The organism is Pseudomonas sp. S1(2024) (assembly GCF_046557535.1).
The window spans coordinates 1-54,270 of sequence record NZ_JBKGFP010000107.1 but is presented as its reverse complement, the minus strand read 5'-3'; the positions used below and the strand labels follow the sequence as shown (position 1 = coordinate 54,270).

General features: G+C 60.0%; 52 protein-coding genes, 3 tRNA genes and 1 riboswitch. Of the genes, 34 read left to right on the top strand and 21 right to left on the bottom strand.

Features of this window, described 5'->3' with window-relative positions; all coding sequences use genetic code 11:
• Nucleotides 1-25: 25 nt before the first annotated feature.
• The 3 genes from ACLCGK_RS28810 to nhaR all read right to left on the bottom strand — a co-directional run bounded on the left by ACLCGK_RS28810 (nucleotide 26) and on the right by nhaR (nucleotide 4,596).
• The gene (locus ACLCGK_RS28810; protein ID WP_410953428.1) at nucleotides 26-979 is read right to left on the bottom strand and encodes an IS110 family transposase; all 954 of its coding nucleotides are present in this window, start codon (nucleotides 977-979) and stop codon (nucleotides 26-28) included.
• Nucleotides 980-1,224: 245 nt separating this feature from the next.
• Nucleotides 1,225-3,351, bottom strand: coding sequence for a TonB-dependent receptor (locus ACLCGK_RS28805; RefSeq protein ID WP_410953427.1), 2,127 nt, complete (start codon nucleotides 3,349-3,351; stop codon nucleotides 1,225-1,227).
• Nucleotides 3,352-3,459: 108 nt separating this feature from the next.
• Nucleotides 3,460-3,668, bottom strand: a riboswitch (cobalamin riboswitch).
• A gap of 34 nt (nucleotides 3,669-3,702) precedes the next feature.
• The gene (gene nhaR / locus ACLCGK_RS28800) at nucleotides 3,703-4,596 is read right to left on the bottom strand and encodes a transcriptional activator NhaR (RefSeq protein ID WP_013971990.1); all 894 of its coding nucleotides are present in this window, start codon (nucleotides 4,594-4,596) and stop codon (nucleotides 3,703-3,705) included.
• 134 nt (nucleotides 4,597-4,730) lie between these two features.
• Between nhaR and ACLCGK_RS28795 the strand changes: the two genes are divergently transcribed.
• Both ACLCGK_RS28795 and ACLCGK_RS28790 read left to right on the top strand, forming a co-directional pair.
• Nucleotides 4,731-4,970, top strand: coding sequence for a hypothetical protein (locus tag ACLCGK_RS28795; protein WP_015269781.1), 240 nt, complete (start codon nucleotides 4,731-4,733; stop codon nucleotides 4,968-4,970).
• A gap of 29 nt (nucleotides 4,971-4,999) precedes the next feature.
• Nucleotides 5,000-5,752 carry a TerC family protein gene (locus ACLCGK_RS28790; RefSeq protein ID WP_003260907.1) on the top strand — a complete coding sequence of 251 codons (753 nt, stop codon included), beginning with the start codon at nucleotides 5,000-5,002 and terminating at the stop codon, nucleotides 5,750-5,752.
• Between the two features lie 133 nt (nucleotides 5,753-5,885).
• Here ACLCGK_RS28790 and ACLCGK_RS28785 read toward each other — a convergent pair whose 3' ends face one another.
• Nucleotides 5,886-6,062 (bottom strand): hypothetical protein, encoded by a 177-nt coding sequence (locus ACLCGK_RS28785; RefSeq protein ID WP_015269782.1) that lies wholly within the window; start codon nucleotides 6,060-6,062, stop codon nucleotides 5,886-5,888.
• Between the two features lie 165 nt (nucleotides 6,063-6,227).
• On the opposite strand from ACLCGK_RS28785, the gene ACLCGK_RS28780 reads away from it, so the two are divergent.
• Nucleotides 6,228-6,962, top strand: a complete 735-nt coding sequence (locus ACLCGK_RS28780; protein ID WP_013971993.1) for a peptidase C39 family protein — start codon at nucleotides 6,228-6,230, stop codon at nucleotides 6,960-6,962.
• A 111-nt stretch (nucleotides 6,963-7,073) separates the two neighbouring features.
• Here the strand turns inward: ACLCGK_RS28780 and ACLCGK_RS28775 are convergent, their stop codons facing one another.
• Nucleotides 7,074-8,357 carry an NAD(P)/FAD-dependent oxidoreductase gene (locus ACLCGK_RS28775; protein ID WP_013971994.1) on the bottom strand — a complete coding sequence of 428 codons (1,284 nt, stop codon included), beginning with the start codon at nucleotides 8,355-8,357 and terminating at the stop codon, nucleotides 7,074-7,076.
• 203 nt (nucleotides 8,358-8,560) lie between these two features.
• Here ACLCGK_RS28775 and ACLCGK_RS28770 point away from each other — a divergent pair.
• The 4 genes from ACLCGK_RS28770 (at nucleotide 8,561) to ACLCGK_RS28755 (ending at nucleotide 10,264) form a co-directional block, all read left to right on the top strand.
• A tRNA-Val gene (locus tag ACLCGK_RS28770) sits at nucleotides 8,561-8,637 on the top strand.
• Between the two features lie 166 nt (nucleotides 8,638-8,803).
• Nucleotides 8,804-8,880, top strand: a tRNA-Val gene (locus ACLCGK_RS28765).
• Between the two features lie 131 nt (nucleotides 8,881-9,011).
• Nucleotides 9,012-9,581 (top strand): SPOR domain-containing protein, encoded by a 570-nt coding sequence (locus ACLCGK_RS28760; RefSeq protein ID WP_003260952.1) that lies wholly within the window; start codon nucleotides 9,012-9,014, stop codon nucleotides 9,579-9,581.
• A gap of 257 nt (nucleotides 9,582-9,838) precedes the next feature.
• Nucleotides 9,839-10,264 carry an HD domain-containing protein gene (locus ACLCGK_RS28755; RefSeq protein ID WP_003260953.1) on the top strand — a complete coding sequence of 142 codons (426 nt, stop codon included), beginning with the start codon at nucleotides 9,839-9,841 and terminating at the stop codon, nucleotides 10,262-10,264.
• A gap of 12 nt (nucleotides 10,265-10,276) precedes the next feature.
• On the opposite strand, the gene ACLCGK_RS28750 is transcribed toward ACLCGK_RS28755, so the two are convergent.
• Both ACLCGK_RS28750 and ACLCGK_RS28745 read right to left on the bottom strand, forming a co-directional pair.
• A complete protein-coding gene (locus tag ACLCGK_RS28750; RefSeq protein WP_003260955.1) occupies nucleotides 10,277-10,519 on the bottom strand; it encodes a DUF1654 domain-containing protein in 243 nt (80 codons plus the stop codon).
• A gap of 126 nt (nucleotides 10,520-10,645) precedes the next feature.
• Complete coding sequence (locus ACLCGK_RS28745; RefSeq protein WP_024086733.1) at nucleotides 10,646-11,734, bottom strand: asparaginase; 1,089 nt, start codon at nucleotides 11,732-11,734, stop codon at nucleotides 10,646-10,648.
• A gap of 406 nt (nucleotides 11,735-12,140) precedes the next feature.
• On the opposite strand from ACLCGK_RS28745, the gene ACLCGK_RS28740 reads away from it, so the two are divergent.
• The 7 genes from ACLCGK_RS28740 (at nucleotide 12,141) to ACLCGK_RS28710 (ending at nucleotide 19,168) form a co-directional block, all read left to right on the top strand.
• The gene (locus tag ACLCGK_RS28740; RefSeq protein WP_013971996.1) at nucleotides 12,141-13,097 is read left to right on the top strand and encodes a sugar ABC transporter substrate-binding protein; all 957 of its coding nucleotides are present in this window, start codon (nucleotides 12,141-12,143) and stop codon (nucleotides 13,095-13,097) included.
• A gap of 21 nt (nucleotides 13,098-13,118) precedes the next feature.
• The gene (locus ACLCGK_RS28735) at nucleotides 13,119-14,672 is read left to right on the top strand and encodes a sugar ABC transporter ATP-binding protein (protein ID WP_054572715.1); all 1,554 of its coding nucleotides are present in this window, start codon (nucleotides 13,119-13,121) and stop codon (nucleotides 14,670-14,672) included.
• Nucleotides 14,669-15,664: an ABC transporter permease gene (locus tag ACLCGK_RS28730; RefSeq protein WP_015269786.1), complete on the top strand. Its 996-nt coding sequence runs from the start codon at nucleotides 14,669-14,671 to the stop codon at nucleotides 15,662-15,664. The genes ACLCGK_RS28735 and ACLCGK_RS28730 overlap by 4 nt, the downstream gene beginning before the upstream one ends.
• Nucleotides 15,665-15,668: 4 nt before the next feature.
• Entirely contained in the window at nucleotides 15,669-16,691 is a 1,023-nt protein-coding gene (locus ACLCGK_RS28725; protein WP_410953426.1) for a LacI family DNA-binding transcriptional regulator, read from the top strand.
• Nucleotides 16,692-16,706: 15 nt separating this feature from the next.
• Complete coding sequence (rbsK, locus tag ACLCGK_RS28720) at nucleotides 16,707-17,615, top strand: ribokinase (RefSeq protein WP_410953425.1); 909 nt, start codon at nucleotides 16,707-16,709, stop codon at nucleotides 17,613-17,615.
• Entirely contained in the window at nucleotides 17,612-18,010 is a 399-nt protein-coding gene (rbsD, locus tag ACLCGK_RS28715; protein ID WP_410953424.1) for a D-ribose pyranase, read from the top strand. Before rbsK ends, rbsD begins: the two co-directional genes overlap by 4 nt.
• A gap of 156 nt (nucleotides 18,011-18,166) precedes the next feature.
• A complete protein-coding gene (locus ACLCGK_RS28710) occupies nucleotides 18,167-19,168 on the top strand; it encodes a nucleoside hydrolase (protein WP_410953423.1) in 1,002 nt (333 codons plus the stop codon).
• Here ACLCGK_RS28710 and ACLCGK_RS28705 read toward each other — a convergent pair.
• Complete coding sequence (locus ACLCGK_RS28705; protein ID WP_003260960.1) at nucleotides 19,140-19,352, bottom strand: hypothetical protein; 213 nt, start codon at nucleotides 19,350-19,352, stop codon at nucleotides 19,140-19,142. The genes ACLCGK_RS28710 and ACLCGK_RS28705 overlap by 29 nt on opposite strands.
• A 276-nt stretch (nucleotides 19,353-19,628) precedes the next feature.
• On the opposite strand from ACLCGK_RS28705, the gene ACLCGK_RS28700 reads away from it, so the two are divergent.
• Nucleotides 19,629-19,949, top strand: a complete 321-nt coding sequence (locus ACLCGK_RS28700; RefSeq protein ID WP_023660761.1) for an I78 family peptidase inhibitor — start codon at nucleotides 19,629-19,631, stop codon at nucleotides 19,947-19,949.
• Nucleotides 19,950-20,170: 221 nt separating this feature from the next.
• On the opposite strand, the gene ACLCGK_RS28695 is transcribed toward ACLCGK_RS28700, so the two are convergent.
• On the bottom strand, nucleotides 20,171-20,383 hold the full coding sequence (locus ACLCGK_RS28695; RefSeq protein ID WP_003250656.1) for a cold-shock protein: 213 nt from the start codon (nucleotides 20,381-20,383) through the stop codon (nucleotides 20,171-20,173).
• Between the two features lie 162 nt (nucleotides 20,384-20,545).
• The gene (locus tag ACLCGK_RS28690) at nucleotides 20,546-20,851 is read right to left on the bottom strand and encodes a hypothetical protein (RefSeq protein ID WP_013972003.1); all 306 of its coding nucleotides are present in this window, start codon (nucleotides 20,849-20,851) and stop codon (nucleotides 20,546-20,548) included.
• Nucleotides 20,852-21,189: 338 nt separating this feature from the next.
• Here ACLCGK_RS28690 and thrS point away from each other — a divergent pair, with 338 nt between their 5' ends.
• The 12 genes from thrS to ACLCGK_RS28630 all read left to right on the top strand — a co-directional run bounded on the left by thrS (nucleotide 21,190) and on the right by ACLCGK_RS28630 (nucleotide 33,070).
• Nucleotides 21,190-23,112 carry a threonine--tRNA ligase gene (thrS, locus tag ACLCGK_RS28685; protein ID WP_013972004.1) on the top strand — a complete coding sequence of 641 codons (1,923 nt, stop codon included), beginning with the start codon at nucleotides 21,190-21,192 and terminating at the stop codon, nucleotides 23,110-23,112.
• Nucleotides 23,112-23,663, top strand: a complete 552-nt coding sequence (infC, locus tag ACLCGK_RS28680; RefSeq protein WP_013972005.1) for a translation initiation factor IF-3 — start codon at nucleotides 23,112-23,114, stop codon at nucleotides 23,661-23,663. The genes thrS and infC overlap by 1 nt, the downstream gene beginning before the upstream one ends.
• Before the next feature lie 61 nt (nucleotides 23,664-23,724).
• Nucleotides 23,725-23,919 carry a 50S ribosomal protein L35 gene (gene rpmI / locus ACLCGK_RS28675; RefSeq protein ID WP_003250667.1) on the top strand — a complete coding sequence of 65 codons (195 nt, stop codon included), beginning with the start codon at nucleotides 23,725-23,727 and terminating at the stop codon, nucleotides 23,917-23,919.
• A gap of 27 nt (nucleotides 23,920-23,946) precedes the next feature.
• Nucleotides 23,947-24,303 carry a 50S ribosomal protein L20 gene (rplT, locus tag ACLCGK_RS28670; RefSeq protein ID WP_003250671.1) on the top strand — a complete coding sequence of 119 codons (357 nt, stop codon included), beginning with the start codon at nucleotides 23,947-23,949 and terminating at the stop codon, nucleotides 24,301-24,303.
• A 109-nt stretch (nucleotides 24,304-24,412) separates the two neighbouring features.
• Complete coding sequence (pheS, locus tag ACLCGK_RS28665) at nucleotides 24,413-25,429, top strand: phenylalanine--tRNA ligase subunit alpha (protein WP_013972006.1); 1,017 nt, start codon at nucleotides 24,413-24,415, stop codon at nucleotides 25,427-25,429.
• A 31-nt stretch (nucleotides 25,430-25,460) separates the two neighbouring features.
• On the top strand, nucleotides 25,461-27,842 hold the full coding sequence (pheT, locus tag ACLCGK_RS28660) for a phenylalanine--tRNA ligase subunit beta (RefSeq protein WP_102083871.1): 2,382 nt from the start codon (nucleotides 25,461-25,463) through the stop codon (nucleotides 27,840-27,842).
• Nucleotides 27,843-27,846: 4 nt separating this feature from the next.
• Nucleotides 27,847-28,149 (top strand): integration host factor subunit alpha, encoded by a 303-nt coding sequence (gene ihfA, locus ACLCGK_RS28655; RefSeq protein WP_003250679.1) that lies wholly within the window; start codon nucleotides 27,847-27,849, stop codon nucleotides 28,147-28,149.
• Nucleotides 28,130-28,486 carry a MerR family transcriptional regulator gene (locus ACLCGK_RS28650; RefSeq protein ID WP_003250681.1) on the top strand — a complete coding sequence of 119 codons (357 nt, stop codon included), beginning with the start codon at nucleotides 28,130-28,132 and terminating at the stop codon, nucleotides 28,484-28,486. The genes ihfA and ACLCGK_RS28650 overlap by 20 nt, the downstream gene beginning before the upstream one ends.
• Before the next feature lie 112 nt (nucleotides 28,487-28,598).
• Nucleotides 28,599-28,675: transfer RNA gene (locus tag ACLCGK_RS28645), tRNA-Pro, on the top strand.
• Nucleotides 28,676-28,776: 101 nt separating this feature from the next.
• Nucleotides 28,777-29,838 (top strand): DNA cytosine methyltransferase, encoded by a 1,062-nt coding sequence (locus ACLCGK_RS28640; protein WP_410953422.1) that lies wholly within the window; start codon nucleotides 28,777-28,779, stop codon nucleotides 29,836-29,838.
• A gap of 11 nt (nucleotides 29,839-29,849) precedes the next feature.
• On the top strand, nucleotides 29,850-31,832 hold the full coding sequence (locus ACLCGK_RS28635) for an ATP-binding protein (RefSeq protein WP_410953421.1): 1,983 nt from the start codon (nucleotides 29,850-29,852) through the stop codon (nucleotides 31,830-31,832).
• Nucleotides 31,833-31,837: 5 nt separating this feature from the next.
• On the top strand, nucleotides 31,838-33,070 hold the full coding sequence (locus ACLCGK_RS28630; protein WP_410953420.1) for a PP_RS20740 family protein: 1,233 nt from the start codon (nucleotides 31,838-31,840) through the stop codon (nucleotides 33,068-33,070).
• A gap of 231 nt (nucleotides 33,071-33,301) precedes the next feature.
• Here the strand turns inward: ACLCGK_RS28630 and ACLCGK_RS28625 are convergent, their stop codons facing one another.
• A complete protein-coding gene (locus ACLCGK_RS28625) occupies nucleotides 33,302-33,571 on the bottom strand; it encodes a DNA/RNA helicase domain-containing protein (protein ID WP_410953419.1) in 270 nt (89 codons plus the stop codon).
• A 161-nt stretch (nucleotides 33,572-33,732) separates the two neighbouring features.
• On the opposite strand from ACLCGK_RS28625, the gene ACLCGK_RS28620 reads away from it, so the two are divergent.
• Both ACLCGK_RS28620 and ACLCGK_RS28615 read left to right on the top strand, forming a co-directional pair.
• Entirely contained in the window at nucleotides 33,733-34,875 is a 1,143-nt protein-coding gene (locus ACLCGK_RS28620; protein ID WP_410953418.1) for a DUF3883 domain-containing protein, read from the top strand.
• A gap of 293 nt (nucleotides 34,876-35,168) precedes the next feature.
• A complete protein-coding gene (locus ACLCGK_RS28615) occupies nucleotides 35,169-35,624 on the top strand; it encodes a hypothetical protein (protein WP_410953417.1) in 456 nt (151 codons plus the stop codon).
• 186 nt (nucleotides 35,625-35,810) lie between these two features.
• On the opposite strand, the gene ACLCGK_RS28610 is transcribed toward ACLCGK_RS28615, so the two are convergent.
• Complete coding sequence (locus ACLCGK_RS28610) at nucleotides 35,811-36,080, bottom strand: DUF3077 domain-containing protein (RefSeq protein ID WP_100414104.1); 270 nt, start codon at nucleotides 36,078-36,080, stop codon at nucleotides 35,811-35,813.
• A 164-nt stretch (nucleotides 36,081-36,244) separates the two neighbouring features.
• The gene (locus ACLCGK_RS28605) at nucleotides 36,245-36,487 is read right to left on the bottom strand and encodes a hypothetical protein (RefSeq protein ID WP_039614809.1); all 243 of its coding nucleotides are present in this window, start codon (nucleotides 36,485-36,487) and stop codon (nucleotides 36,245-36,247) included.
• Between the two features lie 540 nt (nucleotides 36,488-37,027).
• On the opposite strand from ACLCGK_RS28605, the gene ACLCGK_RS28600 reads away from it, so the two are divergent.
• On the top strand, nucleotides 37,028-37,696 hold the full coding sequence (locus ACLCGK_RS28600; protein WP_410953416.1) for an HD domain-containing protein: 669 nt from the start codon (nucleotides 37,028-37,030) through the stop codon (nucleotides 37,694-37,696).
• A gap of 547 nt (nucleotides 37,697-38,243) precedes the next feature.
• Here the strand turns inward: ACLCGK_RS28600 and ACLCGK_RS28595 are convergent.
• A complete protein-coding gene (locus ACLCGK_RS28595; protein ID WP_189121753.1) occupies nucleotides 38,244-39,281 on the bottom strand; it encodes a sensor domain-containing diguanylate cyclase in 1,038 nt (345 codons plus the stop codon).
• Between the two features lie 192 nt (nucleotides 39,282-39,473).
• Here ACLCGK_RS28595 and glsB point away from each other — a divergent pair, with 192 nt between their 5' ends.
• On the top strand, nucleotides 39,474-40,382 hold the full coding sequence (gene glsB / locus ACLCGK_RS28590) for a glutaminase B (protein WP_015269909.1): 909 nt from the start codon (nucleotides 39,474-39,476) through the stop codon (nucleotides 40,380-40,382).
• Nucleotides 40,383-40,421: 39 nt separating this feature from the next.
• Here the strand turns inward: glsB and ACLCGK_RS28585 are convergent, their stop codons facing one another.
• Nucleotides 40,422-41,144, bottom strand: a complete 723-nt coding sequence (locus ACLCGK_RS28585) for a FadR/GntR family transcriptional regulator (protein WP_024086746.1) — start codon at nucleotides 41,142-41,144, stop codon at nucleotides 40,422-40,424.
• 604 nt (nucleotides 41,145-41,748) lie between these two features.
• Nucleotides 41,749-43,482 (bottom strand): IlvD/Edd family dehydratase, encoded by a 1,734-nt coding sequence (locus ACLCGK_RS28580; RefSeq protein ID WP_085721294.1) that lies wholly within the window; start codon nucleotides 43,480-43,482, stop codon nucleotides 41,749-41,751.
• A gap of 184 nt (nucleotides 43,483-43,666) precedes the next feature.
• Between ACLCGK_RS28580 and ACLCGK_RS28575 the strand changes: the two genes are divergently transcribed.
• From ACLCGK_RS28575 to ACLCGK_RS28565, 3 genes are all read left to right on the top strand, one after another.
• A complete protein-coding gene (locus ACLCGK_RS28575) occupies nucleotides 43,667-44,974 on the top strand; it encodes an MFS transporter (RefSeq protein WP_013972014.1) in 1,308 nt (435 codons plus the stop codon).
• Between the two features lie 28 nt (nucleotides 44,975-45,002).
• Nucleotides 45,003-45,992, top strand: a complete 990-nt coding sequence (gene araD1, locus ACLCGK_RS28570; RefSeq protein WP_410953415.1) for an AraD1 family protein — start codon at nucleotides 45,003-45,005, stop codon at nucleotides 45,990-45,992.
• Between the two features lie 167 nt (nucleotides 45,993-46,159).
• Nucleotides 46,160-47,734 (top strand): aldehyde dehydrogenase (NADP(+)), encoded by a 1,575-nt coding sequence (locus ACLCGK_RS28565; protein WP_410953414.1) that lies wholly within the window; start codon nucleotides 46,160-46,162, stop codon nucleotides 47,732-47,734.
• Nucleotides 47,735-47,792: 58 nt separating this feature from the next.
• On the opposite strand, the gene ACLCGK_RS28560 is transcribed toward ACLCGK_RS28565, so the two are convergent.
• The 5 genes from ACLCGK_RS28560 to ACLCGK_RS28540 form a co-directional block, all read right to left on the bottom strand.
• Nucleotides 47,793-48,557: a DUF2182 domain-containing protein gene (locus tag ACLCGK_RS28560; protein WP_061302508.1), complete on the bottom strand. Its 765-nt coding sequence runs from the start codon at nucleotides 48,555-48,557 to the stop codon at nucleotides 47,793-47,795.
• On the bottom strand, nucleotides 48,538-49,173 hold the full coding sequence (locus tag ACLCGK_RS28555; RefSeq protein ID WP_410953413.1) for a DUF1326 domain-containing protein: 636 nt from the start codon (nucleotides 49,171-49,173) through the stop codon (nucleotides 48,538-48,540). Before ACLCGK_RS28555 ends, ACLCGK_RS28560 begins: the two co-directional genes overlap by 20 nt.
• A gap of 122 nt (nucleotides 49,174-49,295) precedes the next feature.
• Nucleotides 49,296-50,096, bottom strand: a complete 801-nt coding sequence (locus ACLCGK_RS28550; protein ID WP_330872947.1) for a DUF6708 domain-containing protein — start codon at nucleotides 50,094-50,096, stop codon at nucleotides 49,296-49,298.
• Between the two features lie 104 nt (nucleotides 50,097-50,200).
• Nucleotides 50,201-51,001 carry a DUF6708 domain-containing protein gene (locus ACLCGK_RS28545; RefSeq protein ID WP_410953412.1) on the bottom strand — a complete coding sequence of 267 codons (801 nt, stop codon included), beginning with the start codon at nucleotides 50,999-51,001 and terminating at the stop codon, nucleotides 50,201-50,203.
• Nucleotides 51,002-51,015: 14 nt separating this feature from the next.
• Nucleotides 51,016-54,270: T6SS effector BTH_I2691 family protein (locus tag ACLCGK_RS28540; protein ID WP_410953411.1), on the bottom strand; the 3,255-nt coding region annotated here is incomplete at its 5' end.

Genomic DNA, 54,270 nt, shown 5'->3' with positions numbered 1-54,270 from the left:
GTACCTGTGGGAGATTCTATGGTTTTCAGCAAGCCAGTTTCCCGCCTTTGGTGACGTATTCGTCCTGATTTTTCATCAGGGCGAATGCCACCCGCGCGAGCTTTCTTGCCAGGATTACCAAGGCTTGGGTTGTTGCTTTACCGCTGCTCCGATGCTGTTCGTAAAGCCCTTTCCAGGCTGCCGATCTGCTGGCCGCCATCGCAGCGTTGTGCAATAAGCGACGAATTTCTGAACAACCTCGCTTGGTGAGGCGACGTCGCCCATTTTTCTGTCCGGAATCACTGACTCGTAAATCCATTCCTAGGAATGCAATGTACGAGTCACTGCTTTTGAACTCGCCCCTTATAAAAACCATCACCAATGCTGCGGCGGTGAGAAAACCAATGCCCTCTACTGCCTGGCAGCGAGCGACTTGTTCCTGCAGCCCAGCTTCTCGCAGTACTTCTTTAATCTTCTTTTGAATCAACTGATCCAGCCGATCTATCGACTTCACAAAAGTTTCGAAGGCGGCTTTCAAAAGGCTTTCGTTAGCCCAGCTCTGAGTCATTGCAGTACGAGTAGTCACCAAGAGGGCTCTGCGTCGCAAGAGGCTCTGAAGCTTGCCGTAGACAGCGGGAGGCGGGCTCCAAGGGCGAAGGTCCTCGCCCTCATTTTTTAAAAAACGGGACAGCAACCGCGCATCTGAGGGGTCGGTTTTAACCCGTCCTCCAACACTTTTCCGGTAGTTGCTCAATTGAAAACCATCGATGACATAGACCTCGAAGCCTAGGCTGTGGGCCAATTCAACCAGGTCCAAGTGATAGACATTGGTCGCCTCAACAGCGATAGCGGTGTTGAGGGATTGTTGCTTGAGCCACCTTCTGATCTCGAGTTTGGAGTTTTTCAGCCTGATGATCTCGTCACGATCATCGTGGTGGATAACCAGCTCAGCTTTCGCGACATCCGCACCCACGATCAACTTACCTACCTGCATTGCCATGGGCGGCTCCTCACGTTATGGTTTTTCGGCTTGAAGGGGTTTCACCAAGAGGCGCTGGCTTGCTTCTATCGTCGCTTGCAAACGATGCATTCTTTATCGGCGCTTTGGTGGAAGGGGTGGGGCGATGTCTCCCACGGTCTGTACTGCTGTGAACAGTCAGATTCGGGCATTTAGTCCCACCACCCCTTCAAGTCTAACCATACAAGCGGGCAAGCCCGCGAAGAGGCCGGTGCAGGCAGTGCAGGTCAGAAGCTGTAATCCACCGTCGCAAAGTACGACCGTGGCATCCCCATCAGCCACTGCTGGCCACTGAACGCCGACTGCACATACTCACGGTCGAACAGGTTGTTCAACTGCAACCCCAGCCGCACATCCGGCAACACCTGCCAGCCGATGTCGGCATCCACCACGGTGTAGCCGGGGGCGCTCTGGGTGTTGGCGGTATTGGCGTAGCGCTCGTCCACATAACGCGCGCCAATGCCGGCCTTCAGCTGCTGGCCGAAGCCTTTGCTCAGCCACAGGTTGGCGGTACGCCGCGGGACATTGGCCGGGCGATTGCCCGCACGATCCTGCGCCATGCCGCCGACCATTTCGTCGAAGTCGTCATACCTGGCGCGCACGATCGCCGCGTTGGCCGACACCTGCCACTGGTGCGCCAGCGCCAGTTCCAGGGTTGCCTCCAGGCCGTCGGACGTCTGCTGGCCAGCCTGCTGCTTCTCGTGGGTGACCGGGTCATCCACCAGCAGCTTCTTCTTGACGATGTGGTAGGCCGCCAATGTCCATTCGCCACGCCCTTCCCAGAAGCGCTGCTTCAGGCCCACTTCGGTCTGCCTGGCCTCGGTCAGGTCGTAGTGCATCTGGTTGGCGCTGAGGCTGATGAGGTTGTCGACCCCATCCTCGCTGGTGGAGTACTGGCCATACAGCGACAGGTCGTCGCTGACCGCGAGCACCAGCCCGGCACGCCAGTTGCCGCCTTGCAGGCTGCGGTCGCTGCGGCTGTCGGTGGTCAGTTTTTCCTGGTCGATGTGGTTCTGGTCGCGGCGCACGCCGGTGACCAGCGACAGGCGATCGCTCAACTGCAGGCGGTTTTCGGCAAACAGGGCAAAGGTGTGGGTGGTGGACAGCGTTTGCGGGCGCAGCGGCGAGGCGCTGTGGAACCAACCCGGTTGTGGCTGCCAAGGGTTGACGTAGTCACCGCCCACATCGTTGTAGGGCGCGTTGCTGTCAACGTTGAAGCGGACCTTGTTGTACTCGGCGCCGACCACGGTCTTGCTGGCCAGGCCAAACAGCCTGTGGTCGAGGGTGAAGGCCTGTCGGTCGCCGAACTGTTCCTGGTTGTGCTTGATCTGCAGATAGCTGCCGCGCAGCAGCTGCTGGCGCCCTGCATCCCAGCTGTACTCCTCGGCATTGCGCCAGTGACGGCGGCTCTTGATGTAGTACAGCTGGTTGCTGGCGCTGAGGTGATCGTTCAACGTCCAGTCGGTATTCAGGCGTGTCCATTCATCGACGTAATGCTGCACGTCGTCCTGCACGTTGTAGTTCTTCTTGCGCAGGCTGCTGCGGTAGTGGCCGTCGATCAGCGGGGTGCCGTAGTAGTTGGCAGGCTGCGCATCGCCACGGTCGTGGGCGAGGGTGAAGCTGAGGTCGTCGCTGGCATCGAAGCGCAGCGCGGCGCTCAGCGCCAGGCTGCGTGACGGGGTGCGGTCGACCCAACCGTTACCGGTTTGCTGGTTCAGGGCCAGGCGGTAGCTCAGGCGCTCACCGAGGCTGCCGCCGCTGTCCAGGCCGAGCTGCTGGCGGTCCCACGAACCATAGCCCAGGCGCAGGTGGTTGCGTACCTCGCCGGCAAACGGCTTTTTCGGGATCACGTTGACCACCGCCCCGGTGGCGCCTTCGCCATACAGCACCGAAGCCGGGCCGCGAATGACATCGATGCGCTCGACCATCCACGGGTCGACCGGGAACGTCTGGGTGCCGGCACCGGTGTACAGGCGTGCGCCGTCGAACAAAGTCATCACCGAGCCGTGCCCGGTAAAGCCGCGGGCGGACAGCCCCGTGCCGCCGTCGCCCGGGGAGCCGATGTAGCTGATGCCCGGTGAGCGGGTCACCGCGTCCTGCACGGTGAGGTTGTTGCGCTGCTGGATCTGCTCGGCGCTGATGCTGCTGGTGCTGGCCGGTGTCTCCAGGGCGCTGAGGCCCAGGCGCGAACCAGCCTGGGTCGGTGTGGCCAGGTCGATGGCGTGGCTGTCGAGCGTGCCGGTGATGGCCGTGGAAGGCAGGGCCAGTGGTTGTCGCTCGAGGTCATCGGCCAGGGCCGGCAGGGAAACGGCCAGGCAGGCCGCCAGGGGGTGAAGCTTGAAAATACGGGACATGTCGTTCCACTACTGCAGGAATGAATGGATCCCGGTGGAAAACACGCAAAGGCGCACCGTGCACGCAGGCGCACGCACGGATACCGGCCTGCGCCCGCCCACCGCGGGTTGCCAAGTGAAGCTCCAGGCCGGTCTCCGGGCTTGCGAGGGGCATGAAACCTTCACCTTCCCATGCAAGTGCACAGTGGTATCTCGAAGGGTTCGCTCGCTTACCGTTGCGGGGGCAGCGCCGGACTTGTCGTGGGCAACACGACGCACCGGCTTCCCGTTTCACCCTGCGCGCGGCGGCGCAGGGCACCTGAAACTGGCGGGCATATGACCATTGAAACGCGGGGGCGTCAATTCTGCCTGTTACCAGTGAAACAACTCTCGTCGTGCCCCCTCGGTAATCGCCACGATTCCCGGGTGCTTGACCTTGCGCTCCACCGAAATGGCATAGAACGACTCATGCACCGCCTCGGTCTGCCCGATCAGCTCCACGCCATATTGGCGGCACACCTCCTCGGCGATCACGCTGGGCGCGACGAAGATGCCGCTGCCCGACTGCCCGAATGCCTGCATCAAGGCACTGTCATCGAACTCGCCCACGATGCGTGGCTGCACCTGCTGCTCACCCAGCCAGCGCAGCAGGCGGCTGCGTACCACGGTCTCCTGCCCGGGGATAAGCAATGGCGCATCCTGCAGGCAGGCGGGGAAGGGGCCTTCCAGGCGGTGTGCCAGCGCCGGGGTGGCGAAGAAGCTCAACCCACACTCGCCCAATTTCTGGCTATAACCCTTGATGTCCAGGTGGCTGGGCATGGGGCTGTCGGAAATCACCAGGTCCAGGCGCTGGATCGCCAGGTCGGCCAGCAGCCGTTCGAGCTTGTCTTCGCGGCAGTTGATACGCAGCACGTCGTCCAGCTCCATGGTCGGTGCCAGCAGGCGGTAGACGATGGACTTGGGTACCACGTCCGCCACGCCCACGCGGAACAGGATCTGCTCCTGCGGGCCGGCCCGCAGCATGGCCTCCAGCTCGCTTCCCAGCTGGAACATCTGCTCGGCATAGATCAGCGTCTGGCGCCCGGTTTCGGTCAGTTCCAGCTGGCGCCCCACGCGCTGGAACAGCTCCAGGCCATAGGTCTGCTCGAACAGGCTGATCTGACCGCTGATGGTTTGCGGGGTCAGGTTCAACTGTTCGCTGGCGCGGGCGATGCTGCCGGTCTTGGCCACGGCCCAGAAGTAGTGCAACTGCCGATAGTTGAGCATCGGTATCGTTCCGGATTCGTAAAAACCGAAGTATAACCGCTGAAAATACGAATTTTCCGGATGTGTTGCGCTCTTTAGAATGCGACTCCATCAGGCGCCGTGTGCGCCGCCGGAACATGAAAAGCGAGGAACCCATGCTGCAACTAAAATCCATCGGCACGCCGCTGGTGCTGGCCTTGGCCCTGTTCACCCTGGCCGGTTGCGAGCAGGCCGAGAAATCCGCCCAGCAGATGCTCGACCAGGCCGCGCAGTCGGCCAAGCAGGCCATCGACGACACCAACAAGGCCGCACAGCAGGCGTTGAGCGAGGCCATCGGCAGCGAAGGGCAAAAGCCCAAGGACGCCGACAACAAAGAAGACACCCAGGAAATCTGACCCCCAACCGCTGCTGCAGGATTTGAACAATGGAATACTTGCTGGAACTCGTCGCTAGCCCTACCGCCTGGGTTGCCCTGGCTACGCTGGTGGCCATGGAAGTCGTGCTGGGCATCGACAACCTGATCTTCATCTCCATCCTGACCAACAAGCTGCCGGTGGAGTACCGCTCCAAGGCGCGCCGTATCGGTATCAGCATGGCCCTGGTCATGCGCCTGGCCTTGCTCAGCACGGTGGCCTGGATCGTCCAGCTGACGGACCCGGTGTTTGAAGTATTCGGCAATGCCTTCTCCTGGAAGGACGTGATCCTGATTGCCGGTGGCCTGTTCCTGCTGTGGAAGGCGACCAAGGAAATCCACGAGAACGTCGACCCGCACGGGGCCAAGGAAGAAGCCAAGGTGTCGTCGACGGTTACCCTGGGCTTTGCCGCGGCGATCTTCCAGATCCTGTTGCTGGACATCGTCTTCTCGGTCGACAGCATCATCACTGCCGTGGGCATGACCGAGCACCTGCCTATCATGATCATTGCCGTTATCACTGCCGTGATCGTCATGATGGTGGCCGCCGACCCGTTGGCCAACTTCATCAACGACAACCCGACCGTGGTGATGCTGGCCCTGGGCTTCCTGATCATGATCGGCATGACGCTGATCGCCGAAGGTTTCGGCGCCCATGTACCGAAGGGTTATGTGTACGCGGCCATGGCCTTCTCGACGGCAATCGAGATCCTCAACATCCTGGCCCGTCGGGCACGGTTGAAGCGTGAGGCGGCTGAAGGTTGATGTAAAAAAATGCGGGGCGCTCGCGCCCCGTTCGCGGGCTTGCCCGCTCCCATAGGTGCCGCGTCAGCCAGATAGCTACGCGGCCCCAGTGGGAGCGGGCAAGCCCGCGAATGGGGGTAGGGAAAATCTTTAGTCAGTGCACCCCGGCATGCCGCCGCGACCGGCGCACAGGCTGTGGCTTGGCGGGGGCCTGCGGTGGCAGGTGGTGGTGGGAATGACGCCGCACGATACGCAGTACACCCCATAGCATGGCGGCTGCAACGCTCAGCCACATGCCAACCAGCATGAGGATTGCCATGGTCAGGCTCATCTGTGCCTCCATCTCTACGGGCCGCGCTCGGTCGCCGACGCTGGCCTTCCAGACACTGCTTTAGTCTAGTCTTTCGCCTGTGACGTTCCATTGACCAAAGGTCTATTGCTTGGTCCGATTTGCTCCTAAGCGGTGTCGGACTATACCCGCGCCGCTGTCCGACCTATGATCGGTGGCCAGAGCCGGGCGCTGCCTGCCCGGCGTTGGAGCAAGCGAGTGTCCATGCAGCAACCTTCCTTCAAGACCATCCCTCGTCGGCTGCTGGCTGCCTGCCTGGTTGCAGCCAGCCTGGCCGGTTGCGCCAGCGCACCCTCCGGCAACCTCAAGGGCCTGCCGCAGCGGGTCGAGATCAGCAGCGTGCCGTTCTACCGTGGCAACGCCAACCACAGCGGGGCCATGGCATTGGCGGCGGTGCTGTCGCAACAGGGGGCTCCGATCACGCCGGGGCTGCTGGACAAGCCGCTGAACCTGCCGCAGGGCGCCGAGGCCCTGGACACCGGCATCCCCCGGGTGGCGCGCGACTACGGCATGGTGGTGTATCCGCTGGACAAGCAGCTGGACGCGCTGTTGACCCAGGTGGCGGCGGGCAACCCGGTGCTGCTGCGTTACGAGGATGGTTCGGCCTGGTGGAGCGAGCCACGCTACGCCGTGCTGATCGGCTACGACCGCTACAAGCAGCGGGTGCTGTTGCGTTCGGGCATGCACCGGCGGCAGTTGATGGCGTTCGATGACTTTGCCTCGGCGTGGGCGAAGCTTGGGAGCTGGGCGGTGCTGGTGCAGCCACCTCGGCAGCTGCCAGCCCAGGTGGACCGCCAGCGCTGGTTGCAGGCTGCCGATGAACTGGCCCGGGCGGGGCAGGAGATTGCGGCGAAGCAGGCTGTGAGTAGCCTGAACAAATAGCTTTGTCTGTACCGGCCCTTTCGCGGGCACCCCCGCTCCCACAGGGACCGTGCAACCAGCACAAATCCTGTGGGAGCGGGCGTGCCCGCGAAGAGGCCAAGCCTGCCTACATCAGAAGCCCAGGCGATCGCGCAGGCTGTAGTACCAGGCGCCAATGGCGCTGAACGGCACGCGCAGCATCTGGCCACCCGGGAACGGGTAGTGCGGCAGCCCGGCGAAGGCGTCGAAACGCTCGGCCTGGCCACGCATGGCCTCGGCCAGCACCTTGCCCGCCAGGTGGGTGTAGGTCACGCCGTGACCCGAGCAGCCCTGGGAGTAGTAGATATTGTCGCCGATACGGCCAACCTGTGGCAGACGCGACAGGGTCAGCAGGAAGTTGCCGGTCCAGGCGTAGTCGATCTTCACGTTCTTCAGTTGCGGGAAGGCCTTGAGCATCTTCGGACGGATGATCGCCTCGATGTTGGCCGGGTCACGCGCGCCGTACACCACGCCACCACCGAAGATCAGGCGCTTGTCGCTGGTCAGGCGGTAGTAGTCGAGCAGGTAGTTGCAATCCTCGACGCAGTAGTCCTGCGGCAGCAGGGTGCGCGCCAGCTCGTCGCCCAGCGGTTCGGTGGTGATCACCTGGGTGCCGCATGGCATGGACTTGCTGGCCAGCTCCGGCACCAGGTTGCCCAGGTAGGCGTTGCCGGCGACGATAATGAACTTGGCGCGGACCTTGCCCTGCGGGGTGTGCACCACCGGGTTGGCGCCGCGCTCGATGCGTACGGCCGGGGTTTGCTCATAGATGATGCCGCCCAGCGACTCGACCGCAGCGGCTTCGCCCAGGGCCAGGTTCAGCGGGTGGATGTGGCCGCCGCTCATGTCCAGCATGCCGCCCACATAGTTGTCGCAGGCGACCACTTCGCGGATGCGCTTCTGGTCCATCAGCTCCAGCTGGTTGTGACCGAAGCGTTCCCACAGGCGCTTTTGCGACTCCAGGTGGCCCATCTGCTTGCTGGTGAGGGCAGCGAACACGCCACCGTCCTTCAGGTCGCACTGGATGTTGTACTTGGCCACGCGCTCACGAATGATGCGCCCGCCTTCGAAGGCCATGTGGCCCAGCAACTGAGCCTGCTTGGGGCCGACGGTGCGCTCGATGACGTCGATGTCGCGGCTGTAGCTGTTGACGATCTGGCCGCCGTTGCGGCCCGATGCACCGAAGCCGACCTTGGCTGCTTCGACGATGCTCACCTTGAAGCCGTTCTCCAGCAGGAACAGGGCGCTGGACAGGCCGGTGTAGCCGGCGCCGATGATGCACACATCGGTTTCCACCTCACCCTGCAGCGCCGGACGTGGCGGCACCGGGTTGGCCGAGGCGGCGTAGTAGGACTGGGGGTAGGGGGTGTTAGCCATGCTGCAGGAACCTCGTGTTTTATATTTTTAACGAATGTACCGATGCTATCAATAATAATAAACACCCGCTAGTCGTCCGTTGAAAATCCTTTACTCGGTCCCCGCCAGCGCACTTTTCTATAAAGAGTTTAAGATTCAGTAGGTTAGCGCGAAAAAAAGTGTTGACAGGGTTTTTGGAATGGGTAGAATGCGCACCACACGACAGGCACATAGCTCAGTTGGTTAGAGCACCACCTTGACATGGTGGGGGTCGTTGGTTCGAGTCCAATTGTGCCTACCAAATCGAAAAAGGGGTGATCCGCAAGGGTCACCCCTTTTTTCATTGGGTTCTCGCGGCCTGGTGCTGCGCAGCAGGCCCTTATGCACGAATTCGCAAAGTTTTTGATTTTTCTGAAAAAAACGCTTTACAGGTACGCATTCGATCACTAATATGCGCACCACACGACAGGCACATAGCTCAGTTGGTTAGAGCACCACCTTGACATGGTGGGGGTCGTTGGTTCGAGTCCAATTGTGCCTACCAAATCGAAAAAGGGCGATCAGCAATGATCGCCCTTTTTGCTGTGCGCATGAAGCAGCGTGTAACGTTTGGTCGCGGTTCGGGGCATTGCCCGGCGTGCTAGAATCCGCCCCTTCGAATCTGGAGGTACACGCGTGCGCAAACTGGCTGTGGTAATGGCAGTGCTCGCCCTGGCGGGCTGTGAGAACGAGGTCGAAGGCGTGCACAAACAGGTGGCCGAACACCTGCACAACCCCAAGACCGCCAAGTTCGGCAACGTGCGGATCGACACCCAGGGCACCATCTGCGGCCAGGTCCGTGGCAAGGATGATGCCGGGCAGTACGAGGCCTACCGCAGCTACGTGGCCATCAAGCGCGATGGCCAGTACGAAATCATCGTCGACGACAGCGGCAACAACCTGCGCATCCGCGAGATGTGCGGCGGCGCCGAGCTGCAGCGCCGCGCCGAGGCCCTGGCTGGCCAGCCGGCCCCGCAAGGCTGGGATGTGGAAGTGATCCAGGGTGCAAACATGGGCGCGCTCAGCGACATGACCGCACGCCTGATCGAAAAGGGCATCCCGTCCTCGGTGGAGTACCGCGACGGCAAGCCGGTGGTGCTGATGGGGCCATTCCCCACTCGTGAGGAAGCCGAAGCGCGCAAGGCCGAGGTAATGGCCAAGCTGGGTACCGATTCGGTGGTGATTCAGCACGGTGCAGCGCGCTAAACCCGGTTTCTGCAGGCGCGGCCTTTTGTGGGAGCGGCCTTGTGTCGCGAAAGCGCTGCGCAGCGGCCCCAGAATCTTGAACCCTGCACAAATTGCCGGGGCCGCTATGCGGCCCTTTCGCGACACAAGGCCGCTCCCACACGGCTTCCACAAGGCCGCTTGTGCAAGGTCGGCACGGCACAGTCACACGCGCGCTAGACATTGTCCGCACAGTTTTGGCTATGCTTGTCAGGAAGAAGCCGAACGGGGAGGGCCTCATGTCTACACTGGAGCGGGCCATTGCCGTGGCCGCCAGGGCGCATGAAGGGCAATACGACAAGGGTGGGGCCGCTTATATCCTCCACCCGCTACGCGTGATGATGCGGGTTTCCACAACCGAACAACGGATTGTCGCGGTGCTGCACGATGTGATCGAAGACACCCCGCTGACCCTGTCCGACCTGGCGCGCGAGGGTTTCGCGCTGAAAATCCTTGCCGCCTTGCTGGCGCTCAGCCGCCGTGAGGGCGAGGCCTACCAGGACTTCGTGGTGCGCCTGGGCGGTGACCCGCTGGCGCGCACCGTCAAGCTGGCCGATCTGGCCGACAACAGCGACCTTTCGCGCATCCCGTGCCCAGGCCCCACCGACCTGGCGCGGCTGGCGCGTTACCGCGAAGCCAGCGCCTACCTGCAGGCCTTGGCTTGAGGCTGAATGCAGTCAGTCTTCCTTCGGTACCGTCCAGAAAATCTGCACGCCGCCATCGTCGCGGTGGGCGAGGGTGACGTTATCGTTTTCGGCGATTTCCTCTAGCAGGGTTTCCCAATCTTCCGGGGTTTCCTGCTCCAGACGGAAAATCAACGCCGCACGGCTGCGCTGGGCAGTGGGGCTGTTGATGATTTTCTGAATGCGCATACCCAGTTGTTCATAGCTGCTTGGGGTGGCGGAGGCGGTGCTGGACACAAGTGTTTCCTTGTTTTTTGCTGTATGCGCATACAGTATTTCACTGTAAGTAATTTCGCAACAGTCAGACAGCAAACGCCCCGCCTGGGCAGCGGGGCTGTTTGCATTTCAGGGGGCGGCTGGCGATCAGTACTCCCAGAAGATGCGCTGCAGCTCCTTGCTGTCCTGGGTCCTGGTCATCGCTACCATCGCCAGAATCCGCGCTTTCTGTGGGTTCAGGTCATGGGCCACGACCCAGTCGTTCTTGTCATCCGGCTGCTCGGCGTTGCGCAGCACGAAGCCACCCTGGTTGACGTGCGACGAGCGAATGATCTGCACGCCGTTCTTGCGCAGCTCCTGCAGCGCCGGCACCACCCGCGACGACACCGAACCGTTGCCGGTACCGGCATGGATCAGGGCCTTGGCGCCATTCTGTGCCAGTGCCTTGTAGGCGGTGTCGGTGACGTTGCCATAGCCATAGGCGATATCCACCTGCGGCAGGCTGCTGATCTGCTTGATGTCGAACTCGGAGTTGACCGTGTGGCGCTTGGCCGGCAGGCGGAACCAGTACGACTTGCCTTCCACCACCATGCCCATCGGGCCCCAGGCGCTCTTGAAGGCTTCGGTCTTGATGTTCACTGCCTTGCTGACATCGCGCCCGGACTGGATCTCGTCATTCATGGTCACCAGCACGCCCTTGCCGCGCGACTGCTTGTCGCTGGCCACGGCCACGGCGTTGTAAAGGTTGAGCATGCCGTCGGCGGACATGGCGGTACCCGGGCGCATCGAACCGACGACCACGATCGGCTTGTCGGTCTTTTCCACCAGGTTGAGGAAGTAGGCGGTCTCTTCCAGGGTGTCGGTGCCGTGGGTAATGACGATGCCGTCGACGTCCTTGCTTTCGGCGAGTTCGGCAACGCGTTTGCCCAACTTGAGCAGGTCGTCGTTGGAGATGCTCTCAGAGGCGATCTGCATGACCTGCTCGCCGCGGACGTTGGCCAGGTCGGCCAGCTCCGGCACGCCGGCGATCAGTTTGTCGACGCCCACCTTGGCGGCCTGGTAGGTGGCGCTGTTGGCGGCGCTGGCACCAGCGCCGGCAATGGTGCCGCCGGTGGCGAGGATGACCACGTTGGCCAGCTTCTGCTGGGTTTCAGCCTCTTTGGCCGAAACGGTGGCTGGAATGGCCAGCAGCACGGCGAGTGCGCTGGGGGCGAAGATTTTCAGTGCGGCATTCATCATTATTGTTCTCTCTCTTCCTAATGAGATGGTTGTTTTGTCGCACAGGGTGCAAGGCAGGTTTCGTACCAGTTGCGCGCACGGCCCTTGTGGGAGCGGCCTTGTGTCGCGAAAGGGGCGCGTAGCGGCCCCGGATTCCGGCGCAACAACACACATTGCCGGGGCCGCCTTGCGGCCCTTTCGCGACACAAGGCCGCCCCCACATGAAGGTGCGTTCCATTCGAGATTCCGAACAAACGTAGGAAAAGACGTTCGGCTTTTCGGAAAAAATCCGGATAAACTGCGCCAAGCTCGACTTGACCTCCGACAGCCAAACGGATTTGACAAACCCCGGTCCTGTTTCCATAGTTAGGCAACGCAAACGTTTGCGATCCGACAAAAAACACAAGATTCGGAGTCATCGTCCATGAAACTGCCGTTCCCCGGTCGTCTGCTGGCCCTCGCGGTCATTTCCTCGCTGTCCCTGGCCCTGCCATTTTCCCCCGCCCACGCCGAAGACAAGCCCAAGGTCGCCCTGGTCATGAAGTCGCTGGCCAACGAGTTCTTCCGCACCATGGAAGACGGCGCCAAGGACTACCAGAAAGCCCACGCCGATGAATTCGAGCTGATCGCCAACGGCATCAAGAACGAGACCGACACCGGCGAGCAGATCCGCATCGTCGAGCAGATGGTCAACGCGGGCGCCAAGGCCCTGGTCATTGCCCCGGCCGACTCCAAGGCGCTGGTATCGGCGGTGAAGAAGGCCATGGACCAGGGCGTTGTGGTGATCAACATCGACAACCGCCTGGACCCTGAACTGCTCAAGAGCAAAGGCATCAGCGTACCCTTCGTGGGCCCCGACAACCGCAAGGGCGCGCGCCTGGTGGGTGACTACCTGGCCAACGAGAAGCTCAAGGCCGGCGACCAGGTCGGCATCATCGAAGGCGTGCCGACCACCACCAACGCCCAGCAGCGTACCGCCGGCTTCAAGGACGCCATGGACGCCGCGCAGATCAAGATCGTTTCGGTGCAGAGCGGCAACTGGGAAATCGACAAAGGCAACGCCGTCGCCGCCTCCATGCTCAACGAATACCCCGACCTGAAAGCCCTGCTGGCCGGCAACGACAGCATGGCCCTGGGCGCGGTGTCGGCCGTGCGTGCCGCCGGCAAGACCGGCCAGGTGCAAGTGGTGGGCTACGACAACATCAACGCCATCAAGCCGATGCTCGCCGATGGCCGTGTGCTTGCCACCCTCGACCAAGCGGCCAGCCAGCAGGCGGTGTACGGCATCCAGGCGGCGCTGAAAATGGTCAAGGGCGAGAAACCCGACGTGGATGCCGACAACGTCATCCAGACCCCGGTCCAACTCATCACCAAGCCCTGATCGCTGGCAGGAGAAACGGCCATGCCTGCATCGGCCAACGAAGTAGTGCTCGCCGCCAGTGGCCTGGGCAAGACCTACGCCCAGCCCGTGCTCGGCGAGGTCAGCCTGAACCTGCGTGCCGGCGAAGTGCTGGCCCTGACCGGCGAGAACGGCGCCGGCAAGAGCACCTTGTCCAAGCTCATCAGTGGGCTGGAAACCCCCACCACAGGGCACATGCGCTACCGCGGCCAGGCCTACGCGCCTGGCAGCCGCAGCGAGGCTGAGCGCCTTGGCGTGCGCATGGTCATGCAGGAGCTCAACCTGCTGCCCACGCTGACCGTCGCGGAAAACCTGTTCCTCGACAACCTGCCCGGCCGCTTCGGCTGGATCAGCCAGAAGCGCCTGCGCCAACTGGCCACGGCCGCCATGGCCCAGGTCGGCCTCGACGCCATCGACCCGGACACCCCGGTCGGCGAGCTGGGCATCGGCCATCAGCAGATGGTCGAGATCGCCCGCAACCTGATTGGCGACTGCCATGTGCTGATCTTCGATGAACCCACCGCCATGCTCACCGCGCGCGAAGTGGAGCTGCTGTTCACCCAGATCGAGCGCCTGCGCCAACGTGGCGTGGCCATCGTCTACATCTCCCATCGCCTGGAAGAACTGCAGCGCGTGGCCCAGCGCATCGTCGTGCTGCGCGACGGCAAGCTGGTGTGCGACGAACCGATCCAGCGCTACAGCAGCGCCGAACTGGTCAACCTGATGGTCGGCCGCGAGCTGGGCGAGCATATCGACCTGGGCCGCCGGCAGATCGGCGCGCCGCTGCTCAAGGTCGACAGGCTCAGCCGTGCCGACAAGGTGCGTGAAGTGTCGTTCGAGGTCAGGGCAGGGGAGATCTTCGGCATTTCCGGCCTGATCGGTGCCGGCCGTACCGAACTGCTGCGCCTGATCTACGGCGCCGACCGTGCCGACAGCGGCAGCATCGCCCTCGGCCAGCCGCCCAAGGCTGTCACCATCGACTCGCCCAAGGCTGCGGTGCAGGCCGGTATCGCGCTGATCACCGAAGACCGCAAAGGCGAGGGCCTGCTGCTGACGCAGTCGATCAGCGCGAATATCGCCCTGGGCAACCTCGGCGCGGTATCACGGGCCGGGGTGCTCGATGGCGAAGCCGAAGCGGCATTGGCCGAACGCCAGATCCAGGCCATGCGCATTCGCAGTGCCGGCCCGCAGCAGGTGGTAGGCGAGCTGTCTGGCGGCAACCAGCAGAAGGTGGTGATCGGCCGCTGGCTGGAGCGCGACTGCCAGGTGCTGCTGTTCGACGAGCCCACCCGTGGCATCGACGTCGGCGCCAAGTTCGACATCTATGGCCTGCTGGCCGAGCTGGCGCGCCAGGGCAAGGCCCTGGTGGTGGTGTCCAGTGACCTGCGCGAGCTGATGCTGATATGCGACCGCATCGCCGTGCTGTCGGCCGGTCGCCTGATCGACACCTTCGAGCGGGACCATTGGAGCCAGGACCAGTTGCTGGCCGCGGCCTTTGCCGGTTATCAGAAACGTGACGCACTGCTGCATGAAGCAGCTCCCAGGATGGATGCATGAAAACCACCCCGCTCGACAGCCAAGGCGCCGCACCGGTGCGCCGCAGTGGCACCTATCTTGGCCTGGGTACCTACCTGGGCCTGGCCGGCGCCTTGCTGGCGATGATCGTGCTGTTCTCGTTCCTCAGCAGCCACTTCTGGTCGTACAACACCTTCAGTACCCTGGCCAACCAGATCCCCGACCTGATGGTACTGGCGGTGGGCATGACCTTCGTGCTGATCATCGGCGGCATCGACCTGTCGGTGGGCTCGGTACTGGCGCTGGCGGCCTCCACGGTCAGCGTGGCGATCCTCGGCTGGGGCTGGGGCGTGCTGCCTTCGGCTCTGCTGGGCATGGCCGTGGCCGCGCTGGCCGGCAGCATCACCGGCGGCGTCACCGTGGCCTGGCGCATTCCGTCGTTCATCGTTTCGCTAGGGGTGCTGGAAATGGCCCGCGGCCTGGCCTACCAGTTCACCGACTCGCGCACCGCCTATATCGGCGATGCCTATGCCTGGTTCTCCAACCCCATCGCATTCGGCATCTCGCCGGCGTTCATCATCGCCTTGCTGGTGATCGTGCTGGCCCAGTTGGTGCTGACCCGCACGGTGTTCGGCCGCTACCTGATCGGCATTGGTACCAACGAAGAGGCCGTGCGCCTGGCTGGCATCGACCCGCGCCCGTACAAGGTGCTGGTGTTCGCCCTGATGGGCCTGCTCGCCGGCCTGGCCGCGCTGTTCCAGATCTCGCGCCTGGAAGCCGCCGACCCCAATGCCGGCTCCGGCCTGGAGCTGCAGGTAATCGCCGCCGTGGTGATTGGCGGCACCAGCCTGATGGGCGGGCGCGGCTCGGTCATCAGCACCTTCTTTGGCGTGCTGATTATTTCGGTGCTGGCCGCAGGGCTGGCGCAGATCGGTGCCAGCGAACCGACCAAACGCATCATCACCGGGGCGGTGATCGTCATCGCCGTGGTGCTCGACACTTACCGTAGCCGGCGTGCAGGCCGGCGGAACTGAAAACATGGCAACCATCAAAGACGTCGCGGCACTGGCGGGCATTTCCTACACCACCGTGTCCCATGTGCTGAACAAGACCCGGCCGGTCAGCGAGCAGGTGCGGTTGAAAGTCGAAGCCGCCATCGCCGAACTCGACTACGTACCCAGCGCCGTGGCCCGCTCGCTGAAGGCGCGCAGCACGGCCACCATCGGCTTGCTGGTGCCCAACAGCGTCAACCCGTACTTCGCCGAGCTGGCGCGGGGCATCGAAGACGCCTGCGAGCGCAACGGCTACTGCGTGATCCTGTGCAACTCCGACGACAACCCGCAAAAGCAGCGCAGCTACCTGCGCGTGCTGCTGGAAAAGCGCATCGACGGCCTGGTAGTGGCTTCGGTAGGGCAGGACAGCGACCTGCTGCAAAGCCTGGCTGGTGTGCGCACGCCCATGGTGATCGTCGACCGCGAACTGGACGGTGTCGATGCCGACCTGGTGCGCATCGACCACGAGCAGGGCGCCTTCCTGGCCACCCAGCACCTGCTGGAACTTGGTCACCATGACATCGCCTACATCGGCGGCCCCGCCGAGACCGGTGTGACCCACCTGCGCCTGAGCGGCTTCCGCCGCGCCATGGCCGAAGCCGGTGTGCCGGTGCGCAGCGACCGCGTGCTGCATTGCGACTTCACCAGCCCCGGCGGCCATGCAGCCGCAGGCCGGCTGCTGGAGGGCAAGCGGCCTACGGCGATTTTTGCCGGCAACGACATGATCGGCTTCGGTGTGCTGCGTGCCGCGGCCGAACGCAATATCAACGTGCCCGGCGAGCTGTCGGTGATCGGTTTCGACGACATCGAGCTCAGCCGTTACGTGTACCCGCCGTTGACCACGGTGGGCCAGTCGATTCGCGAGCTGGGCGAGAGCGCCGCGTCGCTGTTGCTGGCGCGTATCGGCACCCCCCGGCAGGGCGCGGCAGAGCAACGCATCGTCGCCCCGCGCATTGTGCTGCGCGAGTCCACCGGGCCGCGTCCGGACCTGTTCAACGATTACCGCTGATGCTAAGGAAATGTCATGAATGCCAAGGTTGTGGTAGTCGGTAGCCTCAACATGGACCTGGTGGCCCGCGCGCAGCGCCTGCCCCGGGCCGGCGAAACACTCCCCGGCGAAAGCTTTTTCACCGTGCCGGGCGGCAAGGGGGCCAACCAGGCAGTGGCCGTGGCGCGCCTGGGTGGCAGCGTGGCGATGATCGGCAACGTTGGCGACGATGACTATGGTCGACAACTGCACCGGGCCCTGTATGTGGAAGGCATCGACTGCCAGGGCGTCAGCACCTGCCAGGGCGTGTCCAGCGGGGTGGCGCTGATCACCGTGGATGCCGCCAGCCAGAACTGCATCGTCATCGTCCCCGGTGGCAACGGCCTGCTGACGCCGCAGTCGGTGCAGCGGTTCGATGCGCTGCTGCAGGCGGCCGAGGTGATCATCTGCCAGCTGGAAGTACCGGCCGACACCGTGGCCTGGACCTTGGCCAGGGGGCATGAACTGGGCAAGCGGGTGATCCTGAACCCGGCGCCGGCGACCGGCCCCTTGCCGGCGGACTGGTTCGCCCACATCGACTACCTGACGCCCAACGAAAGCGAGGCCGAAGCCCTGACCGGCGTGGCGGTGACTGACCTGGGCAGCGCCCGGCGCGCCGGCGAGCGCTTGCTGCAACTGGGCGCGGGCAAAGTGATCATCACCCTGGGCGCGCAAGGGGCTTTGCTGGTCACCCCTCGGGGCCACCAGCACTTCCCCGCGCCGGTGGTGCAGCCGCTGGACACCACGGCAGCCGGCGACACCTTCATCGGCGGCTTTGCCGCTGGCCTGGTGCGCGGCCTGGAGGAGGGCGAAGCCATCGCCTTCGGCCAGCGCGCCGCGGCCCTGTCGGTTACCCGCGCCGGTGCCCAGCCGTCGATTCCCTACCTGGCGGAGCTTGCGCCATGAAGAAGACCCCGCTGCTGAACGTTGCCCTGTCGCGGACCATCGCCGGCATGGGGCATGGCGACATCCTGGTGATCGGCGATGCCGGGCTGCCGGTGCCGCCGGGCGTCGAACTGATCGACCTGGCCGTCACGCCTGGCCTGCCGGACTTCGCCAGCGTGTTGCGGGTTGTGCTGAGCGAGTTGCAGGTAGAGCGCCACGTGCTGGCCGAAGAGATGCAGAAAGTGGTGCCGCCGGCGCTGGTCGAGATCGAGCGGCTGAAGGGCAAGCTGGGCAAGCGCGAATGGCTGAGCCATGAAGATTTCAAGACATTGTCACGCAGTGCCCGTGCGGTTGTGCGCACTGGCGAGTGCCAGCCCTACAGCAACATCGCGCTGATTTCCGGCGTGACTTTCTGAAGGCGGGGGCTGCGCCCCCGAATCGCCGGCAAGCCAGCTCCCACAGGTACTGCACAATGCTTGAGGCCGATGCAGTACCTGTGGGAGCTGGCTTGCCGGCGATTGGGCCGCAAAGCGGCCCCAGAAACCACCACCCAGGCAACAGGAGTGCCACCCATGCTCAAACCCCTGCTACAAGGAATCGCTCTCATGGCCGCAGCCACCACCCTCCAGGCCGCCCCCATCGACCTGATCATCGACACCGACCCCGGCGCCGACGACGTGGTCGCGCTGTTCCTGGCCATGGCCTCGCCCGACGAGCTGAACATCCGCGCCATCACCACCGTGGCCGGCAACGTGCGCCTGGAAAAGACCTCGCGCAACGCCCGCCTGGCCCGCGAATGGGCCGGCCGCGAAGACATCCCCGTGTACGCCGGCGCCGCCCGCCCGCTGGTGCGCAAGCCGATCTACGCCGCCGACGTGCACGGCGAAGAAGGCCTCACCGGCATCCAGGTTCACGAACCGAAAGCGCCGCTGGCCCAGGGCAATGCCGTGCAATACCTGGTCGACACCCTGGGCGCCGCCAAGCCCCACAGCATCACCATCGCCATGCTCGGCCCGCAAACCAACCTGGCCCTGGCGCTGATCCAGCGCCCGGACATCGCCAAAGGCATCAAGCAAGTGGTGGTCATGGGCGGTGCCCATTTCAACGGTGGCAACATCACCCCGGCGGCGGAGTTCAACCTCTATGCCGACCCGCATGCCGCCGAAGTGGTGCTGGCCAGCGGCGTGCCGCTGACCTACCTGCCGCTGGACGTCACCCACAAGCTGCTGACCAGCGACGCCCGCCTCAAGCAACTGGCGGCGGTGAACAACCAGGCCAGCAAGCGGGTGGTGGATATCCTCAACGCCTACATCACCCACGACATGGACCTGTACGGCATGCCCGGCGGCCCGGTGCACGACGCCAGCGTCATCGCCTACCTGCTCAAGCCCGAACTGTTCAGCGGCCGGCGTATCCACATGACCATCGACAGCCGCGAAGGCCCCAGCTTCGGCCAGACCCTTGCCGACTGGTACGGCGTGCTCAAGCAGCCAGCCAACGTGATGTGGGTGGACGAGGGCGATGCCCAGGGCCTGTTCGACCTGCTCAGCGCCCGTTTGGCGCGATTGGAATAGCCGTGTGCGGCGCGTAGCGCTCGAACACCTGGTCGAAGAAGCTGCGTGCCGCCTCGGCGCCGCGATCGCGCACCAGCAGGTCGATGGCAATCAGCAGCAACTCCTCCGGCGTGCCAGGGCTGTACGCGCTCTGGCCTTCGGCCCATTTGACCTTGATATCGGCTTCGATGCTGTGGCTGCTCATGAAAGGCTCTCGCTTGGGGCCCGGGACGAAGGGGCGAACACCTGACCCTGGTGTTCGATGGAGGCGGGGTGCGCTCCACTTCTTGCACTAAATCATGACTTTGCGTCAGTGACCTTGCGGCTTAAGCATATGGCAAACGCAGCGGCTTGTGCAAAATCCGGTCACGATTGCGTTTTCGCCTCGGCTGGCGAGTTCAGGCAGACTTGACCGGTTTTGCAACAAAAGATCAGCGGAACTGTCGGATCAGACAGTTCCCGGACCGATTTAGGAGGCTTCATGTTCCGTACCCGTGCTTACCTGGCAACCCTGGCGGTGGCTGCTGTCCTGGCTGGTTGCAGCACTGGTGGCAATTCTGCTGGTGGCGCTGCGCCAGCCACGCCGGCAGGCAACGATGGCCGCTGCGAAGCCAGCGGCGCCGATTTCGCTATTGGCAAGCTTGCCAGCGCCGAGCTGCTGGAGCAGGCGCGCAAGGCCAGTGGCTCGCAGATGGCCCGCATTCTCAAGCCGCACGACGTGGTTACCCTCGAGTACCGCTCCGAGCGCTTGAACCTGAATGTGGACGAGCAGGGCAAGGTGGTTCGCGTCAACTGCGGTTAACCGATGACCTGGGCTGCGCGGTCCCTGTAGGGGCGGCCTTGCGTCGCGAAAGGGCCGCAAAGCGGCCCCGGCCATTGATGCTGCGAAGCTGAAACCCAGGGGCCGCTTCGCGCCCCGTCGCGACACAAGGCCGCTCCTACAAAAAAAGCGAGCGCGTGCAGCCTGGTAAACGCCCATAAAAAAACCCGCCACAAGGGCGGGTTTTTTTACAGCTATCCGAATTACTCCGGACGAACCTGTGCAGCCTGCATGCCCTTCTGGCCGCGCTCGGCGACGAAGGAAACAGTCTGGCCTTCTTTCAGGCTCTTGAAGCCGTCAGATTCGATGGCCTTGAAGTGAACGAACAGGTCGTCGCCGCCGCCTGCTGGGGTGATGAAGCCGTAGCCTTTCTCATCATTGAACCATTTGACGGTGCCTTGTTGGCGATTGGACATGGGTGAATCTCCAGAACATTTAGTTTTTTCAGTGGTGCAATGCGGCCGAGGCTACGGAGCACGGAACACATCATAGTCTAATTCTGCGCATCTAGCGCCTTTTACCTTCGCAGGATGTTGATCCAGCTCAAAGAATGGCTGGTCTGCTCTGGCTTTAAGGTTTCAGCTCTTCGGTGCACAGGCCTGTTTCACGACCATCTGGGCCTTCTGCATCAGCTTGGCGTCCACGCCATCGTTGCTGTCGAGGTCGGCAATTTCCGCGTCGGTGAAATTCTTTTTGATGGTTTGCGCGCCACAGTCGCAGTGCTTTTTCGCGGTCGCAGCGTCAACGCCTTGGCCTTGAGCCACTTGCGTGCACTGGGTCATGTAGGCGGCTTCCTTCCCGGCCGGGAAGTTGCCGGCGTTCGCAGCCATGGGCAGCAGCAGGGCCCCAGCGGCCGCCAGGGCCAGAAGAGACGGAACTCGCATAACCAGTTACTCCTTGGGTTAAGGTCTCATCAAGAGTAGGTTGCTTCCCAAGGTCTGATAGGAATTTTTCCGCGTTAGTTCACCGCTGCGGCGTAATTTCCAAATATTTCTGCCTGGCGTGCAACCCGCGTGCTAGCATGCCCGGCTTGCAGCTGACAACTTGCAGCTTGCAGCTATCTTTTTTCTTTCCAGTCACTCTGGTTCGTCCCTGGCAAGCCGAAAGGCTTCTGCCACTGTGAGGCAGGCTTCCCGTTGCGGGAAGGCAGGTCGGATCTTGTACTGGCTCATCCCAACCCACGTGACCTTTGGTAGGGGTCACCACTAGGAGAGGAGGCGCCATGCCCGTTATTACTCTTCCCGATGGCAGTCAACGTTCGTTCGATCATGCCGTATCCGTAGCCGAAGTCGCCGCTTCCATCGGCGCCGGCCTGGCCAAGGCCACCGTGGCCGGCAAGGTCGACGGCAAACTGGTCGATGCCTGCGACCTGATCAGCAACGACGCCACCCTGCAGATCATCACCCCTAAAGATGAAGAGGGACTGGAGATCATCCGTCACTCGTGCGCCCACCTGGTCGGCCACGCGGTGAAACAGCTGTACCCGACCGCCAAGATGGTGATCGGCCCGGTCATCGACGAAGGCTTCTACTACGACATCGCCTACGAGCGCCCCTTCACCCCTGAAGACATGGCCGCCATCGAAAAGCGCATGATGGAGCTGATCGACAAGGACTACGACGTCATCAAGAAGGTGACCCCGCGCGCCGAAGTGATCGACGTGTTCAAGGCCCGTGGCGAAGACTACAAGCTGCGCCTGGTCGAAGACATGCCGGACGAGCAGGCCATGGGCCTGTACTACCACGAAGAATACGTCGACATGTGCCGCGGCCCGCACGTGCCGAACACCCGCTTCCTCAAGGCATTCAAGCTGACCAAGCTGTCCGGCGCCTACTGGCGCGGCGATGCCAAGAACGAACAGCTGCAACGCGTGTACGGCACCGCCTGGGCCGACAAGAAGCAGCTGGCTGCGTACATCCAGCGCATCGAAGAAGCCGAAAAACGCGACCACCGCAAGATCGGCAAGCAGCTCGACCTGTTCCACCTGCAGGAAGAAGCCCCGGGCATGGTGTTCTGGCACGCCAACGGCTGGACCGTGTACCAGGTACTCGAGCAGTACATGCGCCAGGTTCAGCGCGTCAACGGCTACCAGGAAATCAAGACCCCGCAGGTTGTCGACCGCATTCTCTGGGAGCGTTCCGGCCACTGGTCCAACTACGCCGAGAACATGTTCACCACTTCGTCGGAAAGCCGTGACTACGCGGTCAAGCCGATGAACTGCCCGTGCCACGTGCAGGTGTTCAACCAGGGCCTGAAGAGCTACCGCGACCTGCCGCTGCGCCTGGCCGAGTTCGGTGCCTGCCACCGTAACGAGCCGTCCGGCGCCCTGCACGGCATCATGCGCGTGCGTGGCTTCGTGCAGGACGACGCGCACATCTTCTGCACCGAAGAACAGGTGAAGAAAGAAGCCGCCGACTTCATCAAGCTGACCCTGGACGTGTACAAGGACTTCGGCTTCACCGACATCGCCATGAAGCTGTCGACCCGCCCGGCCAAGCGTGTGGGTTCCGAAGAGCTGTGGGACCGTGCCGAAGGCGCACTGGCCGACGCCTTGAACGAATCGGGCCTGGAGTGGGAATACCAGCCAGGCGAGGGCGCCTTCTACGGCCCGAAGATCGAGTTCACCCTGCGCGACTGCCTCGGCCGTAACTGGCAGTGCGGTACCCTGCAGTACGACCCGAACCTGCCAGAACGCCTGGATGCCAGCTATATCGCCGAAGATAACAGCCGAGTTCGCCCGGTCATGCTGCACCGCGCCATCCTCGGTTCGTTCGAGCGCTTCATCGGCATGCTGATCGAGCACTACGCTGGCGTGTTCCCGGCCTGGCTGGCCCCAACCCAGGCCGTGATCATGAACATCACCGACAAGCAGGCCGATTTCGCCCTCGAGGTGGAAAATACCCTGAACGGTAGCGGTTTCCGTGCCAAGTCGGACTTGAGAAATGAGAAGATCGGCTTTAAAATCCGCGAGCATACTTTGCTCAAGGTCCCGTACCTTTTGGTTATAGGGGATCGCGAAGTCGAAACGCAGACCGTCGCCGTACGCACCCGTGAAGGCAAAGACCTCGGCTCCATGCCGGTGGCTGAATTCACGCAGCTGCTCAACAGCGCTGTTGCCCAGCGCGGTCGCCTAGAATCGGAGTAATGACTATTAAGCGTGAAATGAGAAACGATAAACGAACTGCACCGAAAGCCCCGATCAACGAGAATATCTCGGCACGCGAGGTTCGGTTAATTGGCGCTGACGGCGAGCAGATTGGCATCGTCTCGATTGATGAAGCGCTTCGTATCGCTGATGAAGCGAAGCTGGATCTGGTGGAAATCTCCGCCGACGCGCAACCGCCCGTCTGCAAGGTGATGGACTACGGCAAGCACCTCTTCGAGAAGAAGAAGCAGGCCAACGAAGCCAAGAAAAACCAGAAGCAGATCCAGATCAAAGAAATCAAGTTTCGTCCAGGGACGGAAGAAGGGGATTACCAGGTAAAACTACGCAACCTGGTACGTTTCCTTACCGATGGGGACAAGGCCAAGATCTCTCTGAGATTCCGCGGCCGTGAGATGGCCCACCAGGAGCTGGGCATGGAGCTGTTGAAGCGGGTCGAAGCCGACCTCGCCGAATACGGCTCCGTTGAGCAGCATCCGAAGATGGAAGGACGCCAGCTTATGATGGTCATCGCCCCCAAAAAGAAGAAGTAATCTCCCGGGCACGGCAGGCCTGATGATTATTGTGTAATTTTATCGAATGCGGAGTTCCAACATGCCAAAAATGAAAACCAAGAGCGGTGCTGCGAAGCGCTTCCTGAAGACCGCTTCCGGCTTCAAGCACAAGCACGCTTTCAAGAGCCACATCCTGACCAAAATGTCGACCAAGCGTAAGCGTCAACTGCGCGGTGCCAGCCTGCTGCACCCGTCTGACGTGGCAAAAGTCGAGCGCATGCTGCGCGTACGTTAATTCTGGTTTAGATAGAGGAAGTTACTCATGGCTCGTGTTAAGCGTGGCGTCATCGCTCGTAAGCGTCACAAGAAAATTCTGAAACTGGCTAAAGGCTACTACGGTGCACGCTCGCGCGTATTCCGCGTTGCCAAGCAGGCTGTCATCAAGGCAGGTCAATATGCCTACCGTGACCGTCGTCAGAAGAAGCGTCAGTTCCGCGCACTGTGGATCGCTCGTATCAACGCCGGTGCCCGCACCAACGGTCTGTCCTACAGCCGTCTGATTGCTGGCCTGAAAAAGGCTTCGATCGAAATCGACCGTAAGGTTCTGGCCGATCTGGCAGTGAACGAAAAAGCGGCGTTTGCTGCGATTGTCGAGAAAGCTAAAGCCGTTCTGGCTTAAGTACCCGCGACAATCACCCGGCGGCGCTAGCGCCGTCGGGCATTGAACGTCATCGATAGGGGAAGAGCCTTCAAAGCTCTTCCCCTATTTTCGTATCTGGAGTCTGTACATGGAAAACCTGGATGCGTTGGTCTCCCAAGCCCTAGAGGCCGTGGAGCGCGCTGAAGACATCAATACCCTGGAACAGATCCGGGTGAATTATCTCGGCAAGAAAGGCGAGCTGACCCAGGTGATGAAGACCCTGGGCAACCTGCCAGCCGAAGAGCGGCCGAAAGTCGGCGCGCTGATCAACGACGCCAAAGAGCGCGTCACCGTTGTGCTCAATGCCCGCAAGGCCGCCTTCGAAGAAGCCGAGCTCAGCGCTCGCCTGGCTGCCGAATGCATTGACGTCACCCTGCCAGGCCGCGGCCAGGCCACCGGTGGCCTGCACCCGATCACCCGTACACTCGAGCGCATCGAGCAGTTCTTCACCCACATCGGCTACGGCATCGCCGAAGGCCCAGAGGTGGAAGACGACTACCACAACTTCGAAGCGCTCAACATCCCTGGTCACCACCCGGCCCGGGCGATGCACGACACCTTCTACTTCAATGCCAACATGCTGCTGCGCACCCACACCTCGCCGGTGCAGGTGCGGACCATGGAGTCCACCCAGCCGCCAATCCGCATTGTCTGCCCGGGCCGCGTATACCGCTGCGACTCGGATATCACCCACTCGCCGATGTTCCACCAGGTCGAAGGCCTGCTGATCGATCGCGATATCAACTTCGCCGACCTCAAGGGCACCATCGAAGAGTTCCTGCGCGTGTTCTTCGAAAAAGAACTGGCGGTACGTTTCCGCCCATCGTTCTTCCCCTTCACCGAGCCGTCCGCCGAAGTCGACATCCAGTGCGTGATGTGTTCCGGCAAAGGCTGCCGCGTGTGCAAGCAGACCGGCTGGCTGGAAGTGATGGGCTGCGGCATGGTGCACCCGAACGTGCTGCGCATGTCCGGCATCGACCCTGAAGAGTTCCAGGGCTTCGCCTTCGGCATGGGCGCCGAGCGCCTGGCCATGCTGCGCTACGGCGTCAACGATTTGCGTCTGTTCTTCGATAACGACCTGCGGTTCCTTGCCCAATTCCGCTAGGCCCAATCGACGCACATTCTAGGAGAACAGCATGAAATTCAGTGAACAGTGGCTGCGCGGTTGGGTAAACCCGCAAGTCTCCCGTGACGAACTGGTCGCCCGCCTGTCCATGGCTGGCCTCGAAGTCGACAGCGTTACCCCCGCTGCCGGCCAGTTCAGCGGCATCGTCGTGGGCGAAATCCTCGCCACCGAACAACACCCGGACGCCGACAAGCTGCGCGTGTGCCAGGTAAGCAACGGCCAGGAAACCTTCCAGGTCGTGTGCGGCGCCCCTAACGCCCGCCCAGGCATCAAGATCCCGTTCGCCATGATCGGTGCCGAACTGCCAGGCGACTTCAAGATCAAGAAGGCCAAGCTGCGCGGCGTCGAGTCCTTCGGCATGCTGTGCTCGGCTGCCGAGCTGCAAATCAGCGAAGAGAACGACGGCCTGCTGGAACTGGCTGCCGACGCCCCGGTTGGCGAAGACATTCGCCAGTACCTGAGCCTGGACGACGCCAGCATCGAAATCGGCCTCACCCCCAACCGCGGCGACTGCCTGTCCATCGCAGGCCTGGCCCGCGATGTCAGCGCCCTGTACGACACCCCGGTCACCCGCCCGGTAGTGCCAGCCGTACCGGCTGCCCACGACGAAGTGCGCCCGGTCGAAGTCAGCGCCCCGGCTGCCTGCCCACGCTACCTGGGCCGCGTCATCCGCAACGTCGACCTGAGCAAGCCGACCCCGCTGTGGATGGTCGAACGCCTGCGCCGCAGCGACGTGCGCAGCATCGACGCCGCCGTCGACATCACCAACTACGTGATGCTCGAACTCGGCCAGCCGATGCACGCCTTCGACCTGGCAGAAATCAACGGCGGCATCCGCGTACGCATGGCTGAAGAGGGCGAGAAGCTCGTCCTGCTCGACGGCCAGGAAGTTGCCCTGCGCGCCGACACCCTGGTAATCGCCGACCACACCCGCGCCCTGGCCATTGCCGGCGTCATGGGTGGCGAGCACAGCGGTGTGAACACCGAAAAAACCCGCGACCTGTTCCTCGAAAGCGCCTTCTTCGAGCCGATCTCCGTCGCCGGTAAAGCCCGTTCCTACGGTCTGCACACCGACGCCTCGCACCGCTACGAGCGCGGCGTAGACTCGCAGCTGGCCCGCGAAGCCATGGAGCGCGCCACCCAGCTGCTGCTGGACATCGTTGGCGGCGAAGCCGGCCCGGTCGTCGAAGCCGTCAGCGAACAGCACCTGCCGCAAGTGGCCCCGGTCACCCTGCGCGCCGAACGCATCACCCAGATGCTCGGCATGGAAATGGACCCAGCCCAGGTCGAGCAGCTGCTCAACGCCTTGGAGCTGACCACCACCAAGAGCGGGGAAGGGCAGTGGACGGTGAACGTGCCGAGCCACCGCTTCGACATCAGCCTGGAAGTGGACCTGATCGAAGAGCTGGCCCGCCTGTACGGCTACAACAATCTGCCGGTTCGCTACCCGCAAGCCCGCCTGGCCCCCCAGGGCAAGCCGGAAACCCGCGGTGACCTGCCGACCCTGCGCCGCCTGCTGGTTGCCCGCGGCTACCAGGAAGCCATCACCTACAGCTTCATCGACCCGAAACTGTTCGAACTGTTCAGCCCGGGCGTAGAGCCGCTGCTGCTGGCCAACCCCATCTCCAGCGACATGGCCGCCATGCGCGCGTCCCTGTGGCCGGGCCTGGTCAAGGCACTGCAGCACAACCTGAACCGCCAGCAAGACCGCGTGCGCCTGTTCGAAAGCGGCCTGCGCTTCGTCGGCCAGCTCGGCGACCTGAAGCAGCAGCCGATGATCGCCGGCGTTGTTACCGGCAGCCGCCTGCCAGAAGGCTGGGCCAACGGCCGCGACGGCGTCGACTTCTTCGATGTGAAGGCCGACGTGGAAGCCTTGCTGGGCTACTCCGGCGCCCTGAGCGACTTCACCTTCAGCGCCGGCAAGCACCCAGCCCTGCACCCAGGCCAGACCGCCGCCATCGAGCGTGACGGCAAGCTGGTCGGCTACCTCGGCGCCATCCACCCAGAGCTGGCAAAAGCCCTGGACCTGGACCGCCCGGTGTTCCTGTTCGAGCTGGTGCTGGGTGACGTGGTCGAAGGCCGCCTGCCGAAATTCAGCGAGCTGTCCAAGTTCCCGGAAACCCGCCGCGACCTGGCTTTGATCGCAGGACGTGATGTAGCTTCTAGCTCGGTGCTTGAAGTAATTCGTGACAATGCAGGCGAATGGCTCACAGACCTCAGGCTGTTTGATGTCTACCAAGGTAAAGGCATTGATCCTGATAGAAAAAGCCTTGCCGTCGGCTTGACCTGGCAGCATCCATCGCGCACTCTTAACGACGATGAGGTGAACGCCGCACTGCAAAACATCCTCACCTCGCTCGAACAAAGGTTGAACACCACGTTAAGGAAATAACGGCATGGGTGCTCTGACGAAAGCTGAGATGGCCGAAAGGCTGTACGAGGAGCTGGGGCTTAACAAGCGTGAGGCCAAGGAGCTGGTCGAGCTGTTTTTTGAAGAAATTCGGCACGCACTTGAAGAGAACGAGCAGGTCAAGCTGTCCGGTTTCGGCAACTTCGACCTTCGCGACAAACGCCAGCGGCCGGGCCGCAACCCCAAGACAGGGGAAGAAATCCCGATCACTGCACGGCGCGTCGTCACCTTTCGTCCAGGGCAGAAGTTGAAGGCCCGGGTTGAGGCCTATGCTGGAACCAAGCCATAACGACGAACTGCCCCCCATACCGGGCAAAAGGTACTTCACCATTGGTGAGGTGAGTGAGCTTTGTGCGGTAAAACCGCACGTGCTGCGGTATTGGGAGCAGGAGTTCGATCAGCTCAATCCCGTGAAGCGGCGGGGGAACCGGCGGTACTATCAGCGGCAGGATGTGCTGATGATTCGCCAGATTCGTGCGCTGCTTTATGACCAGGGGTTCACTATTGGTGGGGCTCGGTTGAGGCTCTCCAGTGATGAGGCTAAGGATGAGTCTAGCCAGTACAAGCAGCTGATTCGGCAGATGATTGTCGAGTTGGAGGATGTGTTGGTGGTGTTGAAGAAGTGACCTGAGTTTTTGATGAGTGAAAATTTTTGAGAAAAAGCTTTCATTTATCAGGAGGTTAGGGTACATTCTTCAACGTTCTCGCTAGCATTGAGAACATGCTTCAAAGCCCAGTCGGGGCGTAGCGCAGCCCGGTAGCGCACTTGCATGGGGTGCAAGGGGTCGAGTGTTCGAATCACTCCGTCCCGACCATTATTGAAACGAAAAAGCCCAGTCGGAAACGACTGGGCTTTTTTGTATTCGGATTTTTATCCTAGAGCGCATGTTGAAACATATCTTAGCAAGCTGGAATAATGCTAGAATTAGCAAATTTCCCTCTTTTGCTTTGTACGGTTTTTAATATACGCATGCGCAGCCAGTCGAGCTCCCCTAAACCTAAGCTAGTAAGTCTTTTCTGCGGTGCAGGAGGCTTGGATCTCGGATTTTCTCAGGCAGGCTTCGATGTTTGTTTTGCTGCAGACTATGATAAAGCTGCTGTCGAAAGCTATAACAACAATCATCCAGGAAGGTTGGGACATGTTATAGATCTTTTAGATACCACTCCACAAGCGCTGTATGAGAAAGTCCGCTCCGTTTGCGGAGACGAATCGGTTTTAGCGGGCATAATTGGTGGCCCGCCCTGTCAGGGTTTTTCACGTGGTAATGTCGCACGTAGCCAGGATGACCCGCGAAATAAACTGGTGTTCAGATATGCTGAAATTGTCAATTTATTTTCTATTGAGTTTGGTATAAAATTTTTTGTCTTTGAGAATGTTCCTGAAATTAAAGCAAAAAAGAATAACGACCTGCTTGCTGAGCTTAGGCTTAAACTTTCTGAAAACTTCAATATCTTTGAGAAGGAACTTAATTCAAGGTGTTTTCAAGTTGCACAGTCGCGGCGTCGCTTGTTTATTGTCGGTGTCCATAAAAGTCTAGATCTTTCCCGGTTTGAATTCCCTGAGCCGTCATTGTTGCGCGAAAAAGTCGTTTCAGATGTGATACGTGGGCTTCCTGCTCCTGCGTATTATGCTAAAAGCATAATGCCATGTGATATACCGTATCATCCCAATCATTGGACTATGAGGCCTAAGTCAAAAAGATTTGTTACTGGCGTGATGCCCACTGGAGGGCGCTCCTTCATTAAGCTCGAGTGGGATAAGCCAAGTAGAACTGTAGCATACGGGAATAGAGAGATTCATGTGCATCCTGACGGAATGCGTCGAGTTAGTATATATGAGGCGTTAAGATTGCAAGGATTTCCTGAGTCCTATGTGCTTCTAGGGAATTTGAGTGAACAGGTTAGGCAAGTATCAAACGCTGTTCCTCCACCGGTAGCGGAAGAGATAGCAAAGTCAGTCATGGAACAGATAATGTAAAAGGTAAGCCTATGGATAGCCTGCAATCGAGTCTAGATGATACTCAGAATGAAGAAAAGCTGTTAGCGAAGCAGCTGCAGAAAGTTAACCCTTATGATGCTCCTATTTCTGCAGTCCTAAAAACAAATCAGCGAGTATTTGCTCGGATAACTGATGGGATATACAGGGAGCCCGCATCAGCGTTGCGTGAGCTTATAGCTAATGCCTATGATGCCGATGCTACAGAGGTTAGAATATATACAGATGCGCCACGCTTTTCTAAGATTGTCATTCGTGATAACGGGCATGGGTTGGATGGCGATACACTTGCGCATATTATCTGTAACATTGGGGGAAGCTTAAAGCGAACATCCTCCGGTAAATCTCATAATGTCACCTCGACGGTAGACAAATTTTTAAGTCCAGCTCTTCGTCCGTTGATTGGTAAGCTGGGAATTGGTCTTTTTTCCGTTTCGCAGCTAACACACCATATGGTCATTGTCTCCAAAGTTAAAGGGGACAATAAAAGACTAGTTTGTGATATTCTGCTTCGCCCTCAGGCAGAAGTTGTTGCAGATGTCGATGAAGATACTTATGTAACAGGCAAGGCTGAAATTACATACGTTCCAGCGGAGGATTTAGAATCTTCAGGGACCGAAATAACTCTGCTCAATGTTCGCCCATTCGTTCGTGAAAGCCTGCAGTCCAGAATTTTATGGGCTGGGGTCCAATATGGTCGCCAGATTGAAGCGGGTGAGATCGAGCAAAGTGATGAAGAAATAGAGTTAGACGATGAGCTGAAGGATATCCCTAGAGAACCGGATTTTCATATAGGTGAAATCGATCCTGGGGATGTTGGTAAGCTCATCACAATGGCCAAATTACCTTGGTCTGCTAATGACTCACCACTCTCAAAATTTAGGAAGCTTGTATCTGCGGTTTCTGGTTTAACAGCGGATGCTAAGCGCGGAAATGTCAAACTGAAGGAAAGTTTAGACTCCTATCTTCGGATGATATGGTCGATTAGCCTGTCGGTGCCGCTAGACTATATTGATAAGCATCCTTTTGCTATATCTGCCGCTGACAATGTAGATGTATATATGGTCAGCAATGGAGGGCGAGGAAGTGTCGCTGAGAAAGTTGATTTTTTAGGAGAAGAAACATTAAGCCAGGTTCTTGGTTTGCGCGCGGGGGATAAGCAATCTCACTTGCCTTTTTCTGTACTGATTGATGATATAGAGCTGCGGAGGCCGATTTCAATTGGTGCCTCAAGGCTAGACGCGGAGCGCCAACTAATGTTTGTCGGTAAAGCTTCTCCTGCGCTTAGTAGCGTGCCGGAAGCTTATCGTGGAGGTGAGTTATCGTTCGAATATTACATGCTTTGGTCGCCCAAAGTAGTACCACTTGAACACAATGGTAGCTTGATTCGAATAAACGGTGCAAACGGCACTTTGTTCGACTCCAGCTTTATGGAGTACCAGGTCTCTGAGCAAACGCGGCTTAGACAACTAACCGGCGAGGTTTTTGCGCTAAAAGGTTTGGATTCATCTTTAAATATTGATAGAGAATCTTTTAATATTTCTCACCCTCACTATCAATATTTAAAAAAGTGGTTGCATAATGCGCTGCGTCAATTTATGAGTAAGCACAAGTCTTTGAGTAAAGAAGGTGCGGATCAGAGAAGTGCGCAAAAATATGCAGAAGTGTTAACCGCAATAGATAGTATTAGTCTTTCATTTGACGCTGTTTCTCGTGTCAAATTTCTGGCGACCAATGAATCTGCTTCATTGTTGGATGGGGCGAATACAGTCTATATTCTCAAAGATAATGTCCTGGGAGTTCGAAAAAGTGCGAGTAAAGTGGAGCGATCTCGATATGAGCTCCACTCTAGAAAGCTTGCAGCTGTAGCTAGTATCTTGGAGTCCTATGGTCTCCTGTCTAGTTTGTCTCCCACTGAAGTGGAAAAGCTTGTGAAGGCCATTAGTGACATTTTTTTGCTTGAGGCTAAGAAATGACTGTCATGGATGATGATCTGGATGTGGACCTTGGATACGAAGATGTCGAGCATGCCAAGGTGGTTTTGAAGAAAAAGTTTTTGCCATGGCATAAGCCCAGAAAGCAATATATTCGTATAAATCAGTGGAATTACTTTGCGAGTAGTCTGGTTAAAGCGCTCGGTATTAATGAAGAGGGTAAGGCTAGATCGCTAGAGTATCTCAGCCTGCCTGGGGCGGACTTGCTCGATGTGCGCTCTCTTCATTCAGTCTGTTCGGAGATGGGTGTAAAAATTAAGTTCAAAGGGTTGAACTATATTCCTCCGGAAGATCGCGAGTCTATGACCGACCAGTTGATCTCTATAAATGAATTAAGAGGCCTCCAGTATATAGATGCTGCTTCAGATGTTTATCCTGATCATCTTGAGCAGCTTGCTAATAAAAAGTCAATTGCATATCAGCAAATAATAAGTCAGGCATCAACATATGATGTTATAAATATTGACCTTTGTGGTAGTTTTCTCGAGGCTCCTCCTCAGGATAGACAGCCGAATTATTATAAGGCATTGTTTGAGCTGCTCCGGTATCAGGCGGACCGTAGAACCGAAGATTGGTTGTTTTTTATCACTACACGCACCAATAAAGACATGGTTCACTTGGAGACGTTCAAGCGGTTTGTCGACGTAATGGAAGGTATTTTCGGTTCGGATAACGTTATTTATCAGAAGTTTGTTGATTTAGGGCTGGTTAATCAATCTGCTCTTGAAGGTAAGAAAATAGTAGTTGATAAAATCGACGGGTTGTCATATTCAAATTTGGTTAGCGCCGGGATTGGTAAGTGGGTGCTGAATGCATTAACGGATCATATGCCGGCCCATAACTCTAAGATGCTTAAGACATATGGGTATAATGTACATTCTAATTCAGATGTTCCCTGTGATATGGTGTCTTTCGGTTTTTGGTGTAAAAGACTTCCTGTTAAAGCAGTCGATACGTTTGGCCTTGCCGCTGGAGGCATTAATCAACAAGCTCGTGATGTTTCAGACGTCGTAAGGGTTTCGCGTGGTGTGATCTTGAGTTCTGTTTCAGCAATGGCGAACGTAGATGACATCTTGAATGATGCAGATGAATTTTCAAATGCGCTAAGGGCATCTTCCGAGCTTATGAGATCTGCGCGGTATGATGTTGAGGAATATGAGGCTTGGGCTCGAGCTGAACATGAAAAAACTAAGATACGTATAATTTCAGATAGCGCGTAAGCTTACGGTAAGCTGGGCTCCCGCCCCCCCCCATCAAGGTACGATATGGGATAGCCTTAGTTGGAACTTCTTTCTCGCTAGCGAACGAGTCCAGTTGGTGGCTTTGCAGCCACCATATGGGCATCGTCATGTTCGCACTATTTCCTTTCAATAAATCGCAGGGGCAGCGTTTTTTTCAGAGGGCGGAAGTGATTTTCAAATTTCCACTAACACATATTTCTTCTTGAGTCGTTAAATACCTAACGCGTTTTCATAGGCTAGCGTGGCGATCGGTTTAGTTGTAATTGTTGATGGATTCAACTCAACCGAACTCGCTCGGCAACGGAAGTAATGCGTAGTCTGTTCGACACTGCAGTAGATATAGCAGCCCTTCATCCCACGTGTCATCAAGATCCGGTAGGTATTCTTGATGATCAGGTCCACCAGCGCGCGTGTTTCTTCCGGTTCCATTTTCATGCAAGTTTTGTAACCGCGAATTGACCGGTCCTGCTTGTCTCGCATCTTTGGTGCGGTTAACACTTGGTGCGTCTGACGGCATAGGACAAGAGTGCGTGATAGGTAAACACGCCGTTGTGAGCCGGTTGTGCGGCCTTGTGCGGCTTGATTTTGCGTAGGAAAAAGCTGAGAGTGGCGACGAAAATCACCGCAAGGATGCTTAGCCAGTGCCCCAGCTTTCCCTCCTGAAAAGCCCCGCCGCCGTACAGGCTGCAATGGATGAGTTTTCGCATCTGGGTCGGGTGGCGTTCCTCAAACGCTATGGTTTCGGTAAGTCCAGAGACTACATGGTTCGCAACCCTCGAAGCGGGGAGCCATGCGACTCGAAGGCGATCGTGGGTGTTGCCTTTGGTAAGCAGTTTCCTAATCAAGGCGTGCTTAGGGCCGAGGATTTCTCTGGCGGTGAAATGACCGTGGTTCCGCTGCTCCAGGCTTTGGGTTTTGACGTTATACGGATTGGGGAGGATTGGACGGAAAATGAGGTCCAGGCCACGGTCGCTGACTATTTCGAAATGCTCCGTTTAGAAGCTGATGGCTTGGCGTTCAACAAGTCCGGGCACAACGAACTCTTGCGCAAGCAGTTGAGAGGCCGAAGCAAAGCGTCCGTAGAGCTTAAGCACCAGAACATCAGTGCTGTACTCGCAGGCATGGGCTTGCCTTTTATCCAAGGCTACAAACCGCGCGGCAACAGCCAATTATTATTGCGGAAGGCTGTTCAAGATTACGTGCGTCGACATTCGGCAGATGTGGGCAAGATTGTCGATGGGTTGGAGGAGGTCAAGACTCCGGCACAGAGGTCTTACTCGGCAGTGCTGGTCGAAGCTCCGGTTATGGAAGAGCGGCGCAAGCTGGTTGCACCGACACGTAATCGACAACGTCTACCGCGCAAGCTTGACTACGCCGCTCGGGACGAAGCGAATCGAAAACTTGGACGATTGGGCGAGGATTGGGTGATTGGTTATGAGCAGCATCGCCTGACTGAGATGGGGCATCCTGAGTTGTTCCAAAAGCTGGAGTGGATCTCGGACACGCAAGGTGATGGTGCTGGCTACGACATCCTATCGTTTGAGAGCGATGTTCACCATCGCTATATCGAGGTAAAGGCGACGAATGGAGGGATCTCATCTCCATTTATTGTGAGTCATAATGAATTGGAGTTCTCTGCAGAAGCAGGGAATCAGTTTTACCTTTATCGAGTTTTCCAGCTTGGCGGCGAGCCGAAGCTTTTTATCTTGCAAGGCGATCTATCGAGTCAGCTTTACCTAAAACCATTGGATTTTAGGGCAAGCTTCCGTGAGTATTTTCAATAATGTCCCCATTCTGACTCTCGGCTCTGAATTCTAAGGGGGAATATTGCAGGCTTATGGAAAAGATTTCAGAGTTGTTGTTCCTTAGGGTGTGGCCATTGATTTGCGCCACTGCCTCAGATGTTCGAACACTTTTAAGTTCGAACAAAACATTTATGTGTCGAATGAAAACCAGGGCTGACATCTGCCCTCGTGCTTGGCTTTTTGGGCTATTTGCCGCTGCACTACTTGGTCTACTGGGTCTGCCGTCACTGCGGTTAGCTGGAGTCAGACCGAGCCTGGAGATGGCGGTAGTGATGACCACGATTAATTGGATTTTAATCGTAATTTATGGCGCATGCTTCGGGATCGGAGCTGCTATGTTCAGGACGCGACAGCATGTGATGGTGAGCATAAACACCTTTTTCTATCTCTCGATTTGGATCGTGATATTGAAGGTGTTTGAGATCCCTGCCCTCGGCGCGCGCTTCGGTGCCTTGGCGCAAAACTGCGCGTCGCTGGATTACAGTAGTGCTGTCACGGAGGCCATTCAGAAGAGCCACCTGACACGCGTATCAGATGCGGTGGTAGGTGTAGGGTATCTCTTCTTCACGCTTCATATGGTCCGGGTTATAAAAGAGTTGCATGATTTCGGATGGATGCGGGCTGTAGCGAATACGCTCTTAGCGATGGCTCTTCTAAGCGCAGTCGTCTCCTTGGTACAAGGGCCGATCATAGCGCAGCTAGTTTGTAGCTACTCCGGAAAATACTAGCAATGTCAATGCGTATTTGATTTTTGGTGGTAGGTGCGTTTTGAGCGCCTCTAAAAAACGATGTCTGCTGTAGTGACTATTTACGGAGTTACGCTGGGGTATTGGGTGCTGGGGGCCGCTTTGCGGCCCTTTCGCAATACAAGCCTGCTACCAGAGGGCTTTTTTAGGCCTATAACCGCGCGTGCTTCAATGATTTTTCATCATGCCTAGCTCGGCATCATCCATCAGCGCCTTAGCCAATGCGCAGAGGTAATGCGAAGCCCAGATCAGCTGGGGTTTGTCTTCCATCAAGCCGTCCAGAGTCATATCCCGTGCATAGCCCATCAGCTCCGAGGCCTGTTCGCGGGCGCTCTGGCAGGGGATGCCTGCTTCGATGCGGAACAGCGGATGGGTCTGGTTTTCACCTTGGTAGAAGGTGGTTTTGCCGACGGTGAATTTGGTTTCTTCTGTAGACATTGTTCAGTCTCCCCGAAATCTCTAGTGCCTGGTCTGGCCTCATCGCCGGCAAGCCAGCTCCCACAAATACTGCATAGGCCTCGAGATCTGTGGCGCAGCTTAGATCCATGTGGGGCCTTGTTTGCTGGCGATAGGGGCAGCCCAGGCGACACATAAATGAAGCCTTAGTGCAAAGTCCTAGGCTCAGTGGGCATCTGTACTTGGACCAGCGCAGATTCAAGCAAAGCTCGCAGCGTCTCCAGTTCATGCATTGAGGTCATCATCAAAATCGACGCAGGCGATTTGGGCTGCAGCAGCATTGCCTGATGCACAACGGTCGCCGCGCATAGCGCGTAGTCCGTGGCTTGGATCAGGGTGTCTTCAAGGCAGAGAGTCTTGTGTGGAGGATCTGGAACGATCTTGAGCATGGTGAAGCTCCAACGTAGAAGGAGGAACTACCACGGCCATGCCGTCAAGCAATGGGGTGGTAGCTGTACGCGGGTTGACGGACCGAGACGTTGGCACTCGGCGCACCACAGGGTGCCCGCACGTACAGCCACCATAAAAGTGTGCACATGAGGACAGCGTCATCGGTCCGTCAAAACCGGTCGCTGAATTGGCAGCGACGAGCCGAGACTAAAATCCACGTTGGTCATGTGCAACGAAAAACAGGCGCACGGAGTATCTTTGGGAAATGGCCTACAAGGAAGGGGTTAATTCTGACTTTTTTTGCCCATTCACCTTCACTGCCTGCAACATCGGCTGCTCTGTTAACGGTTTGTGGCTCTCAAAAAGCTTTCCACTCACGAATCCCTGTATCCAGTTATGTCGCGATACCAACCAACGCTCCAGCATGGACTTTCGCCACTCAAGCCTTGAAACTGACCCGCTCGCATCTGGACCAAGGCAGGTCACGGGCCAGCCCCTGACAACGGACGCCAAGTCACAGCCCATGGAATGCACCGAAGATGACTATCGAAGCTTTTGCCCCTTTCCAGCGCTTCGCCGCTGACCTGTTGAAGTATCTACCGGCTGACCAGCCAGATGGCTCCCACGACCTGTCCCACATCCATCGCGTATGGGTCAACGCACAACGGATACAGCGCGTAGAAGGCGGCGACCTGGAAGTGCTGCTTGCAGCGACTGTGCTGCATGATTGTGTCGCAGTAGAAAAGAACTCGCCCTTGCGTGGGCAGGCGTCAACGCTGTCCGCACAAAGAGCGGCGTCAATCCTGGCTGATATGGGCTGGCCCTTGCAGCGCATCGAACAGGTGGCGCATGCAGTCAAAACCCACAGCTACTCGGCTGGCTTCGAACCACTCACCCTTGAGGCCAGGATTCTTCAGGACAGCGATCGCCTGGACGCCATAGGTGCAGTGGGTATCGCCCGGTGTTTTTACGTTTCCGGGCGAATGGGGTCGGCGCTGTACGATTTCGAGAACCCCGCGGCGTGGGGGAGGGAGTATCAGGACAAGGCGTATGCGGTCGAGCACTTTCATACCAAGCTGCTCAAGCTTGCGTCAGGGTTTAAAACTGCTGAAGGGGCTCGGCTGGCTGCTGAGCGCCATGCTCGGCTTGAAGTGTTTCTTGCGGATTTCATGGATGAGGTCGGGGCTGGCGGGGTAGGGATGCAGTGACGGGGTTTGGGGCGATTGGCAGGTTGTTTTGGGCGTTGGCCAGTTGTCCTGGAACTTCATATGGCTGATCGATTTGGTTGGTGCCTTTGGGCAAGGTGCCAGGCCTTGGGTTTTGGAGTCGGGTAGCTGTGGTCTCATGGCCCTGAGTATTGCGTTTGGGCGGGGAAGAATCTGGTGTGGGCATGGCACCGGCTGCGCCGGTGTTCGCGGCTGAAGCCGCTCCTACAGGGGGACCTGCTAATTCTGGGAGATGTGGGCAGTTTTGAGGGCGGATTTGTTCGTGGAGACCTTTTGTGTGCGGTTCTGCTTATTGATGAGTGGCTTGCAGCTTTTTTAGCGGGTTTACCGTGGATGGCACGGGCTGCGCCCGTGTTCGCGGGCGCGCCCGCTCCCACAGGGGGGCGCGCAGGGTTTGAGCGCTGTGTTGGGGCATTCAGATAATCCAGCTTTGGCGGAACGGGAGTGCCGAGTGGGGCGGGCTCTTGGGCAGTGAATAGCCGGGCTGAGATGCGGGAAGAGATGCTGCACAGCCCGGATCGTGCCTGTCTCAGAGAGGTGGCGCTATGTAGACAACCCGGTTTCGTCCATTCTGTTTGGCGTCATAAAGCCCTTTGTCAGCGCGTTCCAGCGCGTCATCCAGCGTTTCTCCCTTGGCAAACAGGGTGCACCCGATGCTCAGGGTTACGTTCAACTGGCCACAGGGCAACTGCATCGGGCTGGCACCCACCTGTTCGCGAATCCGCTCAGCAATCCGGGTCAGCTCTTCGCTGTCCTTCACCTGCAAAATTGCAACAAACTCCTCACCCCCATGCCGCACCACCAGGTCATCGGGGCGCAGTGCCGCGCGCAGGCGACGGGCCGTTTCGCAAAGCACCTTGTCACCGCCGCCATGGCCGTACTTGTCGTTGATGGACTTGAAGTGGTCCAGGTCGGCATAAACCGCACCCAGTTGTAAGCCGTTCACCTCGGCCAATCGCCGTTCATGCGCTTCAAACGCCGACAACGCGCCGCGGTTCCACAGTTGTGTCAAAGGGTCGAGCAGGGCTTTGCGCTGCTCGCGATCCATTTCAAGCCGCAGATCGCGGTTCACCTGGGCCAAGGTACGCAGCTGCAGATACCCCTCGGCGAGCGTGGCCAGGTCCCTGAAGTTTGCTTGCTGAGCCTCGCTGAGCACACGCGGGCGGGGGTCGAACATGCACAGCGTGCCGATGGCTTTACCGTTGCCAGCACGCAAGGGGTGGCCGGCGTAAAAGCGGATGTAGGGCGCGTTCAGCACGAGCGGGTTGTCGACGAATCGTTCGTCGCACAGGGCGTCGGGCACCGTCAGGGTATCCTCGCCGAGAATGGCGTAGCCGCAGAACGAAACACTGCGCGTCGTCTCGCTTGCCTCAAGGCCTATGCGGGCCTTGAACCACTGTCGGTCCTGGTCGATCAGGCTGATAAGCACAGTGTCCACATGGGCCAGGTCCTGGGTGAGCCGCACCAGGGTATCCAGGTAATGCTCGGCTGGCGTGTCGACCAGGTTCATGTCGTCGAGCGTGCGCTGGCGCAGCGCTTCGTCAGCGGGCAAGGGGCAAGCTGGCATCGTGGGTCCTCCATTCCTTGGTTGGCTTCGGTACCGGGCTGTCTTTGGACCGTCTAAACAAGCACAGCATAGGCCATGGCGTGATGCACGGTCGGCCGACAATTTCTTGCCGGGAGTGTGATTTCTTTCGCTCGATCTTCGTCAAGAATGCTACCCCTTAGCCGTCGTCTGGGGACTGATACAGGGCCTTCCATGCAAACGCTGTTGAACGAGATTCTCGAAGAAGTACGTCCCTTGATCGGCAAGGGCAAAGTGGCTGACTACATTCCCGCGCTGGCCGATGTGCCGGCGAACCAGCTGGGCATCGCGGTCTATGGCAACGATGGCAGCTATTACTGTGCAGGCGACGCGCTGGTGCCGTTCTCGGTGCAGAGTATTTCCAAGGTGTTCAGCCTGGTGCAGGCGATTGGGCACTCCGGGGAAGCCATTTGGCAGCGGCTTGGCCATGAGCCTTCCGGCCAGCCGTTCAACTCGCTGGTACAGCTGGAGTTCGAACGCGGTCGGCCGCGCAACCCATTTATCAATGCGGGTGCGTTGGTGATCTGCGATATCAACCAGTCGCGCTTCGCTGCACCCACGTTGTCGATGCGCGATTTCGTGCGGCGGCTATCGGGCAATCCCCATATCGCGATCGATGCCCGCGTTGCCGACTCGGAGTATCAGTTCCGTGCGCGCAACGCGGCCATGGCTTACCTGATGCAGTCGTTCGGCAACTTCCATAACGAGGTGGAGACGGTGCTGCGCAGCTATTTCAGTTACTGCGCGCTGCAAATGAACTGCCTTGATCTGGCTCGGGCGTTCTGTTTCCTGGCTAACGATGGGTTCTGCAAGCACAGTGGTGAGCAGATTCTGACCCGGCGCCAGACCCAGCAGGTGAACTCGATCATGGCCACCAGCGGGTTGTATGACGAAGCAGGGAATTTCGCCTATCGGGTGGGGTTGCCGGGCAAGAGTGGCGTGGGGGGCGGGATTGTGGCGATCGTGCCGGGGCAATTCACCGTGTGCGTGTGGTCGCCGGAGTTGAATGCGGCGGGTAACTCCCTGGCCGGGATGGCGGCGCTCGAACTGCTCAGTTCGCGGATCGGCTGGTCGGTGTTCTGATCGGCGGGCCCGGTGGCTGAGGTGGGCCCGGTCGATACCTCAGCTCGTCGGGTCCTGCCCCAGTACCTTGGCCAGGGCCACGCGGGCATCTTCAAGCTGTACCAGTGAAGCATGCCGCGCGCCCAGCGCATCACCGTTCTGGATAGCGGTCAGAATCGCCTTGTGCCGGGGCAGGGCGAGTTCGTCGAAATTCGCCCGCTGGTTGGAGTAGCGCACCGACTCGCGCAGCGCCATCGACAGCATGTTGCACAGGTAGGCCAGCAGGTCGTTGTGGGTGGCGTCGGCGATACGGGCGTGGAAGTCCAGGTCCGGCTGCAGGCGCTCTTCATGGTTGCGGGCGGCTTCCATGCGCTGGTAGGCCTCGGCGATCGAATCGACGTCGTCGGCGCTGGCGTTGGTGGCGGCCAGTGCGGCGGCGGCGGGTTCGATGACCCAGCGTACGCTGCTCAGCATGTTGAAGAATTCCTGCTGTGGCGTGGCCTGCATCAGCCAGTGCAGTACGTCCGGGTCGAGCATGTGCCAGTCATGGCGCGGCCGAACCAGGGTACCCACCCGCGGGCGGGCCTCGATCAGGCCCTTGGCGGTAAGGGCGCGCATCGCCTCGCGGAACACCGGCCGGCTGATCGCGTAGGCTTCGCACAGGCTGGCCTCGGAAGGCAGCTTCTGCCCGGGTGCGAGTTGGCCGGATACGATCTGTACGCCAAGGTCCTGGACCAGGGTGGCGTGCATGCTCTTGCGCGTGGTGGGTTGGCGGTAGTTCATGTGGGGCGGGGCGGATCCTTCTGGCGGGGGCAGCATCATAGCATTAGCGCGTCGACGCGGTGCATGGCACCGGCTGCGCCGGTGTTCGCGGCCACGGCCGCTCCCACAGGTACCGCGTGAGCCTGAAGCCTGCGCCGTCCCTGTGGGAGCGGGTTCACCCGCGAAGCAGGCGATGCGGTGGATGGCACCGGCTGCGCCGGTGTTCGCGGCTGAAGCCGCTCCTACAGGTACAGCGTGAGCCTGAAGCCTGCGCCGTCCCTGTGGGAGCGGGCGCGCCCGCGAAGCAGGCGACGCGGTGGATGGCACCGGCTACGCCGGTGTTCGCGGCCACGGCCGCTCCCACAGGTACCGCGTGAGCCTGAAGCCTGCGCCGTCCCTGTGGGAGCGGGTTCACCCGCGAAGCAGGCGACGCGGTGGATGGCACCGGCTACGCCGGTGTTCGCGGCTGAAGCCGCTCCTACAGGTACAGCGCGAGCCCGAAGCCTGCGCCGGACCTGTGGGAGCGGGCGCGCCCGCGAAGCAGGCGACGCGGAGGATGGCACCGGCTTTGCTGGCGATGGGCTGCGCAGCAGCCCCAATGACGCTAAACGACAGGCTTCAGGCCTTAGTGCGAGTGCTTGGGCACCGCCGCCCCGCGGCATCCGACCAGGAAGTCGAAGTCGCAACCCTCATCGGCCTGCATGACGTGGTCCAGGTACAGCTTGGCGTAACCACCGCTGATCAACTGTGGCGGGGCTTGCAGGTCGGCCAGGCGGCCGGCCAGTTCCTCGTCGGAAATGTCCAGGTGCAGCCGGCCTTCCTTGCAATCCAGCTCGATCCAGTCGCCTTCGCGCACGGCAGCCAACGGACCGCCAGCTGCCGCTTCCGGCGCCACGTGCAGCACCACGGTGCCGTAGGCGGTGCCGCTCATGCGGGCATCGGAAATACGCACCATGTCGGTCACGCCCTGGGCCAGCAGCTTGGCCGGCAGGCCCATGTTGCCGACCTCGGCCATGCCCGGGTAGCCCTTGGGCCCGCAGTGCTTCATCACCAGCACGGAACTGGCATCCACGTCCAGCTCGGGGTCGTTGATGCGTGCCTTGTAGTCGTCGAAGTTCTCGAACACCACGGCGCGGCCACGATGCTGCATCAGCGCCGGGGTGGCGGCCGAGGGCTTGAGCACGGCGCCCTTGGGCGCCAGGTTGCCGCGCAGGATGCAGATGCCGCCATCGGCCACCAGCGGCTTGTCGATCGGGCGGATCACCTCTTCGTCATACAGCGGTGCGGCCTGGCAGTTGTCCCACAGGCTCTTGCCGTTGGCCGTCAGCGCGGCAGGGTTGGGCAGCAGGCCGTGTTCGCCCAGGCGGCGGATGACCGCAGGCAGGCCGCCGGCGTAGTAGAACTCTTCCATCAGGAAACGGCCCGAAGGCTGCAGGTCGACCAGGGTTGGCGTACCGCGGCCGATGCGGGTCCAGTCTTCCAGTTGCAGGTCCACGCCGATACGCCCGGCGATGGCCTTCAGGTGAATCACCGCGTTGGTCGAGCCACCGATGGCGGCGTTGACGCGGATGGCGTTCTCGAAGGCTTCGCGGGTGAGGATTTTCGACAGGCGCAGGTCTTCGCGCACCATGTCGACAATGCGCATGCCCGACAGGTGGGCCAGCACGTAACGGCGTGCATCCACCGCCGGAATGGCGGCGTTGTGCGGCAGCGAGGTGCCCAGCGCTTCGGCCATGCAGGCCATGGTCGAGGCGGTGCCCATGGTGTTGCAGGTACCTGCCGAGCGCGACATGCCGGCCTCGGCCGAGAGGAACTCGTTGAGGTCGATCTGGCCGGCCTTGTAGGCCTCGTGCATCTGCCAGACGATGGTGCCGGCGCCAATGTCCTTGCCTTTGTGCTTGCCGTTCAGCATCGGCCCACCGGTAACCACGATCGCCGGCACATCACAGCTCGCCGCGCCCATCAGCAGCGCCGGGGTGGTCTTGTCGCAGCCGGTCAGCAGCACCACGGCGTCCACCGGGTTGCCGCGGATCGCTTCCTCCACATCCATGCTCGCCAGGTTGCGGGTGAGCATGGCGGTGGGGCGCAGGTTGGACTCGCCGCTGGAGAACACCGGGAACTCCACCGGGAAGCCGCCAGCCTCCAGCACGCCCTTTTTGACGTGTTCGGCAATCTTGCGGAAGTGCGCGTTGCACGGGGTCAGTTCCGACCAGGTGTTGCAAATGCCGATGATCGGCTTGCCCTGGAATTCGTGGTCCGGAATACCCTGGTTCTTCATCCAGCTGCGGTACATGAAACCGTTCTTGTCGGCGGTGCCGAACCATTGGGCGGAGCGCAGTGGGCGTTTGTTATCAGACATGGGAACACCTAATTAGTATTACTATTTGTCGTTGTGCGATCGACTGTACTGATAAAAATGGTCTCTGTGAAGGCTTGTTGGCTCAATTAGTAATACTATAAGATCATTCACCCAGGTCAGAGGTCTGCCAAAAAGTCCCCGGCCAGGTGCTGTACCCATTACAAGAACAATTGGAGACATCGCCATGATTCAGGAGCAGCGGTTAGTCCGCCTGATCACACTGAAACTCATCCCTTTTCTGGTACTGCTTTACCTGGTGGCCTATGTCGACCGTTCCGCGGTGGGCTTCGCCAAGCTGCACATGGGCGCCGACATCGGCCTGGGTGACGCGGCCTACGGCCTTGGTGCCGGGCTCTTCTTCATTGGTTACTTCCTGTTCGAGGTGCCGAGCAACCTGTTGCTCGACCGCTTTGGCGCGCGCCGCTGGTTCGCCCGCATCCTGGTCACCTGGGGCGCGATCACCGTCGGCATGGCCTTCGTTACCGGGCCCAACGGTTTCTACGTGATGCGCTTTCTGCTGGGGGCGGCCGAGGCGGGCTTCTTTCCGGGCGTGCTGTACTACATCACCCAGTGGTACCCGGTGCGCCATCGCGGCAAGATCCTCGGCTTCTTCATCCTCTCCCAGCCGCTGGCAATGCTGATCACCGGGCCGCTCTCGGGCGCGCTGCTGGGGCTCGATGGCATCTACGGCCTGCATGGCTGGCAATGGCTGTTCATCTGCATCGGTACCCCCGCGGTGCTGCTGGCCTGGCCGACCCTGCGCCTGCTGCCAGACAGCCCGGCCAAGGTGCGCTGGCTCAGCGACGAACAGCGCAGCTGGCTGCAGGAACAACTGGCCAACGACCTGCGCGAGTTCGGCCAGACCCGCCATGGCAATCCGTTGCATGCCCTGAAGGACAGCCGGGTGCTGTTGCTGGCGCTGTTCTACCTGCCGGTGACCCTGAGCATTTACGGCCTGGGTCTTTGGCTGCCCACGCTGATCCACCAGTTTGGCGGCAGTGACCTGGTCACCGGTTTCGTTTCGGCCGTGCCTTACCTGTTCGGCATCATCGGCCTGCTGATCGTGCCGCGCAGCTCCGACCGCCTGAACGACCGCTATGGCCACCTCGGCCTGCTGTATGCCCTGGGTGCGATCGGCCTGTTCTTCAGTGCCTGGCTTAGCGTGCCGGTCATGCAGCTGGCAGCGCTGTGCCTGGTGGCATTCGCGTTGTTCTCCTGCACCGCCATCTTCTGGACCTTGCCGGGCCGGTTCTTCTCCGGGGCCAGCGCTGCAGCCGGCATCGCCTTGATCAACTCGATCGGCAACCTCGGCGGCTACCTGGGCCCGTTCGGTATCGGCGCGCTCAAGGAGCACACCGGGCAACTTTCGTCGGGGCTGTATTTCCTGGCCGTGGTGATGCTGTTCGGGCTGTTGCTCACCGGGGTTGTCTACAACCGCCTGGAGCGCCGCCAGCGCCTGGCTTCCTCGCGGGCAGCCGAAGCCTCCCGCTAATTTTCGCAACCGAGAAGCGAGCACAAATATGCGATTGATCCAATTTGAAACCGCCACCGGCGAGCGCTGCGTGGGCGTGGTGGAAGGCGATTACGCCCTGCAGGTGCAGGGCGCTGGCAGCACCCGCCAGCTGGCCCTGCAAGCCATTGCCGCCGGCCGTGACCTGGCCGCTGAAGTGCAGGCTGCCGGCCTGGGCGAGCGCCACGACTACCTGGCCCTGCTGGCCGAAGGCCGCGTGTTGCCACCACTGGACCACTCGGACCCGGCGCACTGCCTGGTCACCGGCACCGGGCTGACCCACCTGGGCAGCGCCGCAACCCGCGACAAGATGCATCAGCAGCAGGCCGAAGGCGCGGTGACCGACAGCATGCGCATGTTCCAGTGGGGCCTCGATGGCGGTCGGCCGCCGGCAGGCGAGGAGGGCGCGCAGCCGGAGTGGTTCTACAAGGGCGACGGTGGCATCGTCGTGCGCCCTGGCGCCGACCTGCCGCTGCCGGCGTTCGCCGAGGATGCCGGCGAGGAGCCAGAGCTGGTCGGGCTGTACCTGATCGGTGCCGACGGCACGCCTTACCGCCTTGGCTATGCGTTGGGCAACGAGTTTTCCGACCATGTGATGGAGCGGCGCAACTACCTGTACCTGGCCCATTCCAAACTGCGCGCCTGCAGCTTCGGCCCAGAGCTGCGCCTGGGGGCGCTGCCGGCCCACCTGGAAGGCACCAGCCGCATCCTGCGCGACGGGCAGGAACTGTGGCGCAAGCCGTTCCTCTCGGGCGAGCAGAACATGTGCCACAGCTTCGAGAACCTAGAGTTCCACCACTTCAAGTACACCCAGTTCCTGCGCCCCGGTGATATCCACGTGCATTACTTCGGCACTGCCACGCTGTCGTTCGCCGACGGCATCCAGGCGCGCCCGGGCGACACCTTCGAAGTCAGCCTCGACGCCTTCGGCCAGCCGCTGCGCAACGGCATTGCCGCCGCGCCCGGGCAGGTTCGCCCCGGGGTGGTCAGAAGCCTTTGAGCCCGCTGCCAGCCAGTTGCTGAATCGGGGCCGCTCTGCGCCCCTTCGCGGGCTCGCCCGCTCCCACAGTTACCCTGTAGGAGCTGGCTTGCCTGCGATGGGCTGCGCAGCAGCCCCCTTACCGCCACGAGCATCTGAACCGTCTTTCTCAATTACAGGAGCCAACCATGTCTGGAAGCAATTTCATTGGCGGCCAGCGCAGCGCCACCGGCAGCGTGCGCCTGCAAAGCCTCGACGCGCGCACCGGCGAAGCCCTTCCGCAGGCCTTTGCCCAAGCCACCCCGGAGGAAGTGGACGCCGCCGCCCAGGCAGCCGAAGCGGCCTTCGCCGAATACAACGCCCTGGCCCCGCAGCGCCGTGCGCAGTTCCTTGATGCCATTGCCGACCAGCTGGATGCGCTGGACGACACCTTTGTCGCCACCGTGTGCCGCGAAACCGCACTGCCGGCCGGGCGTATCCAGGGCGAACGCGTGCGCACCAGCAACCAGATGCGCCTGTTCGCCTCGGTGCTTCGTCGTGGCGACTACCTGGGTGCGCGCATCGACCGCGCCCAACCCCAGCGTCAGCCGCTGCCGCGCCCTGACCTGCGCCAGTACCGCACCGGCGTCGGCCCGGTAGCCGTGTTCGGCGCCAGCAACTTCCCGCTGGCCTTCTCCACTGCTGGGGGGGATACCGCCGCAGCGTTGGCCGCTGGTTGCCCGGTGGTGGTGAAGGCGCACAGCGGCCACATGGCCACTGCCGAACGGGTCGCCGAGGCCATCGAGCGGGCGGTAGTAGCCACCGGCATGCCCGCGGGCGTGTTCAACATGATCTACGGTGCCGGTGTCGGCGAAGCGCTGGTGCGCCACCCGGCGATCCAGGCCGTGGGCTTCACCGGTTCGCTCAAGGGCGGCCGTGCGCTGTGCGAGCTGGCTGCAGCGCGCCCGCAGCCGATTCCGGTGTTCGCCGAAATGAGCAGCATCAACCCGGTGCTGGTCTTGCCTGCGGCCTTGCAGGCCAGGGGCGAGCAGGTAGCCAGGGAGCTGGCCGGTTCGGTGGTGCTGGGCTGCGGGCAGTTCTGCACCAACCCCGGGCTGGTCATCGGTATTGCCGGCGAGGCGTTCAGCAACTTCCTGGCGGCCCTTGGTGCGCAGCTGGCCGACCAGCCCGGGCAGACCATGCTCAATGTCGGTACATTGCGCAGCTATGCCCAGGGCGTGCAACGCCTGCACCAGCACCCGGGCGTGCGTCATCTGGCCGGCGCCGACCAGGCTGGCGACCAGGCGCAGGCGCAGCTGTTCCAGGCGGATGTGAGCCTGCTGCTTGACGGTGATGCGTTGCTTCAGGAGGAGGTGTTCGGGCCGGCCACGGTGGCCGTGGCGGTGGCCGACGAAGCCGAACTGCGCCGCGCGCTGCAAGCCTTGCACGGGCAGCTGACGGCAACGCTGATTGCCGAGCCACAAGACCTGCAGCGCTTCGCCGCGCTGGTGCCGCTGCTGCAGCGCAAGGCCGGGCGCCTGCTGGTCAATGGTTACCCGACCGGTGTCGAAGTGTGCGATGCCATGGTGCATGGCGGGCCATACCCGGCCACGTCCGATGCCCGTGGGACCTCGGTCGGCACCTTGGCCATCGACCGCTTCCTGCGGCCGGTGTGCTACCAGGACTACCCGGATGCGCTGCTGCCCGACGCCCTGAAAAACGCCAACCCGCTGGGCCTGCAACGCCTGGTCGACGGCCAGCACAGCCGCGAGGCGCTGGCCTGACGCCAAGGGCTTTGGCGTGGTACCGCTGGACCCCGCCCGGGTAGGCCCGGGCGGGGTGTCAGATATGCGGCCAGAACGCCAGCAGCAGACCACCAGCGATAAGCAGGGCGCCACTGTAGCGGCGCCAGGCCGCGCCCAACCGCAACACTTTCTCCGCCAGAACCAGCATCGCCAGCGCGGCCATGCCCCACAGGCTCATGGCGCCAACCACCAGCAGCACCAGCATCAGCGCCCAGCAGCAACCGATGCAGTACAGGCCATGCTGCAACCCCAGCCTCCAGGCGCCGCCAAGGCCCGGGCGTACATGGTGCTGAAGAAAGAACAGCGGGCTCTGGCAATGCTCCAGGCAAGCGGCCTTGCCCTGGCTCATCTGGTAGCCACCGGCCAGCAGAAGCAGTAGCGCACCCATGAGCGGTGGCAGGCGCAGGGTCATGGGATCGAGCCAGCCAAGCCATTCGCCAAGGGCCTGCAGCAGGGTCATCAGCAGGGCGAAGCCACACCAGAGCAGCGCATAGGCCGCGCAGAACAGCAGCAGCTTGAATGGGCCGGCGCTGTCGCGCACCAGGCAGCGTCGGTAAAGCAGGAACACCGGCAGGGCGGCCGGCAGCATCATCGCCTGCATCATCGCCAACCACATCAGCAGGGTCAGCGCGCCCTGGCGCGACCACCAGGCGGTGGGTGGCATCTGCATCTCGCCCATCGCCGCCATGGTCGTTGCCTGCTCGACGTGCCACCACCAACCCAGCGCGCTGATCATCAGCACCAGCGCGCCGGTCAGCAGCGCGCCCGGGGCTGGCCAGCGACTAGCTGCGGATGATGCCATTTGGCCCCATATACAGGTCGTAGAGCATGGCGTTGCGCCCGGCATAGTCCAGCTTCACCGCCCCGGAGCAGTTGAAGGTGGCGCTGGCGCAGTCCGTCTCGCCGAACTCGAAGCCCTCTGGCAGCACCAGCCTGGCCCGGTGCACCGATCCGTCCACGGGGTTGCGGATCGGCTCGGCCCGGCCATCCAGCACCCCGGGCACGTGGATGCTGGCGGTCAGTGCGGCACGGTCGGTGTGCACCTCAACCGGCACGAACTGCGGTGCGTGCATGGTCTGCACCGTGCTGGCAAAAATGGCGAAGAAGGCCGTGGGTTCCTGCTCCTGGCCGCTGAGAATGGTCAGCAATGCCTGGCGCTGGGCATCGTTGGCGCGTTCATCGATAAAGGCCTGGCATTGCCCACCGCCTTCGTGGATGGGCCCAGGCCAGGCGAAGGTGCAGGCCACATTCAAGCCGGCCAGCGACACCTCGTCGAAGTACCCCTCCTCGATGTGATAGCCCACTGCCGCTTCGCAAGTGCCATGGGTGGGCAAGGCATTGAACTGGCAGGGGCAGCCATAATCGCAGTTGCAAAGGTCGACCCCTGCGCCGCGCAATCGCCAATCGACATAGGCCATGATCCTATCCTCGCAAACAAGTGCCACTTGTTAGTTTAGTTCCGGATCATGCCGCCATATTTAGATAGATTCGGCATCTGTCACGGGCCGTATAAAACCACTGCTTCAAAGCATCGGCCTTCTCAGTCAGATGGGGCAGTGCGGGATTCACGGTCAATGTCCTCCGGCCAATGAACCTTGGGTGCCAGGCAATGCATGTGGCTCAGGCCATCGTCATCGTTCCAGTCACGGGGTGGGTGTACGAACTTCGGCAGGGCTTCGGGGCCTTGCTGCATGAATAGTCGGGCGATGGCCCAGTAGGCTTCGCCTTTGTAGAGGTCATAGGTGAAGAACACACGGTCGATGACTTCGTTGGTTTCCGGGTTGCGGACCGACAGCATGACGTTTTCGATCAGGCCACCGTGGCCGGGGGCGTAAACTCGGTAGACTTCGGCGGTTACGTCGTCCCAGTTGTAGGCTACCGGTTTGACGCCCCAGCGTTTGCGGCTGAAGATGAAGATACGGTCATATCGAAACTCATAAATATATATTTTTTGGCGTAGTCGGTTGAAGCGAATTGGCTCGTCTCTAGGCGTAACCAGATCAAGTCTGATATAGGGAATCAAAACCCACAGCATGACCGGAGGAAAAATTATTGATATGTTTATTAACCAATCGCGCTGCCAACCGTCATGTAAAAGACCCCAGTAGAAGCAAAGCGTCAATCCTAGAATAAAAATCAAGCCCGGAGCCCCAACTAAAAATATGACGCCTCGAAGGATGGTGCTGCTCCGTGGTAACTCGAGATATACATCATCGAAATAATTGGGTGCCGGCTTGACACTCGCCCATACGCTCCGCCATTTTGGCACTTCATCCACCTTGGGAAGGTCATGACTCCAGCCTAAAGCACGTTCGCACAAAACTTCATCATCACGTTTCACTCGTTAATCTTCTTTGCACAAACCCCAATGTACCCACTTGGCATCTAGGCAGAGCGTGTAGCAGCAGGGTGCTTACCGTGCCCTCAGCACCTCGCGCTAAGGGTTTAGACGACTTCATCTGTTGTCGGTGCGCTGCGAGACTCCAAGTCGATTTTCGCTGGCCATCGGACCCTGGGGGCGAGGTATTGCATAGGGTTCAGACCATTGCCAATCTTCTGACCCTGAAAAGGGCGTAGAGAGTCAGGAAGAGCGTCATAGCCACTTTGCATGTACAAACGTGCCAGTGCCCAATACTGCTTGCCTTGCTCTATGTCGTCACACAGGAACAGGCGGTCGATGACTTCCTCGATGTCTGTTTTACGAACCGATATCATTACATTTTCAATGAGGCCGCCGTAGCCCATTGGGGCGTATACCCTGTAGACCTCGGCAGTTAGGTCGGCCCAGTCATAGGCCACGGGTTTTACCCCCCAACCCTTGCTGCCGAAGGGGTGTAGGCGATCAAACCTGTACTCGTAAAAATAGACTTTTTGGCGTGCTCTATTGAAGCGTATGGGTTCATCGCGAGGAAGTCGTAGGTCCATACGAAACAATGGAAAAAAAGCCCAGGTTGAAAGAGTTACAATCATGATGCCTATGGTCGTAATTTCAATTCCCGATTGCCAGTCATGGAGGAGGGAAGTGACGATGTCGGGTACGATAAAAGTCATTGTATAAATTAAAATAATCAAGCCTCCAAAAAAAGATATCCCTCGCGCGCTGACCGATGAACGGGAAAATTCGATGAATATACGCCCGGCCCGATTGATCTTTAAATTGGATGCCAAAGACACCTCGCGCTGCGTGGGTGCAGTATCATTCGGGGGAAGATCATATTTCCAGCCAACCCCTCGGCTAGGCAGCATATTTCTTTCTCCTTTCATGCATTCAGTTCTGTGGAAACTACCTGAACATATACGTTAGGCATATTTCGATCAGGCCAAAATAACAAGGATAGCGTCACGGCAGTAATAGTAGGGTTGTCAATGTATGGAGTCAGATCGAATCTTCCAAAACATTGCCTGATACTCACGTTCCCAGCAGTTGTAGCGACTACGCGATCAGTTTCATTCTGCTCAATACTGCTGGTTTCGTAATCCGGATGTTTGAGTGGGTTGTATTGCTCATTCGAACGGCTTATCATTTCCTTCTTGGTGGTCGCGGGCAGATTTGATGCGCTACCTATAATGACTTGGCCTTTGGCGTAGTCGGGGAACAGGCCATCACCTTGGCGGTGAGCTTGCAATTCCCAGTAAAGGCCTGAACTTTTCTCGTTAAAGTAAGGAAGGGTAATTAAATAACTTACACGTTGTTGGACAGTTAAGCCTAGTGTGCTACCCACCGTGGTGTTAGATAGAATGCCTGAAATGTCAGTTTCGAATTTAACGTTTGCAGTGATACCCAATACAGCAGCATTGAGCTCTGCTAAGGCTAGATCCGCATATTCAGGGACGTTCCAGTGGACAACCGGTACCTCGTTAGCCTTCCCGAAGTAACACCGTCTAACCCAACGGTCGAGCGGTGACGACTCGTTCTCCTCGGCCCACTTGCTTAATGCATATGCACCCAAGCCTGACACCAGTGCTATGCCTAACACCCCTAGCAATAAGGGTTTGAAAACTGCAGCAACCGAAGCAACTACACCAATGCCAAATAGAAGACCTGCGTATTTATAGAGTCTCGATGCGCGATCATCACCATTTTTTGCTGAACGGCCTACAGCGCTTATGGCTTGTAAAGCGTCAAAAACGCCAGATCCTGCATTGATAATCGCTCCGATTCTAGCTACCACACGTCCGATTTTTACCAAGTTTGTAATTTTATGTTCAGCAGCAAAAGACAGCGTTCGCATACGCTGGATTTCTGAAGCTCCAGAAATTACAACCAACCCAAGCGCTTCAATGCTTCCGCCCAAGATGCCTATTCGTACGCCATTCAAGGCCATCATGGCTTCCGTGGCTTTGGGCCCGAGTTCCGCTTCAGCTTTCGCTTGGTTCCTATTCAAACTATCACTTTGCAAATAAAGTCCTCCCATCGCCAGCAACAACTCCCAGCTACCCACCACCCCCCGCAATCCGTTAAAGCTGGTCCGTACCAACTGCGTCGCCTGTTGAGAAGTGATCCGCAAACCTTGCAATACCTTGCGTGCATTTGTGTCCAGCGTCCCCGCTGCCACCGAGATATCCACCAAGGCAAGCTGCGCCGCGCTGCTCGCCTGGGTCACGCCCATGCTGGCCTCCTTGAACAACCGCCCATGCACTTCCTCGGCCTTGCCCTCGACCCACACCGTCACGCTGATCATCGTATTGGTGAACCGCGGGTCGAGCACGGCCAGGCTCATCAGCCCGTGCTGGATGATCGGCCGCACCTTGCGCATGGCCTTCATCGAGCCAAACTCGAAGTCATCGATATTGCGGTGCATCCGGTCCCGCGCCTCGGCGATCGACGCGTTGGCCTTATGCTGCAACTCCCGGAGGTGGGCGCTCTGCAAGGCGTAGTACTCGCCCAGCTTCATCTTCACTTCCAGCTCGATCAGGTGGACGCCGTTGTAGAGAAACTGCGTGGCACTGTTCAAATGCCGCACAGCCTTCTGAATACCAGGTGACAAACATGGCGCCAGCCGCTGACTGGCCGCATTGAGTGCGCTCTGCGTTTCAGCAATGGCCTGCTTGAGGGTATTGCGCATGCGCAAGCCGGCGTCATCGCTGGCGATGATCTTGCTCAGCATGCCGTAAAGCTTGTCGCTGTCGTTCCAGCTGATCGCTTCTGTGGCGGAGAAACTGGGCAGCAGCCCGGCCAGCAGTGCCTGGTCGCGCATCAGCAAGGCACGGTAGGGCGGGCTGTCAGGGTCCTGCAGCCATTTCAGCCAGAGCAGTTCGCTGGTGCCGGAAGCGGGAACATGCGGTTCAAGGCGGGGGACGACAGCTTCCGTAACCCCACCGCCCAGGCACAGGGCCATGGTCTTGGCGTAGGCCACCCCGGACTCACGATCATTACCGTCGTAGTCGTACGCCTCGGCCACCTTGAACATGGGCGTATCGAACAAGGCAACGTACGCCTGCGCGTCCTTGTCGATGTAACGCTGAAACTCACGTTCCTGCTGCTCATAGTCAGCCTGGAACGCGGCCCGCTGCGGTTCGTGGTAGCGCTCTTCAAGCCGCTCGTCACTCTCCTGCTGCGCACGCTCGACCAACAGCTGCCGCTCGACTGCCGGGTCGGTGAACACCGGCGGCCCATCACCCGTCATCGGTTCCAGCGACGGCACCTTCTGCGCCGCCCATTCCCTGTGCGTGGCGCGAATGATCTGCAGGATCTGCGAGGTCTGCAGCTGATAGGCGCGCATCGGTTCTTCACGCCAGGCCTGACGCTTCAGTACCCAGTTCAGCCGCTGATGGTTGTACTCCTGAATCAGCCCGACGGTGTCGTCGAGCACCACTGCCAGCACGCCGTTTTCCAGCTTGTGCCGGTTGATCGCATTGACCAGATACCCTCGCAGGGCGAACCGGCGCAACCAGCGGCTGTGGAAGCCATGCGCACTGTCGAAGGGGGCACAGCCATGCTGGGCGTACTCGAACACCTGCTGGTCGACCCCAAGCTTATCGGGCGTCATGGCGATGCCCAGCAGTTCGGGATTGTTGCGGGCCTGGATCAGGTCTAGACCTTCGAAGCGGTGGGCGGGCGCCTCCCCCCTCTTGTAGGCGTTCAGCACGCTCACCGGCCAAGGATCGCTGGAGAAGGCCAGCCAGGCGCTGGTGTACCTGCCGGTATCGAGGTTGAGAAAGGCCGAAGGAATGTCGTGATCTGCGTTCACGCATTTTTCGGGCAGCGGCGAAGGCGGGCCATCTGGCGGCTCGTAGGGGTTGAAGCGGCGCAGATGACCTTGCTCGCTGACGGCATAGGCATGCCAGACCTGCTGGTCGAGCAGCACATACAGGAAGCCCCTGCGCAAGGTGCGCAAGCCGATCTTTGTCGAGATATGCCGGTTATCCGCCACGGTGGAGACACACTCGGGGCGGGTATCCGGCACCAGGGCGCGGCGCAGCGGCAGGATCGGCAGGCCCTGGCGCTCGCAGAACATGCACTGGTCGTGCGGCAGCCCGGCTTCGGCGATCGCGAGGGCAATACGTTGGCTGAT

What these genes read in the sequence shown, in the direction of transcription:
- ACLCGK_RS28595 (WP_189121753.1), bottom strand. Translation starts at nt 39,281, where the DNA reads ATGCCAGCTTGCCCCTTGCCCGCTGACGAAGCGCTGCGCCAGCGCACG.
- ACLCGK_RS28805 (WP_410953427.1), bottom strand. Translation starts at nt 3,351, where the DNA reads ATGTCCCGTATTTTCAAGCTTCACCCCCTGGCGGCCTGCCTGGCCGTT.
- ACLCGK_RS28545 (WP_410953412.1), bottom strand. Translation starts at nt 51,001, where the DNA reads ATGCTGCCTAGCCGAGGGGTTGGCTGGAAATATGATCTTCCCCCGAAT.
- rpmI (WP_003250667.1), top strand. Translation starts at nt 23,725, where the DNA reads ATGCCAAAAATGAAAACCAAGAGCGGTGCTGCGAAGCGCTTCCTGAAG.
- ACLCGK_RS28700 (WP_023660761.1), top strand. Translation starts at nt 19,629, where the DNA reads ATGTTCCGTACCCGTGCTTACCTGGCAACCCTGGCGGTGGCTGCTGTC.
- ACLCGK_RS28615 (WP_410953417.1), top strand. Translation starts at nt 35,169, where the DNA reads ATGACCACGATTAATTGGATTTTAATCGTAATTTATGGCGCATGCTTC.
- pheS (WP_013972006.1), top strand. Translation starts at nt 24,413, where the DNA reads ATGGAAAACCTGGATGCGTTGGTCTCCCAAGCCCTAGAGGCCGTGGAG.
- ACLCGK_RS28560 (WP_061302508.1), bottom strand. Translation starts at nt 48,557, where the DNA reads ATGGCATCATCCGCAGCTAGTCGCTGGCCAGCCCCGGGCGCGCTGCTG.
- ACLCGK_RS28725 (WP_410953426.1), top strand. Translation starts at nt 15,669, where the DNA reads ATGGCAACCATCAAAGACGTCGCGGCACTGGCGGGCATTTCCTACACC.
- ACLCGK_RS28710 (WP_410953423.1), top strand. Translation starts at nt 18,167, where the DNA reads ATGCTCAAACCCCTGCTACAAGGAATCGCTCTCATGGCCGCAGCCACC.
- ACLCGK_RS28695 (WP_003250656.1), bottom strand. Translation starts at nt 20,383, where the DNA reads ATGTCCAATCGCCAACAAGGCACCGTCAAATGGTTCAATGATGAGAAA.
- glsB (WP_015269909.1), top strand. Translation starts at nt 39,474, where the DNA reads ATGCAAACGCTGTTGAACGAGATTCTCGAAGAAGTACGTCCCTTGATC.
- ACLCGK_RS28630 (WP_410953420.1), top strand. Translation starts at nt 31,838, where the DNA reads ATGGATGATGATCTGGATGTGGACCTTGGATACGAAGATGTCGAGCAT.
- ACLCGK_RS28780 (WP_013971993.1), top strand. Translation starts at nt 6,228, where the DNA reads ATGATCGGTGGCCAGAGCCGGGCGCTGCCTGCCCGGCGTTGGAGCAAG.
- ACLCGK_RS28580 (WP_085721294.1), bottom strand. Translation starts at nt 43,482, where the DNA reads ATGTCTGATAACAAACGCCCACTGCGCTCCGCCCAATGGTTCGGCACC.
- araD1 (WP_410953415.1), top strand. Translation starts at nt 45,003, where the DNA reads ATGCGATTGATCCAATTTGAAACCGCCACCGGCGAGCGCTGCGTGGGC.
- ACLCGK_RS28585 (WP_024086746.1), bottom strand. Translation starts at nt 41,144, where the DNA reads ATGAACTACCGCCAACCCACCACGCGCAAGAGCATGCACGCCACCCTG.
- ihfA (WP_003250679.1), top strand. Translation starts at nt 27,847, where the DNA reads ATGGGTGCTCTGACGAAAGCTGAGATGGCCGAAAGGCTGTACGAGGAG.
- ACLCGK_RS28635 (WP_410953421.1), top strand. Translation starts at nt 29,850, where the DNA reads ATGGATAGCCTGCAATCGAGTCTAGATGATACTCAGAATGAAGAAAAG.
- thrS (WP_013972004.1), top strand. Translation starts at nt 21,190, where the DNA reads ATGCCCGTTATTACTCTTCCCGATGGCAGTCAACGTTCGTTCGATCAT.
- ACLCGK_RS28785 (WP_015269782.1), bottom strand. Translation starts at nt 6,062, where the DNA reads ATGAGCCTGACCATGGCAATCCTCATGCTGGTTGGCATGTGGCTGAGC.
- ACLCGK_RS28745 (WP_024086733.1), bottom strand. Translation starts at nt 11,734, where the DNA reads ATGAATGCCGCACTGAAAATCTTCGCCCCCAGCGCACTCGCCGTGCTG.
- ACLCGK_RS28625 (WP_410953419.1), bottom strand. Translation starts at nt 33,571, where the DNA reads ATGCGAGACAAGCAGGACCGGTCAATTCGCGGTTACAAAACTTGCATG.
- ACLCGK_RS28575 (WP_013972014.1), top strand. Translation starts at nt 43,667, where the DNA reads ATGATTCAGGAGCAGCGGTTAGTCCGCCTGATCACACTGAAACTCATC.
- pheT (WP_102083871.1), top strand. Translation starts at nt 25,461, where the DNA reads ATGAAATTCAGTGAACAGTGGCTGCGCGGTTGGGTAAACCCGCAAGTC.
- infC (WP_013972005.1), top strand. Translation starts at nt 23,112, where the DNA reads ATGACTATTAAGCGTGAAATGAGAAACGATAAACGAACTGCACCGAAA.
- rplT (WP_003250671.1), top strand. Translation starts at nt 23,947, where the DNA reads ATGGCTCGTGTTAAGCGTGGCGTCATCGCTCGTAAGCGTCACAAGAAA.
- ACLCGK_RS28565 (WP_410953414.1), top strand. Translation starts at nt 46,160, where the DNA reads ATGTCTGGAAGCAATTTCATTGGCGGCCAGCGCAGCGCCACCGGCAGC.
- ACLCGK_RS28790 (WP_003260907.1), top strand. Translation starts at nt 5,000, where the DNA reads ATGGAATACTTGCTGGAACTCGTCGCTAGCCCTACCGCCTGGGTTGCC.
- nhaR (WP_013971990.1), bottom strand. Translation starts at nt 4,596, where the DNA reads ATGCTCAACTATCGGCAGTTGCACTACTTCTGGGCCGTGGCCAAGACC.
- ACLCGK_RS28795 (WP_015269781.1), top strand. Translation starts at nt 4,731, where the DNA reads ATGCTGCAACTAAAATCCATCGGCACGCCGCTGGTGCTGGCCTTGGCC.
- ACLCGK_RS28740 (WP_013971996.1), top strand. Translation starts at nt 12,141, where the DNA reads ATGAAACTGCCGTTCCCCGGTCGTCTGCTGGCCCTCGCGGTCATTTCC.
- ACLCGK_RS28605 (WP_039614809.1), bottom strand. Translation starts at nt 36,487, where the DNA reads ATGCTCAAGATCGTTCCAGATCCTCCACACAAGACTCTCTGCCTTGAA.
- ACLCGK_RS28600 (WP_410953416.1), top strand. Translation starts at nt 37,028, where the DNA reads ATGACTATCGAAGCTTTTGCCCCTTTCCAGCGCTTCGCCGCTGACCTG.
- ACLCGK_RS28810 (WP_410953428.1), bottom strand. Translation starts at nt 979, where the DNA reads ATGGCAATGCAGGTAGGTAAGTTGATCGTGGGTGCGGATGTCGCGAAA.
- ACLCGK_RS28555 (WP_410953413.1), bottom strand. Translation starts at nt 49,173, where the DNA reads ATGGCCTATGTCGATTGGCGATTGCGCGGCGCAGGGGTCGACCTTTGC.
- ACLCGK_RS28705 (WP_003260960.1), bottom strand. Translation starts at nt 19,352, where the DNA reads ATGAGCAGCCACAGCATCGAAGCCGATATCAAGGTCAAATGGGCCGAA.
- ACLCGK_RS28730 (WP_015269786.1), top strand. Translation starts at nt 14,669, where the DNA reads ATGAAAACCACCCCGCTCGACAGCCAAGGCGCCGCACCGGTGCGCCGC.
- ACLCGK_RS28735 (WP_054572715.1), top strand. Translation starts at nt 13,119, where the DNA reads ATGCCTGCATCGGCCAACGAAGTAGTGCTCGCCGCCAGTGGCCTGGGC.
- ACLCGK_RS28755 (WP_003260953.1), top strand. Translation starts at nt 9,839, where the DNA reads ATGTCTACACTGGAGCGGGCCATTGCCGTGGCCGCCAGGGCGCATGAA.
- ACLCGK_RS28775 (WP_013971994.1), bottom strand. Translation starts at nt 8,357, where the DNA reads ATGGCTAACACCCCCTACCCCCAGTCCTACTACGCCGCCTCGGCCAAC.
- ACLCGK_RS28610 (WP_100414104.1), bottom strand. Translation starts at nt 36,080, where the DNA reads ATGTCTACAGAAGAAACCAAATTCACCGTCGGCAAAACCACCTTCTAC.
- rbsK (WP_410953425.1), top strand. Translation starts at nt 16,707, where the DNA reads ATGAATGCCAAGGTTGTGGTAGTCGGTAGCCTCAACATGGACCTGGTG.
- ACLCGK_RS28640 (WP_410953422.1), top strand. Translation starts at nt 28,777, where the DNA reads ATGCTAGAATTAGCAAATTTCCCTCTTTTGCTTTGTACGGTTTTTAAT.
- rbsD (WP_410953424.1), top strand. Translation starts at nt 17,612, where the DNA reads ATGAAGAAGACCCCGCTGCTGAACGTTGCCCTGTCGCGGACCATCGCC.
- ACLCGK_RS28690 (WP_013972003.1), bottom strand. Translation starts at nt 20,851, where the DNA reads ATGCGAGTTCCGTCTCTTCTGGCCCTGGCGGCCGCTGGGGCCCTGCTG.
- ACLCGK_RS28650 (WP_003250681.1), top strand. Translation starts at nt 28,130, where the DNA reads ATGCTGGAACCAAGCCATAACGACGAACTGCCCCCCATACCGGGCAAA.